We start from the raw sequence: 57,671 nt of genomic DNA, 5'->3' as shown, positions 1-57,671 counted from the left end.
TTTAAAGGCGATAATCGCACCATACATAGGACCGTATTTAAAAATTAGGGTCAGAATCACAGCTGGTGCGAGCAAAATATAAAGAAAGTAGTGCTTCTTTAAATAATCCATTAAGGAACTCTTATGTCGCGTCACCGTTATTCCGTGTTCGGCTTCTATTGGGTTATGCAATGCCTTTACCTCCGTTCTTATCAATGTTTACATCTTGATGCAGTAAGGGCTTTCAATCTCACTTATGTCCTGCTGCTTTTACAATTTACCAAACACTTAATCGTTCGTCAATACATTTTGTAAAAATATTTATGTGCATATGACAAATTATTTTGTTCATAAATGGCGTTAATAATTTTACATAATTACAAATACAGCCAATTTAAATAGGATTACATCCTTTAATCTCACCAAATTCTCAATATAATGAAAATAACACTATCTTTTTGCACACTTTATATCAAATAAAATGTAAACTAAATTGTGCATTTGTAAATATAATGTTGCTATTTTAGGCAAACTAATATACATTAAAGAGAGTTGGAATAATGGAAAATAGTACACGATTTGTGGCGGATATCAAGAACAAGAATATAGAGGTGAATTACATAGATGGCCAGGGAAAAAGTAACTATACAAGACATCGCAGACGCTTTAGGAATCTCCAGAAATACAGCTTCCAAAGCTTTAAATGGAACGAACGGTATACCCGATGAAACCAGAAACAAAGTAATAAAGAAAGCGATAGAGTTAAAATATAAACAGTTTGCTTTTATGGACACCGAGAGTACTCTATCAAGAAACTCTGGAAACATTGCTTTATTAACAGAAAACTTACCGAACACTTCCCATTTTGGATCGAAACTGATCAGTGGCATGGAAAAAAGAATCAGTGCAGAAGGATATAATTTATCTATGCACATTATAAGAGACGTTGATCAGGAGTCCCTGTCTCTACCAAATAATTTTGATGTCTCCAATGTAGACGGAATTATTTGCATTGAGCTATTCAATTCGGAATATACTAAGCTAATTACAAGTCTAGGTATTCCAACTATTTTCATCGACTGCTCTGCACATGTCTGTTATCCTGAATTCCAAGCAGATGTCCTTCTAATGGAGAACGAACATAGTACCTATCAACTTACTAAAAAGTTAATTGATGGCGGTTACACATCACTGGGGTTCATCGGGGATTATAATCACTGTAGGAGTTTTAATGAAAGATGGGTGGGCTTTAATCGCGCTCTGATAGAATCCGGGATTCAGCTTGATCTCTCGCAATGCATTCTCGATGACGATCGACTATTTTTCTCAAGTCCGGAGTGGGCAGATACTAGACTAAGTCAAATCGATGAGCTGCCTTCTGCTTTCGTGTGTGCTAACGATTATATTGCGGTTTCCTTTATGAAGTCACTTAAAAATAAGCTTTCCATTCCTAACGACATCGTCATTAGTGGTTTTGATAACGGTCCTGAATCAAGCATTGTAGAACCCCATCTCACTACAGTTCATATTTATAGTAATGAGATGGGTGTCAAAGCGGCCGAAATGCTGCTCTCCCGAATTAATGATCCGAAGCAACCCTATCAGGTTTCTCATATTTATACCAAACTCATCATAAGAGAATCTACACCTAATATCAGTTGATGAATTCAAAGAACCCAAGCGATTGAAATTCAATCGCTTGGGTTCTTTATTTTGGTTAGACTTCATAAGACCAGTCTACTCCCTTTATCGGGACGATAGCTCTTTATGGCATTAATCAAGCCAATGCATGATGTGATGTCAACAAAGAGGACGTCTCTTATTCGTTCCCCATCGTGCTGATGTCGATGACGAACCGGTAACGGACATCTGAAGCAAGCACACGCTCCCAGGCTTCATCAATCCGGTCAGCAGAAATGACCTCGATTTCAGATGCAATATTATGTTCAGCGCAGAAATCAAGCATTTCCTGCGTTTCACGAATTCCACCAATCATCGATCCGGCAAACGAGCGGCGGTGGCCGATCAGCGAGAATACGTTTACTGCTAAAGGATCAGCAGGCGCACCGACATTGACTAATGTACCATCCAGCGCCAGGAGCGAAAGATAGGCATCGATATTAATCTGCGCGCTTACAGTATTTACGATTAGATCGAACGAACCGGCAAGCTGTTTAAATGTCTCCGGATCGCTAGTGGCATAATAATGATCCGCCCCTAATTGCAATCCGTCTTCCTTCTTCTTCAGGGACTGTGATAAAACAGTAACCTCAGCCCCCATGGCATGAGCGATCTTCACAGCCATGTGTCCAAGTCCGCCAAGACCCACCACAGCTACTTTTTTACCAGGAGCGGCTCCCCAATGACGCAGTGGTGAATAGGTGGTGATTCCTGCACACAGAAGCGGTGCAGCGGCGTCAAGCGGAATACTGTCAGGGATCCGAACCACAAAATCCTCGGTTACGACGATATGGGTGGAATAGCCGCCTTGCGTATACTGCCCGTACCGGTCGATAGCTCCATAGGTGCCCGTATTTCCACTCAGGCAATACTGCTCCTCACCTTTATGGCAATTACTGCACTCTCCACAGGAGTCAACCATACAACCTACCCCTACCCGGTCGCCCACTGAGTACTTTGTGACTTCAGAACCAATCTGGCTGACAATTCCGGCGATCTCATGTCCCGGAACGAGTGGATAGTTGACCGGTCCCCACTCCCCCCGGGCAGTATGAATGTCCGAGTGGCAAATACCAGCGTATTTAATCTCAATAAGAACATCGTGCGGCTGCAGTTCTCGGCGTTCGATTGTGGTTAACTTAAATGGACCTTCCTGACTGAATGTAGCGCGTGCATTAACTTTTATCATAGTGAAACCTCTCTTCTGGTTAATAATAAAATCTAAAACGTCAGCTTTACAAAACATATGTTATTACTTAAAGTTAACTCTAAGTCAAGCACAAATTATATTTGAGATGGGAGATAGATGATGAAGACATACTCCATAAGTGAAATTGCAGAGTCCTTTAACATGACACCACATACCCTGCGTTACTATGACAAGGAAGGTCTTTTCCCTTCTATAGAAAGAACCTCCGGCGGTAAACGTATATTCAAACAATCCGATATGGACGCTTTAAAGGTAATTGAATGCTTGAAGTCATCCGGGATGCCAATTAAAGAGATAAAACATTTCATTGAGTGGTGCTCTGAGGGGGATTCCACCTTACAGCAAAGATATGATATGTTCCTGGAGCGGAAAGCTTCCGTAGAAGCGCAGATGGAAGAATTGAAAAAAACGATGGAAGTCATAGAACACAAATGCTTCTACTACAAGACCGCCTTGGATAGTGGTACGGAAGATGTCCATAAGTATAATGAAATAAAGTAGCAATATATCCTAATTCTGGTATGCAAAATGTAACATTATTGATTGGTATCTTCTTATTAATTGGTACATTCGCAAGTGCAATTTTGATTATAAACAAAAAGAATACACAGAATGGGAATTAATCTGCACAAGGTTCATCTATTACCTGTAGACATAACAGTGGCATAGACGACAGAACGAAAAGTGGTAAAACCCAAAAGTTTTCTCCCTACTTATGATAAAGTTCCCCTTATCACTCTAACAGCAAAAATCAAGTGATGCATAAAAATGACCCTGAACTCCACGTCTGTGGTGTCAGGGTCTTCTTCAGTCTGCAGAAATGGTTGGATTATTGAACCTCTTTAAACGTACTCGCAGCTTTCATGAACATGTCGCGTTTTTCGTTCATGCCGGTTGTATAATTTTTCGATTGCTGAGCAAGATAATACGACATATTTTGATTACTTTAAGGATGGAGAAGAAGACTATAATGGAACAATACGACCCCCAAATGAAAATTCATCAAATGTCCACATGGCTTGATGAACTAAAACAGAAATTAAACCATATGGATGATGCCGAAATTATTGAGCACAAAATAGGTACCAGTGCCTCAGTTCATCTTTTATACATAAAAACGTTAATCGATCCAGAGCGTTTAAACGAGACGATTATTCAACCACTTCATCGTTCTGCTTGCAATTCGCTTTCTTCATGCATAACCAATGCCAAAGTTTCGGAAGTTCTATCGTTCGAAGATGCTGAGCAAAAAATAATGCAAGGATTTATTCTTCTAAACGATTCAGTCAACGATCAGTGGTTAGGCGTCCAACTAGAAAACCCTCTTGGTCGGGCAGTTGAACCTTCTCAAACGGAAACGGTTATATATGGAGCGAAAGACAGCTTCAGTGAACAAATCGATAAAAACATTACAATGTTGCGCAGACGTTTGCCTATAACGACATTAAAAACGGAAAGCTTTACTATCGGTTCACTGAGTAAAACAAAAGTTGTGTTACTGTACATAGACGGATTAACTAATCCAGAATTTGTTTCCCTTGCAAGAAAGAAAATTGAAAGTGTGGATTTCGATCAATTTTTAGACTCCTCTCAGCTTGCAGCTTTTATTGAAGATCATAACCATACGGTCTTTCCGCAATTTCTACAAACGGATCGGCCGGATGCCTGTGCCTACGCCTTAGGTGAGGGAAAGCTGACGCTATTGGTTTCCAATTCACCGTTTGCCTTAATTGCTCCCATTACTTTTTTCCATCTAATCCAATCGCCGGAAGACTACTTCCTTCGTTGGCCGGTAGCCAGTTTTTCACGTTTAATCCGGTACGGAAGTTTTATTGTTTCTTTGACGATGATTCCTTTTTATGTTGCGTTAACGACATTTCATTACCAAATGATTCCGCTGCCGATTCTTTTCGTATTATTGGAATCGAGAGGCAAATTGCCCTTTACTCCGTTTACGGAAGGACTTTTCATGATCGTAACGCTGGAAATCATCAAAGAAGCAAGTTTGCGAATGCCGACCAAAACCAGTCAAACGTTAGGGGTTATCGGTGGTATCGTCATTGGACAAGCTGCTGTAGAAGCAGGCTTCGCAAGTAAAGTATTGATAGTGTTGATGGGTATATCCGCTATTGCTTTCTTTTTAGTTCCCAATTATCAAGTGACAAAATCCATGGTGCTGTTGCAAATTCTTCTTCTTATCCTTGCATCGTTTCTTGGGTTGCCGGGAATCGTGATCGGGCTAATCGGGATTCTTGCACATCTCCATGCGTTAACGTCATTAGGTCAACCTTATTTAGCACCGATCGCTCCTTTTTATGGAAAGGATTGGAATGACCTCTTTATTCGCGGACCTTTAATTTGGATGAAAACGCGTCCGAACTATCTAAAACCACTACGGAAATGGCGACAGGAGATGAAGAAGTGAAGAGTTTATCCTTATATAATCGAACTTCCACCCTTGGCGGTATCTATTTCCTTCTCTTAGTCAATCGCATGCAAATGCTTAATTTTATTTTAATCATGCCGGTTTATTTAGTTCATCCGTATATGGTTTGGGGAATTGTCGCAATGGGGCTACTGTCCCACCTTAATTTGATGATGATGTCCAAATGGTTTACTTCCAGTTATGCAGCGAAAGGCTATCAAGGATTTTTACAGCTTTTCGGGAAAAGGACGGTTCAAGTTTTCGCAATACTTGGATTTTTGCTAATATTATTAAAAATTTCAATCATCACACTGGGATACGTTGAAATGCTTCATAATTTTATTTTTCCATCTATGGATAAAAGATGGCTGATCTTAATCATTCTTTTGATCAGCTTATATGTGGCTTCACATGGAATGGAGAATACATTGCGTTTTGTCGTCATCGCCTTTCTTTGCGGGGCTTGGATCTCAGTCATGTTTATTCCTTTTTTCTTTCAACCGGATGCAAATTACCACGATTTGTATCCTCTCATACCCACCGAATGGTCAGGACAATCATGGCAAGGTTTGTTGTTTATTTGGTCGGCATTTTCCGGTCCGGTATATTTGGTTTTTATGGTTCCATGGTTAAGCTCCAATAAAAAAATATCGAAATATCTGGTCATTGGAAACATGCTATCGATCATGGAATATTTATTATTGTTCGTTACTTCGGTATTATTTTACGGTTCGTATTACTTACGCAAGATCGATTTTCCGATAGGATATATGGGAAGCTACATTCAAACGAGCGGTTTAGAACGAATCGATTACATCCTTATCTCTTTCCATATGTTTAATTATGTGTTTGACATATCAATTCTTCTGTTATGTTTTTATGGAGCCGGAAGAATCTTTATGAGAAAAATGAAAGAACGCACGACTCGGATTGGATTTTGGTCGAGCTGGCTCGTCATTTTGATAAGCATCATCTTAATGGATCAATGGTTATGGCAAACGGTTCCGGGTCAAAATATGTTACTGAACATTCAAATCTGGATCAGCTCATGCATTTATTTACTTATTCCTACGATCCTTTTCACTGCAGTTAAACGAAAGGAGCGTATGTAGGCATGGTACCATATAAGCACTATGGTTTATTGGCGATTGTAAGCCTTATGTGGATGGCCGGCTGTTCTTCTCCATATGTCGAGAACAATAAGATCGAAGAGATTGCTCCGGTAGTTTTCTGGTCGGTTGACAAGGGGACGGAAGGAAAGTTAAAAATCAGCACTTTAGTACCACCGCTCATCCAAGAAAAAAAACGTCTTCTCTCCAAGGAAGTCAACCTGTTAAAGCAGGGAGACCAGAAGTTTAATTTAATTTATTATCGGGAATTGAAACAGGGGCAGCTGCGAATGTTATTAATTAATGAAGAGCTGGCAAAAAAAGGAGGTATTGAAAAGCTGATCAATACGATACTGGTTGATCCCGATATTTCAATGCGTGTCTATTTGTTGATTATCAGAGGCGATTTTGATGAATACATAAAAAATCAATTGACGAAGCAAGAAAACCAAGATTATTTTCTTTATCAGATGTTAAAGCATTACGAGGAGCATAATCAAGGTGAAATGAGCATCGTCAATATTCATACATTTATGAAGAAGGTATATTCCCCTTTTAAGGATCCCATCCTGCCGGTTTTTCATTCGGATAAGAACAATTTCAATTACGTAGGAACAGCCATCTTCCAAAACGATAAAGAAGTAATGGTCATTCAGGACGTGGACGATAATATTTTCCAACTTCTGGATAACGATCATTTCCTAAAAGTCTTGGCCATTCCAAAGTTATCTATCAGTTTAGGACGTATTCGATCCAATGTTGGCGTGAAACTATCGCGGGATTATTCATCCTTGTCTTTACATGTGAGATTGAACGCAAGAATAGAAGAATACCAGGGAGAAATGAATATTCAAAGTCAGGAACAATTGGAACATTTAATTCATGAGGTTGAGGTCTACCTTGAGGAACAGACGTCAGATTTATTAAAAAGAATGCAACGGTGGAAAGTAGATCCCTTAGAGGTCGGAACCCATTCGCTTAAGCCGTTTTCTAAACAAATAACGGAAGAGCAATGGTTGAAATATTGGGAAAATATGAAAATTAATGTTGACTACGAGATCAAAGTACATCCTTTAAATTGGAGCGGTTGAAGTGAGGTAGCGTCAAGAAGTTTGTGTAAGCTAGGGAAAGTAATTCTTTAGACTGTATGGGTGGTATGGGTGGTATGGGTGGTATGGGTGGTATGGGTGGTATGGGTTGTAGGGTGTTCTTTGGAGTGAATTCAATAGGCATCGTAAATCACCATCAAAGTCGGTGGACAAATGCAACGGTAGAAGGTCGATACATCGCATTAAAGCCTTACGGAGGACGTCGGGTGTGCAGTTCAAACTCTGTCAAGGCGCGTAAAACCAATCTAGAGCAAAGGCTCATAGAATGTACTTCCGACCCGATTCCGTCGAAACTGGTGCAGCGGTTGCTGGGCCAATCCCACTCGCTGCTGCTCTCTTCTCCCCGGAGACGCAAAAGGCTCTTTTCCAGAGCGTCATCAAGCAAATTCATTTCAGTATCGCGAAGGACATGCGAAGCATTGAACTGGAATTCAACCCGCAGGTGCGACAGCATTTTTTTAAACTGACCCCTTCTGCCAAAACGGCGGAAGGGGCTTTTGCTGTAATTCGGCAAAAGTCCCCGTCGAGGTACATCATTATTCTGTAGTAAAAATTAACTCGCAGGAGCCGGTTTACGCACCATTCCAACCAAAGCTTGCTTTACGTTCTTGAAACCAGCTTCCTTTAGCGCCAATATATTGAGGCAAGCAGTGACACCTGCACCACAATAAACGATGATTTCTTGGTCCGCTAGGAGAGCCCTCCTCCCAATAATAATGGATCGCACCGGGGATATGACCAGCCTTGGTGTACTTGCTTGTATCCTTGCCCGTTTAGCGCTCTGGTACCCGCAAGTCGATTAGCACCCTGCCGGCTTGACCGATTCCATTCTTTACCTCGCGCATTGCAGCCAGCAGGCTCTTCTATCCCCTCCGTCTGGCTAGTGTTGTTCCCCCATTCATCATAGCTATACTCATTTACTGTTGTTCCACACTTATTAACCATCTGCATCACGTCTCAGTGCCCTTATACAGCTAATAATCTGTACTTGCGGTCTTGTCCCTTTTTACCAGCACTCTATCGTGCCACTTACTGACTTAACAAAAAAAGCAACTCCCTTGTTGGCAAGTCGCTTTTAAAACACTCTATTCTGAATCTCTATTAATATCAAAATCATCCTCTAAATCTCACCGCTTCGCCTTATAAAACTAATGATAAAGCTTCATCAGCGCCCTCTTCTCTATCCGTGAGATACCCAACTCCTTAGCAATCTCCCTCTGCGCACGCTCTTCATCCCACTTATTTCGGATACACTACCTGGCTATTCTTATGGCTTCTTTCCCAGCAAATACTTTACTCTTTTCAAAATGCCTATTATTGATCTTGCGGACTATTGCATCTGAAATCATCAGTGATTCTACTTTATGCCATGTTCCTACATAGAAATCTTCCACTTTCATGAAATGAAAAAATTATATTCTCCGTTAATTTTAGCTGTTCTTTTTCTATACCGGGAGTGCATTTCATTTTGGGCAGGATGGCGTGCTGCTCCTGCATCGCAGATAACCAATGACTCTGTTCTTCCGTAAGTTTTGTTGGTTGTGAGTAGATGGATCCATCTCTAGATCTGTCAGCTCTTGAGTTCGGTAGGCTTGCCAAATAAATACTGATCATTTGATTTCGTCAAATTCACATAGAAATCTAGTGAAATTCATGCTTTTTAATGATGTAGTGGATGATGAAGCTCTATGTCCTATGAACACCTCCAAAAATATATCATTTAACGTTATATATTTAATATAATAATTAACATCAATATTACACAAAAACAATAAAAAGAGTCTTTTTTTCTTTTTTTAATCTCAAAATATATTAAATTAATAATATTTATTGACTGAAACAAATACTAGTGTTATATTTCCTACCATTAAATAATAAAATACATAATGGAAAAGGAGATTACGCACATGAATAAATTCAAACGTCTACGTGAAACTAAAAGAGATCATTCTGGTTCCACCCGATCTGAATATTCACCTGCAAAAAAAAATTGGAGTAAAAAGCAATTTATAGCTACTTCAATTGTGTTATCTGTTATTGCTACGAGTGTAATTCCGTTCCAAACAGCTGACGCTTTAACTAGAGTTACTTCAGAAAGTGGCACAGTATGGGAGATTCACGATGTTTTTGCTCCTAGCTTAGACACAGGAAGCTTACGTACAGTTGGCGCTACACAAGTACAAGGTTTCGGCAATATCTTTGTTAAAGTATCCTCGCCTTCAGCTCCACTGATGAATGGTCAAATGATGCGTGGGTTTGACTTGAAATACGATGGCGTTAATAAGTTTACTTCGGCTCAATCTGTAAATCTAGGAAATGTAACTGTAACACGTGAGGTGTATGTGGATACTATTCATAATCGAACTAGATTCTTTGATACTTTCACTAATAAAAATGATGTGCCTATAAAAGCTGATGTATCATTCGGTGGCTCTTTAGGATATGGTACAACAACAAATGCTTCAGTGGTTAAAGCAACCTACTCAGGAGATCTAAAGGTAACTACTGATGATTCATGGATTGTTGTTGATAGCAGTGCCAGAAACAATAAGCCGCTAGGCGTTGCAGTGGGATCTCCAAAACCTTTTGATAATGGATTATCAGGTCTAGGTAATCAGCAACAGGATCCATTCACAGTACCCTTAGCTGAGACTGGAAATGAAGCGAATTTCTACGGGTTCATTAATACATTAAATATTAGGCCGGGTGAGTCGAAGTCCCTGGTACATTATGTACAAGTTGGAGAAGCTGGTGAAGAAGGATTGAACAATCTAGTTGCTACACTAGATGGACTTAATAGTCAGCTAGACGTAACCGGATTATCAAACGCACAAATTCGTTCAATTAGCAACTGGGATACATCTGCTATAGAGGGTCTTGATACTGGTGATACTCTGGATATTCCAAATGCTCCCGCGTCCAAAGAATTAATAACTTCATCGCCGTATGATGTTAAGAATAAATCAATTGCAGAAATGCAGAAGGATATGATTAATGGTAAAACTACTTCTGTACAAATTACTCAAGCCTATTTAGATAGAATTAAGGTATTCGATGAGGGACAATTGGGATTCCATGCATTCCTGCATGTATCTGAAACTGCGCTTAACCAAGCAAAAGCTGCTGACGATGCCCGTGCACAAGGTGTAAAAGGTGATTTATTAGGTATTCCAATTGCGATAAAAGATATTTATGACACAAAGGATATGCCTACTACAGGTGGCAGTAAAGCTCTTGAAGGCTGGCAGCCTGATTCCGATGCATTCCAAGTGAAAAAGCTGCGGGAAGCTGGAGCTGTAATTATTGGTAAAGTAAATACTTCTGAGTTTGCTAACAGCGGAAGCTTTAGTGAGAGCGGCTGGCAGCAAACATGGAATGCACTCTATCCATCAAAAACATCTTTTGGCTCAAGCGGCGGGTCTGCTGTATCTGTTGCAGCTGATTTTGCAGCAGCAGCAATGGGATCGCAAACAGGGGTATCTCTCTATGCACCAACTACAGGCGCTAGCTTAAAAAGCTTCCGGGGTACAGACGGTATGGCAAGTACTACAGGAGTACTTCCACTCACTTGGGGACAAGATTATGCAGGACCCATTGCTAAAACAGTAACTGACCTAGCCATTATATTGAATACTACAACGGGTACGGACCCACAAGATATTTTCACAGTCACTGCTGATGCAGATCATAAGCGTCCAGTGGATTGGAAGGAATCTCTGGATGCTAATGCATTGAAAGGAAAGAAAATCGGATATATTCCTGCATCCTTTGTATCTGCTTATGCTGATGATGATACTGGAGTGGCAGTGATGGATAAGTTCTCAGAGCTTCAAGCAGCGGGGGCGACAATGGTTGAAATGTCAGCTGTACCATCAGGCCCTAGTCGTCCTTCAGGTATTAATGGATCTACTGAAGGTTGGGCACGTTATATTGAGCTTCATAAGGACTTCCCTTACATTGATGGAGCAAGTGTACTAGCTTCAGATAAGGTGCTTATCTATAATCAAAGAGGATATAGTACTCCAACTCGTATGACTGAACAAGCTGTACAAGATTACATTAAGTATAGAACCGACTATAAGGAAGTTATTAAAAACTGGATGGACACGAATGGTGTTGATGCTGTTGTTTATGCAGGTTTTATTAGTGACGTATATAACAATGACGCATCAGCTTCTCAATTAAGTTCTGACCGTAACACGGGCGTATTAACCTCAAATGTAGGTCTCCCTACGGTAGTTGTTCCTGTAGGAACGAATGACAGCGGATATTCTATCTCTATGCAACTAGTTGGTAGAGCATGGGACGATGCAAAAGTTTTAGGCATGGGCTACGCTCTTGAGCAACAAAGTCAAGCTAGACTACTTACAACATTCGCTCCAGCACTTCAATACGTTTCAAACTCTACTAATCCTGATCCAAACACAGATAATGGACCAACCAATCCAAATACTGGAGGAGGTATACCTCCAGCAGTAACAACGCCTACAGAAACAACGGCACCTGCAGAAACAATAACACCAGCAGATAAGCCGAAAGTTGTTAGTTTTGTAGATACAATGAATCATTGGGCAAAAGCAAGCATTGACGCACTAATTGCTAAGGGATTATTGACGGGTTATTCCGATGGAACATTCCGTCCAAATTCAGGCTTGACTCGTGCCGAAGCTATTAAGGTAATTGCAACATACATGGGACTTGAAGGACAAGTAAGTAACTTTTCAGATGTACCTTCAACGCATTGGGCCAATAAGTTTATTGGTGCAGCTGCCGGATCCGGCTTGATGAACGGATATAGTGACGGAAGCTTCCGTCCAAATGAAAAGATTAGCCGTGGTGAATTAGCGGCACTAATCACTCGTGCCTTTAAGCTAACAGGTACTGGAAGCACGTCATTCAAAGATGTTAAAAAAGCTGCATGGTATTATGATTCCATTGATGCACTCGCATCCAATAATATTATTACAGGATACGCAGACAGTACATTTAAGCCTGAAAAAGATATTACTAGAGCAGAGTTTGCAGCAATTGTGTTCAACTTACTAAAAACTTCTAATTAACAGAAATTCAATTAAAGCTTTACGAGTTGTCTTGAGTGATCTATCTAGAAAAGACAAAAGACCGCCTTTTGTGACAAAGACGGTCTTTTGCCCTTATTCTAAAAACTTAATAAAAATGATGAGGTTCATTGATAAACAAAAAGTTATTAATGAAATAATAAAGGTTTCCCTTATCATCATAGAATATGTTGGTCGCACCGGCTAAATTAATAGTTTGGACCTTCTGGAATGATTTAAGATCATAGATACCTTTTTTTCCCAATGCCGTATGATTCACTACATCCACTGCATAAATCAGTTCCGGGAACGTCCCTATCACTTCCTGCAGATTACCCATATTAAAAGCTTTATTCTTCGCTATAATCATTCCCTGACTTTCCACTAACAAAATCGGCGTATCCAGCGGGTCTCTATCCATATTCGGGTATCCCAAAATGGACTGGTCCTCTTTGACAAAACTGCCTTCCCCATGAATGGAGTAGGCGTAGACATCTGAACCGGCAAATCCGGCATCCCAGCCATATTGACTCCAGTAAAAGAATTTACTGTTATCACTGGTGAATACCATCTCCCCGATCCCATTAATCTCCTTATTGCCGCTACTTGGCAAGAAAGTTACTTCATCAAAAACCAACAACGTCGGAGACCAGTCACCTAGTACAACATACAGACGGCCCGACTTGCTGTAAATATGGCGATCAGAGAAGTCCCGGGAATCTGCCGGATTGGGATACGTCAAGCTCCGAGTAACTGAATAGTCATTTAAGCTTCAGTAACCAGATTGTTAGCATCCTTATTCACAATAAACAATTGTCTGTCCAAACGGATCGTGAAGCGATACGTCCTTCCGGGTCTTTTTCAGTGATTTTAGGTACATCAGGATTTCATTTTCGATACAACGGGCGGCAAAAGTGGTCAGCTTTGTGCCTTTGTTTGGACGATAACTCTCAATGGCTTTGATCAGGCCAATTGTTCCGATGGAGATTAGATCCTCCATGTCTTCCCTCCCCAGTATTATCGAATTTCTTAAGGTTGCGGACATGGGTGCGACTTCAATATCATAAACGCGGCGTCTTGGCGAGATAGATATGTATTTTTCTTTCTTTTGTAAATAACTAAAAAAAACAAGGATTCTTCTTTAATTTGAGAGTATTAAGTCCTTAAAGTCCAATGCTATAATCTGGGCTATTAGGAGGTGAGTTCCAAATATTTATGTAAGCGCTTCACGTTATTCCAAAAAATCGCTGAAGGGGATGCATTAATGAAGAAATCGTTTAGGCAGGTTGTTTCCGGGTTACTCGCAGTGGTCTTACTTCTTCCAGTCGGCTTGATGGCTCCGGTAGTCAACGCAGCAGATCTGGCAGTTGCTAATTCGAAAACTGTATATCAAGAAACTTTTAAGGATGTACAATCGGTAAAAGACACCAAATTAACCCAATCTGGTAATCCAACACTGGCAATTGTCAATGGCAAGACGTTTGATGGAAATACCGATGGAGCAGCTTTATCTGTAAACACCCGCTCCAAAAGCTGGGACGGCGTAGATATCGCCTTCGCGGATATGGGCTTGGTAGTTGGCCAAGAGTATACTGTAACCGCTTCCGTATATGTTGACGATAATGCTAACCCGCCGGTAGCCGGCAAAGCCGTCTTGGAAATTGTAAGCAATAAGGGATCAACGGACGTTAATAATAAAGAGGGATACACTCAAATCTATTCCTCTGATTTCAAAGCGGGACAAGGCGTTACACTAGCCACCGCTCTTTCCGTTACCAGTGTTGAGAATACAGTGCTGCGGATCAAGTCTGATGATGCTGGTCAGGAGGTTCCCTTCTATATCGGAGAAATCACCGTCACCCAGGCACAAGCACCTGTTCAGCCTACTGTAGTCCTTAACCAGAGTTTTGAAGACGGAAATACCGGAGGCTGGAGTAAGCTGGGTTGGGGATCCAATGGTAAAACAGCGGTCGTTGACGAGCTAGCTTCACATGGCACGAAATCGCTAAAATTCTTCGAACGGGCAGATGAAAAAGCAATTCCTGCTCTCGTACTTACTGACATTATGAAATCGGACCGTAAGTACGACATTTCTCTTAAGGTTAGACTTGGATCAGGTGAAGGCGATTTCCATCTGGGATCCAAGATTGATTCCGAGGTAGCAAGTAACAAATATCCTTGGATCATCGGCAACAAAAAAGTAAGCGCTTCAGATTGGACGTTATTTGAAACGAAAGGCTTTGAAATTCCATCTCAAACCAAGGAAGTCATTATCTTTGTTGAACCATCCGGCAATACTTTGACCTCAGACATTTACATTGATGAAGTCATCATCACCGATGTGACCCCTGGCCAAACCCCACCGGAGGTTGTAGATAAGACAGGTATCTCTGCAGACTTTGAGAATGGCTTGGATGGCTTTGGGCCACGGAATGGCAAAGAAACGGTGAAGCTTTCCCAAGAAGCTAACCATACGCCTAACGGAAAACAAAGCTTGAGTGTTACTACTACTGCACAATATGATGCAGCCTTAGTTAATGCTGCCGGAAAAATGGCAAAGAATCACGAGTATGAGCTGTCAGCTTGGGTGAAAATGGCACCTGGTGAGGCGCCTACAACGCTTCGTATTAGTGTTCAGTATGCTGACAGCGGTTTTGCGAACGTTTCACAAAATGCAACCGTTACAGATTCAGAATGGGTAGAGCTCAAAGGCAAATATACGCTCACCACTACTCCAACGGTACTCAATGCTTACATTGAGACAGCAAACGACGACGGCGGCAATCGTACCTTCTACTTAGATGACTTTGTTCTGAGATATTTGGGCCCGGTAGCTGCGGCACCTCCAATTCAAGAAAATCTCCCTAACCTCAAGGACATTTATAAGGATGAATTCTTGATCGGTAACATCGTTAACCCGGCTACCTTTGACGAGACCAGACTCAAGCTTCTGACGAAGCACCACAATGTCGTTACGTTTGAGAATGATATGAAGCCGGATTATGCATATGATGCCAACAGAAACTTTGATTTCACCGCAGAAGATGCTCTGGTTAAAAAGGTACAGGATGCCAATCTGGAAATTGCCGGTCACGTACTCGTCTGGCATGCACAGTCACCTTCATGGCTGCATACCGCTGCTGATGGTAAACCATTAAGCCGCGAAGAAGCTCTGAAGAATCTGAGAACACATATCCAGACCGTAGTGAAGCACTTCGGTAACAAGGTCAAATCCTGGGACGTTGTCAACGAAGCCATGAACGACAACCCGGCTAACCCGACAGACTGGAAAAATGCTCTCCGCAATTCCGGCTGGTTACAGGCCCTTGGTCCTGACTTCATCGAGGAATCATTCCTTGCGGCTAAGGAAGTCATTGACGAAAACGGCTGGGATATCAAGCTTTACTATAACGATTACAACGATGACAACCAGAATAAATCTACAGCCATCTACAGCATGGTGAAAGAACTCAATGAGAAGTACGCTGCAGCTCATCCCGGCGAACAACTCATTGACGGAATTGGCATGCAGGCCCACTACAATTTGGGCACCAGATTGGAAAATGTCAAATCGTCCCTCGAGCGTTTCATTTCTTTGGGCGTAGAAGTTGTTGTTACTGAATTGGACATCATGGCAGGCACCAATTCTACAATCACTACCAAAGAAGCGAAACAGCAGGCCTATCTGTATGCCCAACTAATGGATCTCTACAAGAAGAACAGCGAGCATATTCCGCGTGTCACCTTCTGGGGATTAAATGACAGCACCAGCTGGAGAGCCGAGCAGAATCCAACCTTATTCGACAAGAATTTCCAAGCAAAAGAGGCATTCTACGCGGTCACTGACCCTGAAAAGTTCATAGCGGAAAATCCGCCTGAAGAGCTTGAATACAAGAAATCCAGCGCTTATTATGGAACACCTGCAATCGACGGATCCGTAGACAGCGTATGGAGCAACGCTCCTGAAATGAAACTGGAGACCAAGCAAATGGCCTGGTCAGGTGCTACAGGAACAGCAAAAACACTCTGGGATGACAACAATCTATATGTGTTGGTCCAAGTCAAAGACGATAAGCTGGACAAATCCAACCCGAATGCTTGGGAGCAGGATTCCGTGGAAGTGTTCGTCGATGAGAACAATGGCAAGACTTCTGCTTTCCAAGACGATGATGGGCAATACAGAGTGAATTTCGAGAACGCGGCTTCTTTTAATCCTGAGGAAATTGCTGCAGGCTTCGAATCAAAAGTCTCTGTTTCCGGTACCAACTACACGGTTGAAATGAAGATTCCTTTCAAAAAGGTTAAACCTGCGAACAACGCCAAAATTGGCTTCGATGCGCAGATCAATGATGCTAAGGACGGCAACAGAATCAGTGCGAACGCATGGAACGATCCATCCGGTCAAGGATACCAAGATCCTTCTGTATTCGGAGAATTAACGCTGACTGGCAAACCTTCTCAAGACAATGGCAATGGGGGAAACAGCAATGGATCCGGTACTCCATCCACCGATACGGTCCACAATAACAACGGTGTGGTGTCCATTCTGCCTGCTGTAAAAGTCGAGAACGGAACAGCCACCGCAACAGTTTCAAGTGCCAGCCTAAATAAAGCGATAGATCAGGCTTCTCCAGGTGCGAATGGCAAGAAACAGGTTACCATCGAGATACCGAAGCAAGCAAATGTGCAATCCTATGTTGTACAATTGCCTGTTTCAAGCCTGCAAAGCAACAGCAATGTTGAGTTTATCCTTAAGACAGACAATGCTGAACTTCTTATTCCGTCGAACATGCTGTCTAATATGACAGGGCAAGCGGATCAAGTATCCATTCAGATTAAGAAAGTCTCGGGGGATAGCTTGAATACGGGAGTTCGCGGAAAAGTGGGTAGCCGTCCGATTATCGATCTTAGTGTAAAAGCTGGCGACACTGTTATTGCTTGGAATAACCCAGCAGCCACTGTAACAGTATCCATTCCATATACAGCTACGGCACAGGAGCTTGTCAATGCAGATCAAATCGTGATCCTATACATTGACAGCCAAGGACAGGCAACAGCTGTGCCAAGCGGACGCTATGATGCGAAGAGCGGTTCGGTTGTATTCAAGACAACTCATTTCAGCACCTATGCTGTAGCCTACGTAACTCATTCCTTTACCGACATGCAAAATATACAGTGGGCGAAACAAGCGGTTGAAGCCATGGCTGCACGTGGCGTAATCATGGGAATCTCTGAGGATACCTTCGCGCCTGCGGCTTCTATCACGAGAGCAGACTTTATCACCCTGCTAGTTAGAGCGCTTGAATTGAAAGGTTCCGGCACGAATGCGGCTACCTTCAGTGATGTACAGCCTACAGCTTACTATGCGCAAGCTGTAGCTATTGCACGGGAGCTCGGAATTGCATCAGGATTTGAGGACAATACATTCAAACCGGGCAGCAGCATTACCCGTGAAGATATGATGGTTCTTACAGCAAGAGCCCTGAAAGCAGCTGGTAAGCCATCTGTCGGAAGCGGAAATCTGACTTCTTATTCCGATGCAGCAAGCATTTCCACTTACGCCAAGGACAGTGCAGCTTTCCTTGTAGGAAGAGGAATCATCAATGGCAAGAACGATAAAATTGCACCAGCCGATTCATTGACTCGCGCTGAAGCAGCAATGATTCTTTATCGAATCTGGAAGATGTAGAATTAATTTTTATCCCTCATAAGTGAACTGAACCCCGAATAGTTGACACTTAAAAAAAGTGGACCCTATTCGGGGTTTTTCTACAAAAGTACTGAAGAACAATTATTGCATCCCATATAGCACTCTGGTTTCACATCTTAGCTTTCAAAGTAGGCTTCGACAGTTTGTTGGATCTGGAAATCATATATTTCTTGTATATCAATCTACTTGCCTTACCCAAACAAGCAACTTGCATATTGGCAAGTTGCTGAAAATAAGCACTAATGTAAATATTTGTATATAACCTCCGGTGTTATCGAATTTCTTGAGGTTATGGACATGATACGATGTCAAAAATAATTGCTTATTCCTCGTTATATCATCAAACTGTAAGGCCTATTCCTCCGAATCAAGCATGCGTAACAGCACATCTCTCATTTCCCCAAGGTTGATTCCCTCTGCATTGCTAAGCAGAATGACCGCTGTCCCCTGAGACATATCTCTCCAAATCTCAGAAGAGAAACCATTGATTGCCCCATTATGTGCGTACACCATCCCCATTGGATCGGGTATCCCCCATCCCAATGCGTATTCATCCAGATTCGGTTTGCGCATCGCTTCCCATGATGCATCACTGATGATTGTCCCGTTCTCGAGCCCTAGAAGCCATTTATAAAGATCTTGTACAGTGGAATATATACCGCCAGCTGAATAAGGGACGGTCATATCGATAGGCCGGGCTATCTCAGAGATGTCGGGAGTAATAAGTGAATACCCAACAGCAATATCTGTATGGTTGTTGTCTTTTGTTAAATAACCTGATCTTTTCATATCGAGAGGTGTAAAAATATGCTCATTCAGATAGTCGCCATACGACTGTCCGCTAACTTGCTCAATCACGGCACCTAGCAGCACATACCCGGAGTTACTGTAAGAATATCGGCTGCCCGGTTCAAACTCTAGTGACTTGTCTTTGAATTTGGCAATTAGATCGTCAACGCTAATTTTAATGTTTATTGATTTTAGAAAATCCGGGGAATTGGTATAATTGGGGATCCCGGATGTGTGGGTCAACAAGTGGTAAAGTGTGACTCTATCATTAGGGTAATCCTTAATATATGTATTTACGGGGTCGTCGACACTCAGCTTACCGGCCTCTTGAAGCTGTAAGATAGCTGCAGCGGTAAATGCTTTAGTAAGCGAACCGATTTGATGGATAGTATCTCGTCCATTAGGCAGGTTATTATTATAGTCCGCCATATTGTATCCCTTGGAAATTATAACCTTGTTATCTTTGACGAGAAGCACAGATCCCGAATAGTTCTTGGACATATACTGATCAAGCTTTTCTTCAAAGGCATCCTTGTAGACTATTTCATTCGCTTGCGGCAGCGTATCATTAATACTGTTGACGCTGTTGACACTGTTGTCTGAACAGGAAACCAGTACAAAAACTAAACCGAAGATAGCAACGAATTTAAAATAATTTGACAAAAGAATCCCCCCCTATAAATACATTGATTTCAGCTTTTAATAAGCAATCCGCTATCGAGTTCCCATCAACTTTCACCTTAATATACCGTACGTTATGCTAGAATTCACGTTCCAATTATGTAAAAAAAAATCGCCTCGCAAGCATAAGCTTGCAGGACGATTTAGTAGATATTTCTGGACTACACGCTGGAGATACAGTTCCTATTCCCTTACCGCTTCGCCTTATAAAACTCATGAAACAGCTTCATGAGCGCCCTTTTCTCTATCCGCGACACATAACTCCGCGATATCCCGAGTTCCTTGGCAATCTCCCGCTGCGTCCGCTCTTCCCCACCTGTATCCAATCCGAACCGCCCCACCACAACCTCTTTTTCCCGATCATCCAAAATATCTAGGTTGCGATATATCTTGCTCTTCTCGATCTTCAAATCCACTTCTTTAATGACATCATCCGCCTCGGAGCCAAGAATATCGATAAGTGTAATTTCATTACCTTCCTTGTCTGTCCCAATTGGATCGTGCAGAGATACATCTTTACGAGTCTTCTTCAAGGATCTTAGGTGCATCAGAATTTCGTTTTCAATACAACGGGCAGCAAAAGTGGCCAGCTTTGTGCCTTTGTTCGGGCGGTAGCTCTCGATGGCTTTAATCAGGCCGATCGTGCCGATGGAGATCAGATCCTCCATGTCTTCGCCGGTATTATCTAATTTTTTGAGGTTATAGACACGAAGCGATGTCATATCCTAGAAATGAACTGGATTATGTGTGCCTCTGGGCACGCAAACAATTAAAAAGCCACATGGAGTTGTTACGCTCCTATGTGGCCTTTCACTTAACTATCTTCTTCAATTACAATATTTAGACTACTACTTTCCCAATCATATATTTTTCCAAACATTACCTCCATACCGCAAGTTGTACAACTAAATAGATATCTAGATTCTATTAAATTTTCTTCTCCCTTACTAATATCACAAATAGTTATTCTAATTTTGGAGTGATCCCAGTTTGAATGACTGCAACAGTTACAAACCAGTTCCTTTCCCCATATTTTAATAGTAGCCATGTTTACATCCTACAAACTAATATTCTTAACCGATATCGATCTTAATAATGCTGTATAGAAGTGAGGATTGGTATTTGCATTCTCGTATGTCATAAGCCAATCATCAACATCCCCTAATAACTCTTTAACCCATGGAGTTGGATATATGCTGACATGTGACGTGCGCTGAACTAATCAGTATATCCATCGGGGTATCTATTTGGAAAGTTGCGATTAATTTCCAAAAACTGAGAAAAAATGAAGATAATAAAAAAACGGGTCAATCATGTTAGTATCTGACCATATTCGACCTGTTCGATGTATCGGAATAGCGTTATTTAGGTTATACTTTTCAAGTATTTATGTGCGTACAACGGAAATCAAAAAAGTATTGTAGCAGTATTACATGGGTTAAATGTGTTATTGGTTGAATGATGAATTCATTCGGCACTGGGTAGCCCACCAAAAAAGGAAACCTTGAAAGGCACGAAGCCAATCAAGGTTTTCTTTTATAGCATAATTAAATTAAAATAACTTCACCTGTACTGAATTTAATCTGAACTGCCTCCGGCCCTAAATAATCATCAGCAGCTAGAGAAATATGAATTAAAATATTATCTTTCAGCTCCAGCACCAGGGCTTTCTCTTCAGTTAGTTCAGCAGTTTTTATCACCTTTCCCAAGAGCAGTTCATTGTTATTTGAGGTTATATTGTTACACTTTACATGAAAAGAATTGTAAATATTCAGTATAAATTTTGTTGAATTTATTTGGAAATAATCATGAACCTGTTCAACATTTGTAATTATAGCCTGCTCCATTTTTGTTATATTCATTTTTTCGTATCAATCCTTTAGTGGAGTATGTGATTGAGATTTAGGAACCGTCTTGCCAGTAATAGGGTTTACACCTTGTTGACCTTTATTCTCGTATTTAATGCCCCCCCTGGATACCCAAGAGAATTCCCTCTAGGTGGAGTCGGGTCCATTATTCTAACCGAGTCTACCTGTTTATTTGCACTACCCTGCCCTCCAGTATATGACTGCCCTGTTACATTTCCTTTAGGATTAACCACAGGATTAGGTCCAGTAGCCCCTTTCGTTATAGGTATTACATCACCTTTTTGTGTTACTACAAAATCAGGTGAATTCCCACCTTTTCCCGTGCCCTTAGTACTATTCCGTTGGCTATTCACTTCCGCTCTCAACTTATTAGAAGAGTTAGAGCTATCCTTTTCCCGAACATCTAGAATATCGAGATTGCAGTAAATCTTGATATTCTAAATCCTGAAGTTTATTTTTTTAATAACATCATTAGATTCAGAGCCGAGAATTCGGTAAGATTGATTTCATTACTTTCCTTGTCTGTCCCAATTGGATCGTGCAGAGATACATCTTTACGAGTCTTCTTCAAGGATCTAGGTGCATCAGAATTTCGTTTTCGATACAACGGGCAGCAAAAGTTGCCAGCTTTGTGCCTTTGTTCGGGCGGTAGCTCTCGATGGCTTTAATCAAGCCGATGGAGATTAGATCCTCCATGTCTTCTCCGGTGTTGTCGAATTTTTTTATGTAAAAAAAGTGAAGCAATTGCGATCGCTCCCGATTTTCCAGGAACACAAACATCGGTGCAATTGTCTCATTCATACGTTAAGTTCCTATTCATTTTTCTCAATTTTATCTGTGTTATATTCTTGGACAATTTCTCCTTCAGCTTAGCAAGCTCCTGCGTAAGATTCATCAATTATATAAACGCCTCTTTTTATCTTATAGCTTAGTAAAGAACAGCAAAGTGCAATTTGTGTATGCTCAAGTCTGTATGCATTATTTAACTCATCTGTCCATAATCAACTTGTTAAATGACCAGCAATGATGTAACAAGCTCTTTATACGGGTATTACATGGGTTATATGTGTATTTGGTTGAATGATGAGTTCATTCGGTACTAGGTAGCTCCAAAAAAACCTTGAAAGGTATAAAGCCAATCAAGGTAAAGTTGATGTTAGTCATTCCATATTTTTCAGTTCTTGCTTTGCTAATTCAAGAGCAACCGCTAAACTAATTTGATTTTGTTTACTGAGTCCATGTAAGTATTGAGAGACAGCTTCAAATTCAACAATTGGTTCAACTTCATCGCTATAACGGTCTAACTCAATCTCTGCAATAAAATCATCATTAATGAGTACCTTATAAATATCTTCACCTTGTTCAGGTATCCAATTAACAATGTACGCTGTTTTCATTTCCGAAAATGAACTTCTTATTACTTCAAGTAGTCTTCTTTTTTCCTCACTCTTAAATAGTGATTGATTGGATTTAATAAATTGCTCCCTTAATTCTTGTTCCAACTTACTCCCAATAAGTTTCATGATTGTCACCCCTTTTTTTACTCCAGGTGTTGCCGTAACTAAATTCCCATTCCTATCAGTCAAGATTATCATTGTGGAAGTCGGTTTGAAATTTGGATTTATTAAGTCCGATAGACTTATTTAAAGTGACCTCTCTTACATATCGAATTCCATCGATACTATCAATGCTCCTGATAACTGGTGAGTTTACTATATCTTAATTGGATAGCATTGAACGAAGTTCTTCTTGAGATATGGTAAACTAAGAAGCATTCTTTTTAGACAATGCCTATTAACAATATGATCCCACCAATTTCATCCATATTTCCAATTTGATCGGTATATATAAGTGGATTATTGATCACATACGTATACAGGCTCCGCGTTAACGGATTATCAATCTGCCCTTCATACGTATCCTCATTTAAAAACCGACCCATACTCGGATCATACATCATACACTTCACCTGCATATTTGAAAGAGTTCGAGGTTCCTTCTATCTGGCTAGTGATATTGCCCCATTCATCATAGATATACTCATTTACTGTTTTTCCGCTAGTATCCACAATCTGTACCACATCACCATGACCATTGTATAGCTAATAGTAAACTTTATTTGCTGCCTTGTCCTTTTTCACGAGTACCCGGTCCCGCGCACAAACGTGGATTGTTGGACTATGCTGTTGCCATTCGACTTTTCTTCAGTTAGAACCTCAGCGTTATAGTCATAGTTCACCTGGGTATGGCTGCTGCCGGTACTCTTTAGATAGCGCAGACCGTCGGCATAATTCAAAGCATCATACACATAGGTTGTAGTTTGTGTTTCCGCTTTGATTCGTTTCCTTAACTGAAGTAATATTTCCGTTATTATCATATACATAACATATTACTTCCTTTTTCATAAAAAATTCTCCTCTCAGATTGAAATTTTTAGATTTATAATCCAGATTTCATATTTCCACAAAAAACACATGGAGTTTTTACTCACATGTGGTTAGACGATAACTTAATTTTGTTTTAGAATAGCATTCGTTCAATAGTTTTTTTATTTTCATTACTTAGATGTATACCTCGCACTTTTTGATTGAGATATTCATTAAAATCTGAGAAATCAAAAATTGTATTTTGGTCATACACCAATTTAATATTTTCTAAAGCTTTCTTTATCAAACTTCTACCTTCTTTAACATTTCCTTGTTCAATAAGTATACTTCCTAATTGCACATAAGAGTTAACATTATTAGGGTTAATAGCTATTGATCCCCTTAACATCTCAAGTTGTTTTATTTTATCTGTATCTGCAAAGTACCATGATAATATTAACTTTTTGATAGAACTTATGTCTGAATTAAAAACATAGATATTATTAATTTTGCTCACTAAATTTTCATCAATACCACCTAAATGATAATAATGTATACAGCATTCCAAAATTGTTGCTTCTACATTTTTCTTATCATACTCTAAAATGCGAGATAAGCAAGCAAGGCTTTTACCATAATCTACTAAAGGTACGTTTATTAATGTGACAGCTAAGCGCATCAATAAATCGATATCATTAGGGGTAATTTTAAGTTTCTGCTCGATGATTGTCTCAACCTTCTCTATATCATAATTTCGAACTGCTTCAAATATTTCTTTTTCAAACTCATTCAACTTTTCTCCCCCTAAGGATAAGTAATAGTATTCTCCATATTCCTTGTAGATTGTCCTTTAAACATATCATAATATATAAGTTTCCCATCCTTTACGAAAATTCTAATTTCTAATTCAAACCCATTGATCGTTGTTCTAATTTACGTTGGTCCTTCTTTATTAAGCCCCTTTTCATTCATTTTTTCCAAGAATTTTGAATCCAGATTTCATAATTCCTTCTCGGCTTTTACCTAAATCCATAATTCCATTCTTAATATGATCTGCAGAAAAGACATGCATTTCTTTTTCTTTAAATAAAAAGTCCATATTAAAATCTTTTATTATTCCTTGACTTGTCTTAATAACTTCCTCAGCCTTCACTGCTTTTTTTAGGCCATTTACGGCACTTTTAACACCTTTTGCAGCAATATACACCCCATTTTCAATTTCATCCATTGCTGCTTGTTTAGTTACCTTAGGTTGATTATTATCAGTAACAATCGCTGTTAATTGAATTTGTGTTAAAGATGTAAGATCAACGTAACTAGAATTCCCCATCCCGCTAACACCTGATCTCCATGTTGCCATGTGCCCACTCGGATCAGTATAGATTAACGGATTATTATGCACATAAGTATAAAGGTTCTGAATCAGCGGTTTATCAATCTGCCCTTCATACGTATCCTCATTTAAGTATCCTCATTTAAAAATCGCCCTATACTCGGATCATAATATCGTGCACGCAGATGATAAAGACCTGTCTCTTCATCATACACTTCCCCTGTACTTGAATGGGTTTGGCGTTTCTTCTTTTTGGCTGGTAATGTTGCCCCACACATCGTAGGCGTGGCTATTCACAACTGCACCACTCGTATCTATTATCTGTACAACACCGCCGTGACCATTGTACAGATAATAGTAATCTTTACTAGCGTTCTTGTCTTTCTTCACCAATACTCGGTCGCCTCGGAAATACGTGGATTTCTGCACGATATTATTCCCATTTAACTTTTCTTCCGTAATAACCTGTCCATTAAAATCATAGTTTACTTGCGTATGCGTGCTACCTTTGCTCTTTATCGCACGAATTCCGTCAGAAACAATTGAATATGGAGATCATATATTTCTTTGTATGTCACAAAAACACCCCTCAGCAGCTAAAAAGATAATTTTCTGTAAATACTTGTTTTTATTCATCTAGAACCACATAACAGAACAAAAAAGCAACTCCCTTGTTGGCAAGTCGCTTTTAATAAAATCTATAGTGAATCTTTAGTTATTATCTAAAATCCTAGCGCTTCGCCTTATAAAACTCATGATACAGCTTCATCAGCGCCCTTTTCTCTATCCTCGACACATAACTCCGCGAAATCCCCAGCTCCTTCGCAATCTCCCGCTGGGTCCGCTCTTCTCCACCTGTATCCAATCCAAACCGCCCCACGACAACTTCCTTTTCTCGATCATCCAAAATATCAAGGTTACGATAAATCTTGCTCTTCTCAATCTTCAGATCCACTTCTTTAATAACATCATCCGCCTCGGAGCCAAGAATATCGATAAGTGTAATTTCATTACCTTCCTTGTCTGTCCCAATTGGATCGTGCAGAGATACATCTTTACGAGTCTTCTTCAAGGATCTTAGGTGCATCAGAATTTCGTTTTCAATACAACGGGCAGCAAAAGTGGCCAGCTTTGTCCCTTTGTTCGGGCGGTAGCTCTCGATGGCTTTAATCAGGCCAATGGTGCCGATGGAGATCAGATCCTCCATGTCTTCTCCGGTATTATCGAATTTTTTGAGATTATGGACACGATATGATGTCAAAAATAATTGCTTATTCCTCGCTATATCATCAAACTGTAAGGCCTATTCCTCCGAATCAAGCATGCGTAACAGTACATCTCTCATATCCCCAAGGTTGATTCCCTCTGCATTGCTGAGCAGAATGACCGCTGTCCCCTGAGACATATCTCTCCAAATCTCAGAAGAGAAACCATTGATTGCCCCATTATGTGCGTACACCATCCCCATTGGATCGGGTATCCCCCATCCCAATGCGTATTCATCCAGATTCGGTTTGCGCATCGCTTCCCATGATGCATCACTGATGATTGTCCCGTTCTCGAGCCCTAGAAGCCATTTATAAAGATCTTGTACGGTGGAATATATACCGCCAGCTGAATAAGGGACGGTCATATCGATAGGCCGGGCTATCTCAGAGATGTCGGGAGTAATAAGTGAATACCCAACAGCAATATCTGTATAGTTGTTGTCTTTTGTTAAATAACCTGATCTTTTCATATCGAGAGGTGTAAAAATATGTTCATTCAGATAGTCGCCATACGACTGTCCGCTAACTTGCTCAATCACGGCACCTAGCAGCACATACCCGGAGTTACTGTAAGAAAATCGGCTGCCCGGTTCAAACTCTAGTGACTTGTCTTTGAATTTGGCAATTAGATCGTCAACGCTAATTTTAATGTTTATTGATTTTAGAAAATCCGGGGAATTGGTATAATTGGGGATCCCGGATGTGTGGGTCAACAAGTGGTAAAGTGTGACTCTATCATTAGGGTAATCCTTAATATATGTATTTACGGGGTCGTCGACACTCAGCTTACCGGCCTCTTGAAGCTGTAAGATAGCTGCAGCGGTAAATGCTTTAGTAAGCGAACCGATTTAATGGATAGTATCTCGTCCATTAGGTAGGTTATTATTATAGTCCGCCATATTGTATCCCTTGGAAATTATAACCTTGTTATCTTTGACGAGAAGCACAGATCCCGAATAGTTCTTGGACATATACTGATCAAGCTTTTCTTCAAAGGCATCCTTGTGGACTATTTCATTCGCTTGCGGCAGCATATCATTAATACTGTTGACGCTGTTGACACTGTTGTCTGAACAGGAAACCAGTACAAAAACTAAACCGAAGATAGCAACGAATTTAAAATAATTCGACAAAAGAATCCCCCCTATAAATACATTGATTTCTGCTTTTAATAAGCAATTCGCTATCGAGTTCCCATCAACTTTCACCTTAATATACCGTACGTTATACTAGAATTCACGTTCCAATTATATAAAAAAAAACGCCTCGCAAGCATAAGCTTGCAGGGCGATTTGATAGATATTTCTGGACTACACGCTGGAGATACAGTTCCTATTCCCTTACCGCTTCGCCTTATAAAACTCATGATACAGCTTCATCAGCGCCCTTTTCTCTATCCGCGAAACATAACTTCGCGAGATCCCCAGCTCCTTCGCAATCTCCCGCTGCGTCCGCTCTTCTCCTCCTCTATCTAATCCAAACCGCCCAACCACAACTTCCTTTTCCCGATCATCCAAAATATCAAGATTGCGATAAATTTTGCTCTTCTCAATCTTAAGATCGACCTCTTTAATAACATCATCAGCTTCGGAGCCAAGGATATCGATAAGTGTAATTTCATTACCTTCCTTGTCTGTCCCAATAGGATCGTGGAGGGATACGTCTTTACGGGTCTTTTTTAGTGAGCGAAGATGCATCAGGATTTCGTTTTCAATAAAACGTGCCGCAAAAGTGGCCATTTTGTGCCCTTGTTGGGGCGGTAGCTCTCAATGGCTTCAAATTAAATCGCAAATGACCCACAAGAAGAGTACATTTTCTCAAAATGAACATCTTGTGGGTCACAGGTAAGAATAATGGCAAGGATACAATTAATGAATCTTTCCTTTACCCATAGCAGTGAGTATTTGATATCCATCTGATGGAAGACCAGCATAAGGGCCTGTTGAATATATCGTTGGAATTAGAGTCACACATAAATTAATTAGATTGAATACACCAGCTGCAAACACTATATTATCAAAAAAAGGTCTCATTTGAATTGAAAAGTATAGCACTATCATTACTATAACTAGAAATAATGAAACGAGTGGTCCTCCAATTGAAATTCCAATATTCTGATATTTTGAAAGCTGTTTCTCATCTTCTTTTGTAGCTACACTCCCCATAAAGCCCCAAGTGAAATAAAATTGTAAGCGACCTAGGATCAATGTTGCCTTTTGCCTTCGCTTATTAGCTCCCATATAAATAAGTACTGTTCTCTTTGTTAAAACTAATGCAGCTAAAGCATGACCCATCTCATGAAGAAACACCGATAAAGGCACTACAAGTATATAAAAAAAAAGCATACTCAGAACTGATATCACCTTTAATCACTTCTCCATAAATACGAATTGTCTTTCCTATACTTCTTGTATAAATTTCCATACAGTTATTTATTAATTACGATAGCAAAATTAGTAGAAACATAACTCTCAATTTGAGTCCAAAATTCATATTCTAGATCGTACATCTCGTCAAGTAAAAAATGAATTTGATTTAATATCCTCGGGTTTTTGGTCTTACCCGCTATAAAAAACTTCTTACCTAACTCTTTATATTTTCTTGATAAATTCACCATTTTATTTTCAAATCCAAGTTTTCCGAAATCTTCTAAAATAACATTTACTTCTTTTATGAAATCAGTATATAAATTTCTGAATCCTCCTCCTCCAGTTCCTATTTTTTCCAAAGATAAATATGCATTAATACAACAACGTTCCCAATTCGGAAGATCATCCCAAAAAATTATCTCTTCCCCTAATAACTTTATTCCATTTAGACCACAATTATCATTATTAGGATTTAAAAATGATACCGCATTAAGATGTAGAGAACTTAAAATCATATTTTTCAAATTCTTTTGAATAGAGAAGTTGGGTTCGACTGCAATCCATTGATTCGTCCTAAAAAACGGTATATGTTCAGTTTTTATTGCACTTAAAAAACTTCCCGCATCGTTTTCTAATAAGCTCTCCTCAATATAGTCTGAAAGAATAACTTTATTATTCTCCTCATCATAACCTACTAAAACAACAGAATGAGCAGTGAAATTACTTTCTCTAGTATTATAGAAATCAAGATAATGAGTGTCAGTTAAGAATAGTACAGGATTGTTATTAGTTATACTTTCTTTTATATAATCCCAATCCAAAACCCCTGAATTCCACTTCAAATTAACACCAACAGATTTGAAAAAGTTTATCTCTAAAGTAGGGGTTCTTGCGGAAATAACTCTCGGTAAATCTTTTGACTGATATTTTAAATAAATAAACGAAAGTCCCAACCCTAAACCAAAAATCATTGCTTCAGATAATTTACATCCTCTAAAATTACATATTTCACTTAACGAAGACGATGAACAATGTTTGCCTCTAGCCGATGGATAATTGGATATTAGATGTTTGTGCGCCATACTGGCCTCTACTTTCTTCATGTATTTCGACAACATTATCTGCTTTAGATATATATTTATAATCGTGAGAGACAATAATAATTATCATTTCATCTTTCAAAGAATGCAAAACATCGTAAATATATTCAGTTGATTCACTGTCAAGGTTAGCAAACGCTTCGTCCAATATAAGTATTTCCGGGTTTTTGGCAATAGCAGATAGTATTTGTACAACTTTTCTTTTTCCTCCAGAGAGGCTCTCAACATTAGTGTTTTCATGATAATCTTTAATCAACTTATTATAGATTTGATTTATTAATAGAATCATTCCACTATTTTCTGCTTTCAAATTATTTTTTATGGACTGTCCTAAAAATTGATCATTTTGAAAAACCACACCGATTTTGTTTCTTAGTTCATTTATATCAATTTCACTTATTACATTTTTATTAATTTGCAACTCCCCATTTGTTACTGAAACATAGCCTAATAAAGATAATAAGATGGAAGTTTTCCCTATCCCATTTCCTCCAATAATAAAATTCAACTTTGTTTTTTCTAATTTGAAAGTTAAGTTCTCTAAAATTGGTCTAGAATGATCCAAGCTTAAACTGACGCTGTTAAAAGTGATATTATTTGTCCCGCTTTCTTTGTCAAAAAAGTTTGACGAAATCTGATCCGCCCCTTGCTCTTCTGAGAGATCAAAAAGCTCCCTGACCCTGTCTATTGAAATAAACGCTGTGTTTAGATTTACAATATTATTATATATTTGATTTATTGGTAGAGATAATTGAAATATATACATATAAAAAGCAACAAATGAGCCAATACTTAAGTGCTCACTACTGACCTGTGATGCCCCAAAAGCTAAAACTACTATTAACAAGCTAAACTGTGCTATAGAATTAGCTGCATTAAATAAACCGCTAGATGTAGCCGCTTTAAATTGATTGTCAGAAATACTTTGAACTACATTTTCATAATTCAGGAAATAAGTACTATCCTTTTTATTAAATGTTTTAATCAGTCGTAAATTAGCTAAAATTTTTTGAATGGAGCTTGTCAATTCATCTCTATTTTCGATAAGCTTTTTTGAATTGATTTGTATCTTCTCATTAAACAAGAAATAAACCAATTGATACATTGGGAAAATAATCAAGATGGAAAGAGTCATAAAACTATCAATATGAAATAATATATACAAAACAACTATAAGACTAATTAAAGCACTCATTGACTTTATTACAATATTATTCAAAATCCCTTGAATCATTGGTACGTCATTAATAACAGCTTGGGTTATTTTGGATTGATCTAATTGAGTCGAACTTAAATTTACTTTTAATAATTTGTTTATTAATTGAGTACGAACAGAATAATTCGTCTTCTTCATTAAGTTAGTATCAAGTATTACAATTACGTACTCAGTTACAATCACAAAACATGCTATAAATGATATAACAATAATAATCCCAATAATTTCCTTGTGTCCTTTAACAATGTGAAGGTTATCTATCAATACTTTAAACAATAAAGGATTAATTATTGATATGAAGGATGAAATAAGAATGAGAATAAAAAATAAAACTATTTTCATTTTTTGATTCTTATAATATCCCCAAATAAACATTAAATTAGCTTTTTTTTATTTTTCATAGTAGTCCTCTAGTTTTAGCTTCAAAGCATCTATTGGTGCCTGTTGTTTTTTTCCAAAACAATGAAATAAAGCAACTCCATCTTCAACATCATGTAGATTTAGTAGTTGCTCCAACTGTTCATCTATAAATCCTCCTATTGCCACGACTCCTAGTGATAATGCAGAACTTACTAGATATAAATTTTGAGATAAATGTCCAACATCAATATTAATAAATCTATAGCCTCGATTATCATATTTCTCACATGTACTACTAATGTTTATTGTACTAACAATTATGAATGCGCAATTATCTACATAGTATTTGTTCATACCACTAACTGACTCATGAAATTGTCTTCTAAAATCGCCAACTTTAACTAATTTAATACTATTTGAGATTTCATCATAAATGTAAATTCCCTTTTCAATTCCTCGTACATTAAAAGCTACTAGATATATTTCAATTGGATATATCCCTCCCGCAGAAGCTATAAATCTATAATTATAATTATCCTGAAATCGAGAGACTCCATAAGAAAAGTGTAACAGAGTTGAGACAATGTCGAATAATATTGGTGTACGTATCTCATAAATTCTTGTTGTCATTCTTTCTTTTAAAACTAAAGGAAAACTTTTATCAATTAATGATTCTTTTGGGCTCAGCTTATAGGTTTTCATTCCTTCTATCATTTTACGATTAACTTTGAGCCGAAACGTTCTCCTTGATAATATCCGCATTCTTGCAGGAGATATTTTTGTATTATAGTGGAATAAATTAGCTAAATCGTAACTATTTCTTAAATTCACAGTCCTTCTTGACAATGCTTTTTCCTCCTATGCAAAGGGATGCGGTGCTTTATTGTATTCATTATTTCTGTCAAGCCTTTCACAATTTAATGCAGGATACCTACATTCTAGATGGGCTAGTTGAGGTGCGATTACACGAACTACATTCATCCCACCTTTATTCACATCAGAAGTTGTTAAATCAAATGCCACGAGATCATAATGCATAGATGAAAAATACTCTAATAATTCGCTCATATCTTCGAATCTATTACAATTTTTTTTATTGAAATCAACATATTCACCTTTTAATAAAAAATCAAGTTCATGAAAGTTATCCATATTATAGGCATAATAGAGAATGTGTGAGTCCATAGAATTGATTTCATTAAACTCACCACTTGCCACTCGAATTTTATAATCAGGTGTATTCATATAATTAAAACATTGTGAGGCTTCCTTTATAGCTCCTATTAGCGCCTTCTTTTTATTAAAATCAGTTTTCGCACCACATGAAATATACGGAGTTACTTTCAAATCATTAATAATCAAACAAAAAAAAGAAGGAACGTTAATATCAGTGGTAATATCCAATACAAATAAGGAGAAACCAGTTTCCTTAACTAATCTAACAATCTCCAAAATGTCCGCATCCATAATCGTTTCTAAATCAATAATAGGTTTTGAAGTTTTGTTTAACCACATTAATGTAATGGCATCTCTTTCAATGCATTCTAAACAACCCGAAATCTCAGCCATTTCTAAAGAGCTTCCAGCAGCTAATCCAGTTGTAATATTTTCTCTTATTAAATTTGGGTATACAATATCAGGAAAAAAAACAAGATCAGCTGGTATCCAAATTTTTTTTCTTGTGGTAAGGCTGATGCCCTCGACCCACATTAATTTAGAATCCAACGAGACATCGACAAAAGGGAAGCCTTCTATATTATAGTAATCAGGGGTATAGCGAGTGACTTTTGTTGGATCTATTTTTTCTCCAGACAATTGATTATAACTACGTTCTATTAAGCGATGTGGGTGTGTAAACAAGCTTGAATATCTCTCAATTGCTTCTCCCAATGCTGAAATTCTTGCTTCATCTTTATTAAAAAAACTAGTTCCTACTCCACTTAAAAAAGAATCCGATAAAAGATCAAGATTTCGCTCTTTTAATGGCTTTCTACTTGCAACAAATGTATATAAAGGAATTGATGCTGATAGAATAGGAACTTCTTGAATATTATTTACTATACCTGTTCGTTCGTTTACCAAGAGATGATACCTAGGAGGATAACTCATGCACTCTCTTCCCCTTTGATTATTAATTAGAGCAATATTGGCAGTTTGGCAGACCCAGTATAGGGGCTATCATTAGCTCGTAATTATTAAGGTTTAAATTAAGCTCACTATCTTCAAGAATAGATCCAAGGTTACTGAAATATTTGATTAGCTCAGTACTAACTATTCCCATTGCTACTTCAACAAATCCCGGAATTGCAGGTACAAGCCCCTTTTCAAAACTACTCTGCATGTAAACATTGCGATTTTTATAAAACGAAGCTTGTATTGAGTTTGTAACAATTCGAACTTGAAAACAGTTATAGCAGTATATACCCCCAGTAAATATTGGACCTATTTGTAAATGCATCCCATCCAATACAATTCTCATAAATGGAATTTTTGTATCTATCAATCTTCTATTAAGTGAATCAAAAAGCTCTTCATTTTCAAAAAAATCTACACCTATTATCAACTCTGGCTTACTATCGCTTATGTCTAATTCCTCAACAATACAAAAACGACCCTTAAAATATTTTGCAAATTCATCTTTTAAAAATTGATTCCCGATAATAGCAATTGTCCTGCATGATATGATTTGAATTGTTGATAAAATCAAACTTTTGTCTAATTTTCCAAATAAATAATTATATAAGAATTCATTCCCAGAATCTTCATCTTTATTTAACCAAGAATTGTGATCAATAACATAAACAAAACCCAATTCCGATAAATGAGCTACTAGCGCCGCAACATATGTAACATCTAAACTGGCATCTCTAGAGATAGTTAAGATGGTATTTTTCCCATTTAACAAAGGGAGCACACTCATTAAATCTGAAACAGATCCCCCTTCGATAGTGAATTCTCTACCAGATTTGTAAAGTAGGAGTTTATTTTCACCAATAAGGTTATACATACTACCTATAAATCTAGGAATGCTATTATTTTCACACATATTCATTCCCCTCCCCCTCAACATACTAGGAAAATATATTTAAAAAAATCAAAAGATGAGTTCTGATACATACTATAGTTTCAAGGTTCATGCAGATAAAATAAGCATACATCCTATCTGTTTGGTGATAATAACTGTGAACACAGTTAGCTATCAGCTAAGTTCTACTTCCCACCACTTTACTTCATCCGTTATATAAACATAGAAACCTACCGTAGAAAGTAGGTTTCTCAATCTGTGAAGTAGATTTCTATGTATTTAATAACTATTTATTATTAGAACAACTAATATAACAAGCTACTGCACATCCGTAACCACCACCACTTGAATTGCCACCACCTCCACCTAGATTTCCTCCCCCACCACCAGTTCCAGGGTTATTTTCCAGCGGAGTAATGATACCACTTTCTGTAACTTTCAAATCTACCAATTTGTTTTGCACTTTTCTCACCTCCTCATATATTTCATAATATATTATTTATTTCCATTTAAGTCAATAATTTTAATTAACTCTTTTTTTCAATATAATATAATATAAAATTCCATAAATACATAATTAATTATTTTATACAATTCTTTCGAATTACATATTTCATTTCGACAACAAAAAGAGCCTGTCAAAAGACAGACCCAATCCTCTCAACGCTTCGCCTTATAAAACTCATGATACAACTTCATCAGCGCCCTTTTCTCTATCCGCGAAACATAACTCCGAGAGATCCCAAGCTCCTTCGCAATCTCCCGCTGCGTCCGCTCTTCCCCACCTGTATCCAATCCAAACCGCCCCACTACAACTTCTTTCTCACGATCATCCAGTATATCGAGGTTACGATATATCTTGCTCTTCTCGATCTTCAGATCCACTTCTTTAATAACATCATCAGCCTCGGAGCCAAGGATATCGATGAGTGTAATTTCGTTTCCCTCTTTATCAGTCCCTATCGGATCATGTAATGAACCTTGCGGGTCTTTTTCAATGATCTAAGATGCATCAGGATTTCATTTTCAATACAACGTGCTGCAAATGTGGCCAGCTTTGTGCCTTTGTTTGGACGGTAACTCTCAATAGCTTTAATCAAGCCAATAGTTCCGATGGAGATCAGATCCTCCATGTCTTCCCCAGTATTATCGAATTTTTTGAGGTTGTGGACACGATATGATGTCAAAAATAATTGCTTATTCCTCGTTATATCATCAAACTGTAAGGCCTATTCCTCCGAATCAAGCATGCGTAACAGCACATCTCTCATATCCCCAAGGTTGATTCCCTCTGCATTGCTGAGCAGAATGACCGCTGTCCCCTGAGACATATCTCTCCAAATCTCAGAAGAGAAACCATTGATTGCCCCATTATGTGCGTACATCATCCCCATTGGATCGGGTATCCCCCATCCCAAAGCGTATTCATCCAGATTCGGTTTGCGCATCGCTTCCCATGATGCATCACTGATGATTGTCCCGTTCTCGAGCCCTAGAAGCCATTTATAAAGATCTTGTACGGTGGAATATATACCGCCAGCTGAATAAGGGACGGTCATATCGATAGGCCGGGCTATCTCAGAGATGTCGGGAGTAATAAGTGAATACCCAACAGCAATATCTGTATGGTTGTTGTCTTTTGTTAAATAACCTGATCTTTTCATATCGAGAGGTGTAAAAATATGCTCATTCAGATAGTCGCCATACGACTGTCCGCTAACTTGCTCAATCACAGCACCTAGCAGCACATACCCGGAGTTACTGTAAGAAAATCGGCTGCCCGGTTCAAACTCTAGTGACTTGTCTTTGAATTTGGCAATTAAATCGTCAACGCTAATTTTAATGTTTATTGATTTTAGAAAATCCGGAGAATTGGTATAATTGGGGATCCCGGATGTGTGGGTCAACAAGTGGTAAAGTGTGACTCTATCATTAGGGTAATCCTTAATATATGTATTTACGGGGTCGTCGACACTCAGCTTACCGGCCTCTTGAAGCTGTAAGATAGCTGCAGCGGTAAATGCTTTAGTAAGCGAACCGATTTGATGGATAGTATCTCGTCCATTAGGCAGGTTATTATTATAGTCCGCCATATTGTATCCCTTGGAAATTATAACCTTGTTATCTTTGACGAGAAGCACAGATCCCGAATAGTTCTTGGACATATACTGATCAAGCTTTTCTTCAAAGGCATCCTTGTGGACTATTTCATTCGCTTGCGGCAGCGTATCATTAATACTGTTGGCGCTGTTGACACTGTTGTCTGAACAGGAAACCAGTACAAAAACTAAACCGAAGATAGCAACGAATTTAAAATAATTTGACAAAAGAATCCCCCCCCTATAAATACATTGATTTCAGCTTTTAATAAGCAATCCGCTATCGAGTTCCCATCAACTCTCACCTTAATATACCGTACGTTATGCTAGAATTCACGTTCCAATTATGTAAAAAAAATCGCCTCGCAAGCATAAGCTTACAGGGCGATTTGGTAGATATTTCTGGACTACACGCTGGAGAGACAGTTCCTATTCCCTAACCGCTTCGCCTTATAAAACTCATGATACAACTTCATCAGCGCCCTCTTCTCTATCCGCGAAACATAACTCCGCGAGATCCCCAGTTCCTTCGCAATCTCCCGCTGCGTCCTTTCTTCCCCACCAGTATCGAGTCCAAACCGCCCCACGACAACCTCTTTTGAAATGTGTTCATGATTTATCATCTCCTCACATTCATTTGTTTCATCTTAGTATACCGCCCTATTTCAGATCTCCCTTCCGTTTTTGTGACCTTCCTTTAGTCGAAAGATGATATTCAAGTCTAAAAAGGGGAGTGACCACAGACAAGCCATTTGCGACTCATCAGCAGTCATTCCCCTTTTGTCATTTCTGGAATAGATTGAATATCACTTGTGCGATTTAGGTACGGTTCAGTTTCTCATCCACAGGACTCTTAATCGGAACCATGTTCTTCACCAGTTAATTCGTTTCTTGCAACGTTACAGCCGCAAGACCGATGCTTCCTCCCCAAGAATTGGTGTGATGATCCGTGACCATACTTAGGCGTACTTTGATTTGGTCTGCCAAATTCAACGCTTTATACTTGATCGTGAATTTACCGATCGTGGAGCCGTTTACTTGCGAGAGTTGATCGCTGTAAAGGACCCTGCCATTGATTAAGAATTCCAACTTCATAACGGAGTCATAGGCCAACGGATATACATGTACTTGCTGTACTTCCTCGCTTGTCGGCAAATCAAATTCAAACCCTGCCGACTCGGAGCCGCGGTAAGTAATGACATGCTGATCCTCTGGCGCAGCTCCGTCAGCATCCGTTGCGTTAAAAGAGATTGGCGAATCAGTTGCGTTCCCGTCTCCGGCACCCAATCGCTTGAAGCCGGCAATGGAATTTGCGCCTTGCTTCCGAGCGAAGACATTCTCGTCTCCACTAAAATATTGCGTCCAATCCTTGGTACCTTCAGCCGTTAGATTCAACGTATTCCCTGTAAAATCTGCGACTGTACCAGCAACATAAGGCGTTGGTTTAGCCTCTTCTTGCAACGTTACAGCCGCAAGACCAGCGCTGCCTCCCCAGGAATTGGTGTGATAATCCGTGACCATACGCAGACGTACTTTGATTTGGTCTGTCAAATTCAATGCTTTATAATCGATCGTAAATTTACCGATCTTCGAACCGTTCACTTGCGAGATTTGATCGCTGTAAAGGACTCTGCCATTGACCAAGAAGTCCAACTGCACAACGGAATCATAGGCCAACGGGTATACATGAACTTGCTGCACTTGCTCGCTTGTCGGCAAATTAAATTCAAACCCTACCTGCCCGGAAGCGCGGTGAGTAATGACATTCTGATTCGCTGGCGCATGTCCGCCAGCATCCGTAGCACTGAAAGAGATCGGCGAATCGGTTGCGTTCCCGTCTCCGGCACTCAATCGCTTGAAGCCGGTAATGAAATTCGCGCCTTGCTTCCGAGCGAATACATTCTCGTCTCCACTATAATATTGCGTCCAGTCCTTGGTACCTTCAGCCGTTAGATCCAGCGTATTCCCGGTGAAATCTACGACTGAACCAGAAACAGAAGCTACTTCCTGCGGCGACAGCGCCACAACTGTAATATTCTTCGACATTTGTACCGTTGTCCCATTATAAGTGGACGATATCTTCAGTGTGCCCTCTACGTTGAGGTGCGGCTGGATTGGATTCTTTACGGTACCATCTGACATTACTCCGTAGACATTGCCAGAATTAGTACTTTCAACAATGAGATTGCTGCCATACAGATTGCCTTGCACCGCGAAGTTCAAGTTCCCTGTAATGGCATCAAAGCTCTGGTTTCCATTCAACACGACGTCCCACGCAGCCTCAATATCCTTGGTGGCGCGTTCGCTGTCCGACATCGGCCTTTCTTCCGGTATCCCGCTGACCACATCACTGCGGGCACCTTCTGTTCCTGCCTTTACGCCTGCAACCGCTACGTAATATTTTTTGTAGTTAACCAAATTCGTAATGGTGTACGGCAGATTATTTGCTTCAACGACCTGATTCAATTCGGCCCGGTCTGTACCGTAGTAAATCCGGTAGCTGTCGATCGAATCCATTGGTTGTGCCCCAATGACAAGTTGGCGGTCGCTAGAGCTTACTGTGACCTTATCCATTTGTTGTGGAATCTCACTGCCGCCTTTGTACAAGAAAATACCTTTCAAGGAAATGGTACCGTTCAGGTTTCCGTGTTCAATCACATTTTCGACCTGTAAATAATTGCCGTCAGCGGAAGCTCTGTACGGAATTTCAACCAAGTAGGTTTGTTCTGTATCGTTTCCATACAATACCTGGCTTTGGCGTTGTCTGGAGCCATCGGACAGGCTGCTTTTAATGGTTACTTTAGCATTCTTTACCCCCACCAACACCTTCAATGTTTTCAAGGCGTTATCGGCGGGAACCATGAGCATAAAGCCTTCCTCTCCCTCGCTGTAACCTGCTTTCACAATACTCTTCGCATTGTTGAAGCCTAGCGCGGTCGCTTCTTGATTGTCAGCCAAGCTCATCGGATTTTCAGAAGAATTCGCTCGATAGCCAATGGTGTTGATATTATAGATCAAATTACCTTTTTGCAGCCTGTTCTGGATACCGTCTTTGATCTGCGCATTTGTTTGTGAGGTGAACACCACATAATCAGCCGCGTTAGCATCCAACTGTGCTTTGCTCAGATCGCTGTGTGCCGAATCAAATTTGTGAGCGCCAGCAGCCAGATAAGCTTCTTCCTCATCTTGGCCCGCAATGATGTAGTCATGGGTCCCCGCTTCAACTTGGAACGTTTTTTCCACACCATTGCTAGTTACATTCAGTGTAAAATCGTGTGTTGCGGTGACTGTGATCTGCACCGATGAAGCAGCGCTTTTGCGCTTGGCGGCGGACAAGGAAATCCGATTCGCTACACCTTGATGCTTCATATAAAGATTGCTGATGCCGTGTTCTTCAACAAGGTTGATATTCCAATTCACCTTATTGGCCGGCGCATTCAATCTAACACCGATCACATCTTCAATCATGCTGCCTATCACCAAATCTCCGGTCCAACCGACAAAATGGGAGCGGGCATACTCATGGTCAAATTGTCGTTGCCCCATCAACGTATATTCGCTTGAATAATTCTCCCAGAAGGTAGCCTGCCCGATCTTGTCGTCGGTTTTGCCAGCCTCATATACGTCGGTCAGCATATTAAGATGACGGATACCCTCCTGGAACGCCAACTCATTGTAACCGTAGTTATGCAATCCCTTCATATATTGATAAGACGTAGGTGCCCAAACAGCGCCTTCCCAATAGTTGCCCATCGGCCAAAACTTGCTGTTGGGGTTATTCGGGTTCGCATAATCATAGGTTACCGTAGATAAGCCGTTCGGACGGAACATTTTCTCCGAGTTCAAGGCGTAATTTCTAATCATCGCATCGGCGCGGTCGGGGGTAGCTACATTCGCGGCCATTGCCCACAATCCCGTTGGCGTAGCGATATTCGTGAAGTTTCCGTTCTGATCCAGGTTAAAATAAAACTTTCCGTCTTCAGACCATAACAAGTCATTAATTTTTTGCTTCAGTTCCTCGTATTTCGCTTTAAACGCCAGTTCTTTATTCGTGTCTCCCAATTCTTTGGATATAAGCGAAATGTAATATGCCGCTTGCGCCTGTTGAATGCTCAGATCATTATACGTTTGCGTCAGGTCGCCATGATCCTGATTCGGCGTATTATCAAGCCCGTTGGCGAGACCGGTCGTTTTACCGTATAAACCGTTGCTCATCGTCCGCGTTCTTTCCACGAAATTAAAGTGGGAAATGAGTCTTTCGAAGATCGTCTTTCCGTTGATCACTTTCGTGAAGCGATCGACATCTCCATGAACAAGGTACTGCTCCCATTCCGCCCACGCCCATAGAGGGGGATTTAGCGATTTCGGGTCATCATATGCAGCGTTCCATGCCGCGAATTCACCGGTCACCTCGCTGACTTCGCGATCAATAAAGCCGTCATCAGGACCTGCGCTGTCCACTTGGTGATAGTAGAAGTTATCCAGCGAACTTAATGTCGGGAACTGATTCAGACCGTATTTATTAAACATCGTCATGAACATCGTGTCCCAGGCATAAATGTAATCGTTATAAGCTTCATCCACATAATACGAATTTGGAGTGGGATTTAATGCGCTCCTAGCTTTTCTGATATTCCCTTTATGAGTGTCCCAAGCTTTATCAAAGAGTTCTGCACATTCCGGATGCTCCCCGAAATGCACTTTCGGGAGATCGGACATATCAATCTCATAGCCGCCGGCCACACGTACCGTCTTGTTCTTTGCTCCTGGTGCGGACAATTTGATGTAATCGATTTGCGTATATTGTTCTTTATTGGCAAACTTTAATTTATTGCTCCCTTGCTGGAGATTAACCGTAAAATCCGCAGATCCTCTGCCAAACATGGACCAGTCTCCAGTGTGGGGAGTGAGGATATCTACACCGTAATTTTGGCCGTTCACGAGCAAGATCAGCTTGGCATCGCCTCCGCCGTTAGCGTAGGAAAGATAAACGTTGTAAGGGCCGGCTGCCGGAACATTGACCGTCAACTCCACGTATCTGGACATGTCGTTAGTGGAGTCAATACCACCGACAAATCGGCCGCCGGAAGCCTGTATCGTATCGCCGATCCAGACGCCTTGACCCAATGCCCCATCCTCAGCTTCATAATATTCAGAATATTGGTTGCCGGAACCCTGACCACCAGAACCTTCGCCGCTGGAACCCTGGCCACCAGAGCCTTGGCCACCGGAACCCTGGCCACTATCGCTGATCCATACTCCTTTACTCAATTCCCCGCCCTCAGCTTTATAAATTGGATCGTAAGTCCGCGGCTGATTTGAGATCAAATTGTACATAATTTGCGCGCTTTCCGCTCTACTTTTAGCTTGTTTAGGCGCAATCTGTTCTCTGCCGATCCCTTGCAGCAAACCGAGAGCAGATGCTTTGTCGATGAATACCTTGGCCCAATCGCTGATTTGGGCTGCATCCGTGTACACAGCTTTCACATCGGTATAGTAAGGACCGAATTTATACTCATAAGCCCGAACAACCATAGCAATGATCTCTTCTGAGGTAATCGTCCGATTAGGATCGAATGTATTTGCCGATGTTCCAGTAACAATGCCGGATTCGAAGGCAGCCTCAACTACATCGGCAAACCAGTCTTGCTCCGCTACGTCAGAGAAGTTCGCCTTCTTCCCATTTGCCGAAAGCCCCAGGTAGCGAACCAGCATAGCCGTGAATTGAGCGCGAGTTACGAGCCCATCTGGAGCGAACTGGCCATAGTCGATACCGTTCATGATATGTTTCGCGCTGACAGTCTTAATCGCGTTGGCAGCCCAGTAATTGCCAGGAACATCAGTGAATGCCTGGCTATATTGCATAGCAGCGTAAAGACTGAAATGCGTTACTGCCGCTATCATAGAACCGTTATTCCATTCACCACCGACATATTCAAAGTCGCCGAAATTTGTCAAATTGTAAATTCCCGCTAGTTCAGGATTAGCATCCGAACCCAACGGAAATGATAATTCGATTGGTGCAGCGAAAGCTTCCGACGTTTTAGCGTTGCCGTCCGTATCTATGGCTTTCAACGCGAAGTCGTAGATTTCACTGGCTAAGGAGGCTTTCGAATCTTCCGGCACATTCAGCTTGTTGGCTAAGGAATCCCTCTCCTTTGAGTCCAACTTCTTTGCAATGAAAGCGATATGCGCACCTTTCGCTTTCTCTGCCGGCAACAAATCAGCCACCTGCCGCAGCACCGATGCAGGAATTTGCACGGTTACGCCGCTGCCTCGGATGACAAAAGCTTTCGCTCCTTTTATCTCACTGGCTCCTAGCGGAAGCAGCAGTTGATCAGCTCCGTCCGCCCATTCAATCGAAACTCGGCCATTGCTATCAGGCGCGAGATCATCCAACGGCATACTCCATTTTCCGTCAAGTACTTCGACTTGATGCGCCGTATCACCGGCGACCTCGAACGTGGCCGTGACATAGCTTTTAGGGGATTCTGCCAAATACGCTTTGGCTGTATACTCTCGATTATTGCCCGTTATCGGCGAAGTCCAATTCACCTTCAGCGTTCCGTATGAGGTCTGCGTTGGATAGCTGCCCTTCGCAACTTTCTCGTTAAGGTGCCATATTTCCAATTCCAGCTTACTTTGCGTACTTGCCTTTGCATCCAGCTCTATCGTAAACTCGACGGATTCACCCGATGTAAACTTGGTCTTGTTTACGTTCAGCGTTTTCATGGAATGTGCACCCAGCTCCTCCGCAGAAACCCGCGATACCGACCCTAACCAATCGCCAGCCATTGCAAGGCCGCCCTGTATAACTAGCAAGAAACATAGCATTATTAGCAACTGTTTCTTCAACGAAGCATGTTTCTTCTTTCCTTTACTCTGCATTTCCATTTGCCCCTTCCTACTATTATCAACTTCCATTATAGTAGCGATAGAAATATTCGGTAACCGCTTTCATATCTGAAAAGGTGTCTTATATTCCTTGCATTTCTAAAATTCAAGACATTTTTTTCGCAAGGTGTCTTATATTTCGTTTTTACAATAAAAATATCCACTTCCCACTGTATACAAAAAAAGGAACCCAGCCAATAGGGCTGATTCCTTCGTTTTCGATGGATTTTCGGTCCACAGCCGCCGACCAAGAGCAAAGCGCTCAACAGAATTTTGCGTAAGCTATTCAACCTCCCTATGCTCGATTCCCTGACACTGTTCTCGGTATTCGGCAGGTGTCAAGCCGGTCATCTTTTTAAATAATTTACTGAAATATTTCACATCATTAAAACCCGATTCACTTGCTACCTCGTATATTTTCGTTGTTTTGTTTCTTAAAAGCTCTTTTGCCCGCTTCACTCTCAATTGAATCAAATAATCAATAAAATTCAGCTGTGTATGTTTCTTGTATAAAAGACTGAAGTAGTTCCGGCTGATGTGAACATGATCTGCTACAGTCTGAAGCGTAATGTCCTCTGTGTAATGTTCGTGGATGAATTTCATTGCTTTATCAATAACACTGTTCGTCGATTTATACGGCTCATCCGCTTCAATCGCTCTGCAGCATTCGTGAACACCTGAAAGCAAATTAGTCCATAGTTCATGAAAGGTCTCACTCTTCAAAAGCTGCCCACAATATTCAAGTAGAAGGAGCAAATCGATATGTTTACCCACAAGGCCTGAGAATAAATCGCATGCTTCCCTTTTAATATGTTCAGCCTGGATGCTTTCTTTCTTCCATTGCTGTAACCAACTGTTTAAACGGATCGCCATATCCGGTGCAAACTCCTTGATCTTCATTAGCAGTTCGGGATGATATGTATCCTCGAGCTGTGGAGAACCATCGGGACAGCTATGACTGTAATCATATAGGCCTCCGCTCCCATCAAAGAAGTGACGTTCATATACGTTGCAAGTCTTATGATAATTTGATAACCAGTTCTTCGGTTGCGATTCCGTGACATATCCAAAGGTAAGCCGTAAGCCCGTTCTCGTCTCCAGATTCTCTTTTAAATTCACGATGTTTGTTGTCAGCGGCGTCAAAAACACGATTTGCGATTCATTGATAACAATGGACAATCCATCGTTATCATGCAAATAAAACTGTTCCTGCAATTCCACCTTCAGCATACTTAAGTAAAGAAACCCTTTCTTTTCCTGTAATTCTTTGGTCCCGTTCAGTAAGGAAACGATCATCGAATAGCCTTTATCTTGATAAGCTTCTGATAAACATTGCGCAAACGTGTCTTCATCCATGTCTTGTGAAAGTACCTTCTTAAAATCATGCTCGGATTTTCTGCGCTTTACCTCTTGAACGTTTTGTTGAAACCGAGATACGCTCTGATGAAGCAAACGGTCTTTCTCGATCAATTGAATGGCACGCTCCAGCAGCGCTGCAAGCTCCTCTGACTCAATGGTAGACTTCAGTATATAGTCAATCGCCCCTAGCACCACGCTTTCCCGAACATAATCAAAGTCACTATAGCTGCTAATAAGGATCACCTTGATATCAGGCCACTTTTGTTTCGCTTGTCTCGTTAGCTCCAATCCGTCAACCAATGGCATCTTGATATCTGTAAGAAGAATATCAACCGGCTCGACCTCCAAGGCTTGAAGCGCCTCCGCCCCATTGGAATATTCACCGGCAAACTGCAGCCGCTCATCCTCCCAATTGATAGTTGCCTTCATACCAGCTCGAATAATCAGTTCATCATCCACGATCATCACTTTGTACATGACGCTCTCTCCTCTCTTCATGTGTTAGTAATGGCCATTTTTATTAGCTTTAGCTGGACGACTGCACCTTGTCCGGCGTTACTGAATACCTCCAATTCCGAGCCCGGCAGAAAATAAAGATGGATACATTCCACTACATGCTTCAAACCGATGCCTACCTCGGAAAAGTCGCGTCTATGCTGTAGCCGGGATAGCATTCCAACTGCTCATCACCTATTCCCATCCCATTATTGCTAATCTGTACAACGATATTTTCAGGGGAATCTGTAATCGTAATGTTGATTTCTCCGTTCTGACCGCTTGGTACAATACCATGAAAAATAGCATTTTCCACAATCAGTTGAAAAAACATTCGTGGAATCATAAATTCGAGAGCCTCCGGGTCGACTTCGGTACGCAAGGTAAAAATGAGATCATAACGAAGCTGTAAGATATCCGTATATTTAGCAATAATGTCCAATTCTTCTCTTATCGGTACCATCATACCCGTTTTCCCCATATACGCTTCCATTAGACGGTTAAAGTTTGTGATCCCTTCATATGCTTTGTTTTCATCTCCAAATTTAACCAGCCAGCGAATCGTATTCAGCGTGTTAAACATAAAATGAGGATTGATTTGGTGAGTAACCGCTTGCAACTCCGCTTTCCGAAAAATAAATTCAAACCTATCATCGCGGCGAGTAAGCGATCCCTGATCTTCTGAAAAGGTGCCTGCAATTCAAGCATCTTTTCTTCAAAGCGGCCTCCTAGACCTGAATTGTCAGCAGCACTATGATACTCCATACCTTGTCCGTATGACCTGAGGGCTAGTAAAAAGCGACCACAAGTAAATGAATCTTTAAACAGAACAGCTAGTAAAAAAGAAGCGGTAACAATTTCTGCCGCTTCTTTAAATTAATAGAATCTATCGGTTTATCAGATTCAGTATCCGATCAATTGCTTGTGCAATCTCTGCACGGGTGCTTGGGTTCAGAGGAGAAAACTGACCGTCTGTATTTCCTACAAACAATCCAGATGAAGTTGCGAGACGTACCGCCAGCCGAGCCCATTCAGCAATATCTGAAGCATCAGAATACTCAGCAGTAATATTGCCTGCAGCCTGTCCTCCGGCATATTGATACGCCCGTAAAAGCAAGACCGCTAATTCCTGGCGTGTGACAGGTGCATCAGGTGAGAATTTCTCCGCCGTCCGACCATGAATTAGTCCGTTGCTGTACGCGGCTGATAACTCCGCCGCGTACCACGAGGAGTCAGGCACGTCTGCAAATACAGCCTTGTCTCCGCTAGTCTGAAGACCCAGCGCACGCACCAGCATAACTGTAACTTCCGCCCGTGTAATGCTTACGGATGGAGAATAATGATTCGCTGTCCTGCCAGTAACGACGTGTTTGGCCACCAGTGAAGATATTGCTTCGTAAGCCCAATGGGTACTAGGTACATCGGAGAATGTCTTCAACCTCTCATAAACAGCGAACTCACCTTGATTGTTCAGTTGGGCCTGCAGGGTGCCGGCAGAAGAATCAAATACTCCCCCTGCGTAACGGTATAGCCCATCTCCCTGTTCTTTGATGTAGAGCCCCAACAACTTCCCCTTAAGCTTAGCATTCGTTACCTCTAGTTTCACAGTTGCTTGCAGACTTAATCCCGGCGTCGCTAAGCTTTTTCCGTTTTTATCTTTGATTCCTAACACGAGTGTGTACACCTTGCTTTTCAGAGTATACTCTTGAGAAGGGCTCAAAACACCGTTAGACGGAGCCCCCGCATTGCCTATTCTCAGCTCAAGATAAGCCCCCTTACCGCTAGAATCTGCCGCGGCAATCTCCTTCAGCTTGTCTGCCTTCCAAACCATTGAGAGTCCATCTGTTTGGATGACCAAATTGCGTGAGCCAATTAATTCTCCAGCATTTAGCGGTAGTAGTATGGATTTGACCTGCTCATTCAATACAATATTAACAGTTTCTCCTTGAGCGGATTTCAGCTCCTGCTCGGTGATCATCCGTGTTTCACCCATCTGCACCGCAGTCGCTACCGGCGCTACATCTGCAGAAGTTCCTGGCTTTGCCGGATTTGTTGGCGTTGGTGAAGGTTCTGGAGATGGTGAAGGTTCGTTCCCTGTATCTGGGAACAGCTTCTGAGCCTCTGACTGCCGCGGTTGATAATCCACCACAAGCATCGTCCAGTATTCGACGCTTGGAACATTCAACACAATCTGATCTCCATCCCAAGTGTAATCCAATTCCTGCATCGTTCCCCCGTTTTGATCAGGGGTTGCCGCAAAAACCTTGAGTCCAGAAGCATCTTGAGCAGATAGTCGAACCGGAAAAGTCACTTGCAAATTGTGCTGCACATCCGGCTCATTGGCTGAGTTTCTCCAGTTAGAGTCATTGTTCAGCAGGTTCACCAGATGGACTACATCATAGGATTGATAACGCTCGTTCTTATTGTCAGATCGAACGGTGTACCATAGCGTATTTTCTGAACCGTCTCGGCTCAGCTCGACCTGCTGTCCCGCGGCATCTTTGACAGCAATCTCTCTATCATTGACTGCCTGGCTGTCATACAAGAGATTTTCATATGCGGCAAAGAATTTGTAATAATCCTTCATTATTGTCTTGGTGCTCTGATTCATCTTTTTACTACGGTTCGGATAATACTCGTTGGCAAGCATATTGGGCCCTTCAGCGATATGATCGGCCGTCCCGAGTTCAATATGAGTTGCCCCCATAACTGAGAGCGCAGCGTCCATTAACCGAACGGACGGCTCGTTGAAATAGCCTGTAGTCACACCTCGGAGCTGGATCATGCCTGGAGTGTCATCCTCTTCCATTTTCAGCGTGATCTTGTGGTTGCCTTCTTCCATATACGGTACAATCACATAGGCCTCTTCGGAATAATCGTCCAGACTGCCTGTGCCGTTAAATGCAACGTCAAGATCATTGCCATTGCTGTCCTTCGCCCGTACGCCATCAATATAAAGGGAGCGGTTTGTATACTCTCCGGCATTGGAGTACGTAAAGATCAGGCTTTGTTCTCCCGATTGAGGAATGGATATCGGATAAGTAACCTGCTGTCCTACCTCGCTGAAGTTGAGTACCGTATCCTTATAAAGGGAGAAGGCCGAATCATTTTTCTCCTGAGTGGATTCCGCTTCGTACATTCTGGTTATTGCTTCCGGCCCATCACTGGTTACTTTCAGTTTGTCCACTTTGATACCGCTGTCTGTCCCTTCCGTCATTTGAATCACAATCTGATTCCACCCTTGAACCAGGGAAATTCCGGTTTGGACTGTTTCCCCCCATTGGCTGCCTGACGTTGGTGCAAAAGATGCCAAGGTTCCTGCAGGATCGCCTGAATACACGCTGCGGCTGACTGTTGCTGCTCCATTATTCTGATAGACCCAACCGAGTGTATACAGTCCAGCTTCAACCGCATTTACATTGAATACTATCCGGTCATTCTCATTGTTGAACTCCGAGACATAACCGACAACCGCAACTACACCATTCTTCATTTCTGCGTCGCCTGTACTGTATTCATAATCACCGGCGACAATCCCGCCAACATTAATATACTGTCCGGAGGATTCCATCTTCAGTGTAATCTTGTGCTTCCCGGGCGGAATGTTTACGAACAACTCTTTTGCTTGCATAGGACCATCCCATTCTCCCGGCGTCTTAGCAAAAGTTATATTCTGGGCATCCGGAGCAGGCTCTCCATCAACAAGCACCGACATAACCGGACTGTTGCCTCCATGGTACATAACCGTCAACGTGTTCAGCTGCTGTTCGGCATACACCGAGTATGTTACCGTCTGGCCGCTTTGGCCGAAATTGTCAGTTTTGCTCTCCGTGAAAGTAACGCTGTTGGTCTGCGGCAGTTCAGCTTCAGCTGCTTCATATCGCTGTCCATTAAGGGCCATATAGCGTAACTTAATACCCAAGTCATCTTTGGGAGCCTTCAGTGTAATCGTGTTGTCTCCTGCATTCAGATAGACGCTTGCCATATTCTCCTTGCGGGCAAACTTTGTCCAGTCTCCCTGTCCAAGGAAAGAAACTTCGCCTTGGGATACATTGTTGACCATGAGTGTACGGCTGACTTCCTGCCAATCGGAAGCGTAACTAAATCCGAGCGGGTAGTTACCCTCAATAGGAACCTGTACATGGAATGTCACATAATCATTTTTGGTATCAAAATAGTAAACATGGCTGTACTGGTCCACCTTTACGGTATCGAGTTTTGCATCCACTGCATCGTAAGATTGCTTAATGTCTTGTCCTTGTACCTCGAGACTATGCAGATTAAGCCACAAACTGTTCGTATTCAGTGTAAGCTTAACCGTATTGTTACCTTCCTTCAGCGTTGCCGTCACTTCGGCTGTCGCCGAAGGATTCCCCCAACCGGTGTTAGCACTGAATGGAATTGCAGCAGCCGCAATTTCATTGTTAACAGTAAGCTTTCCTTCAGGGTAACCTGAGCCGTTACCCTGTCCATAATGGAGAAGAAGCTTATACATACCGGTGGCAGGCGCATTAACCGTAAATGTAACCGCATCCGTATCCTTGCGACCGAAATTCCCCACCCAGCTGTCCTGAACTTTGGAGATCCGGGATTGATAATTTACAGCAGCAGGAACATCCTCGGCTTCCGTTCCACGTGTTTTCACACCTGTAGCCTCTTTCATATTCATATAACCCGCAATTACCATTGCCTTGCCGCCGTTTTTCGCCCGTGTATCCTCCACTACCTTCTGAAGATCACTGTACTGATTACGGTCATGCCATATTTCGCTGTAATCAAAGTCCGTCTTTGTATCCGGATCTGGCACAGCACTGTAATCTAAATTCCCTCCCACCATGTTGAATGTGACATCACTTTTTGCCGGATTATTTTCTACCAGTGATTTTTTAACCGAGTTTATCAGCTTGTCATAATCCAGGGAATAATAGCGTTTATTTCCATTGTAATCATAGAGATGACTATTATCATTGGCTCCCCATTGGTCCAGATGGATGCCGTCAAATCCAAAGACATTTACAGCACGGTCAAACTGTTTGGTAATATAATTCTGCCACTCTACATTCCCAGGATCCTGAAGATAGAGGGCTGTTTCTTTACCGTTGAAATCGAAGTGATAACCGTTTTGGCTCTGCTGCGGATTGGTTTTATCAATATTTTCACTGCCATAAAGCCCCCACTCCGGACTAACGCCATAGTCTTCATAATTTTCCCGAGCCGCATAGTTCATCTCATAAGCCATTGCCGCTGAGCCGTATTTCTGGGCAGCCTCTACCTGCTGTTTAATCGTAAGCGGATACAATTCCCGGTTTAACAGATCCAGATAATGAGTATCAGCGTTGATCTCCTCATCGACAAAATTTCCTTCACTGTCCTTTAGCGGTTTACCATCTGCATCAGTTTTGGAGTAAACGGACACATCGTGTCTCCACATCCAGTCATAAAATTGATAACCATTAAGATAATAATCTTGTGACAACTGTTTTAGTTTGGCATCACTCTGCGCTGCAGTCTCACTGCTGAATTCACTTGTGTACCCGTATCTCGGGTATCTCTTCCAGTCACTTGAAACATCTATAGCCGCCGTAACATAATCATGATCAGCTGCTCCGCTTACCCACGCTTTTACCAGATAACCGGTAAAATCATCATCAGGGGTCTTCCATTTAACCGACAAGTCACCTTGTCCTTTCAAGACGGTAATCGGTTTACTCCCTTTGGCGATCAGCGTATTCAGGTTGTAGATCTCAACGTTCAGCTTTCCCTGCCACTGTTCGTCATCCTTCAATTTGAGGATAAGTTCGGCCTCTTCACCTGGGGAATAACGAGCTTTACTGACCCCAAGGTATGTAATCGCTTTCAAAATTGACTGATTGCTTAATGTGCTCCCACTCTCATTGTCTGCATGCACCGTTGATGGTCCCAGCGGTCCCGCAGACAGAGGGAGTGCTAACTGCGCCGAAAGGATAAGTGTGAGTAATGCAATGTAAGGCTTCTTCTTGTTCACCATTATATTTCCTCCATCTTGTGATTTATTTAGAATAGGACACATTGCCCAGTCCTACTTCTATATTGTTTATGAAGCAAGAGTCTTTCCGTCAGCAATTAGATCAACCGTAGTATAAAAAACTATATTTTGACGAGATTTATATTTAGAAAACAACTTTATGTCACATCGTCTGAATGTCTCTGAAATGAATGTAAACGTTTACCCAATAAATAATATAAAAATCAAATTATTGTACGCACTGTTTCCCGCTCAACAATATAATGATTCATGAGAGTGCTGTTTGGTAATTCCAGAGGTTTTTCTATCAGAGATAATAACTTTTCCACCGCCAATCGCCCCATTTGATCCAACGATTGATGTACTGTCGTTAAAGGAGGAGATATAATTTTTGATAACATCAAATCATCGTAGCCAATCATAGAAAGATCCTCTGGTATTTTCAACCCTTTCTCAAAGGCCTTTCCCATGGCTCCAATTGCCATTTCATCACTAGCTGCAAATACTGCAGTAAACGGCGGGGCTTCACTCAATAGTTTTTCCATAGCCACACGGCCACTTTCCATATGAAAATCTCCGTAAGCTATTCTGGCCTCGTTAAATATAAATCCTTGTTCCTCGAGCGCTTGCCGGTAACCTTCCACACGAGGAATTCCCGCTATCATATCAGATGGCGTTCCAGCAATCATAGCAATATTATAGTGCCCTTTATTGATTAAATAGGAAGTAGCTTGATAGGCAGCAAGTTTATCATCTACTTTTACAAAAGGGATGGTGTACTTTGAAGAATATGCATTGACGAGCACTAAGGGAGTTTTCTTCTGTCGTAATTGAAGATAATATTCATCCTTCAAAACTTCGCTTGTAAATATTACTCCGTCCACTTGTTTTTCCTGGAGCATCTCCAGACAGTTTTTTGTTCTTTTGCCATCCTCACCAGTATTGCAAACAATGACCATATAATCCTTATCATAGGCAGCCTTTTCAATCCCATGAAGAATACCACAAAAAAAATCACTTGCTACGCTGGGGAAAAGCACTCCTAAAGTTCTTGTTTGTTTATTAATGAGTCCTCTAGCTACTCCGTTAGGATAATAACCCAGTTCTTCCACAGCCTGAAGTACATTGAGCTTAGTATTATGAGAGTAACCTTCTAGATTATGAATAACCCTTGATACTGTACATACTGAAACATTGGCTGCCTTAGCCACTTCTTTAATTGTTGGAGTAATGACACTTTCCTCCTTCTTGCGAATGCATTTAACTATAAAATAAACGTTTGCATAGTCTGAGCCCTTAATCTCAATAACAAACGACTCGCCCTCCTTATCAAGGGAGAGCAAAGTCTTGACACAAAATAATCATGATATGGTGACCATTGTTCACGCTTTAAGGAATAAGTTCCAACGGGGCTACACGTCCGTAAGAAACTTTAGGAAGTTCATCTTTTGCCGCCCAACGAATGCTGTTACTAATGACTTGAAGTACCTCAGGCTGGTGGTATACCGGGAAAGTCTCATGCCCTGGTCTGAAGTAAAAGATATTGCCTTGTCCTCGCTTGTAGCAGCATCCGCTACGGAACACCTCTCCGCCTTCGAACCAGGAAATAAAAATAAGCTCATCCGGCGCCGGAATCTCAAAACGTTCACCATACATTTCTTCCTTGTTAATTTCAATATACTCTCCAAGGCCCTTGGCAATCGGGTGTCCCGGCTCAATGACCCAGATTCGCTCCTTCTCACCTTCATCACGCCATTTCAGAGCACCAGTATTGGTACCCATTAAAGATTGAAATATTTTGGAGTTATGTCCAGAGTGGAGAACGATTAATCCCATGCCATTTAGCACCTTTTGACGTACCTTTTCCACAATTTCGTCACTAACCTCATCATGGGCTAAATGCCCCCACCATAACAATACATCTGTTTGTTCTAGCACCTCATCAGTTAATCCGTGTTCGGGATCATCCAGAACCGCTGTTTTTGCTTCCATATCTTCTTGTGTGTTCAAATAGTTGGCAAGTGCCATATGAATACCATCTGGATATATAGCTTTAACTTCTTCGTTGTGTCTTTCATGGCGGTACTCGTTCCATACTGTAATTTTGATTTTAGACATGATATGCCCTCCCCGTTATATTGAAATCCACCGTTGTTCAGTTAATGAGACAATAATTGAATCAATGGCATGTTGGTTTATATATCCGTCTTCCATATTGGCGTCGCATCCGTCGCCCTGTCCATTAACCAGATTAATAAAAGATGTCATTTGATCCACATGAAATTCTTCAGGAATATCTACTTTTATGAAGACCTCGCCGCCATCCTCAGAAGACTTAACATATAGTACATCCTCTTCTTCCAGGTTATAAAGAATCGCTCCCCGATCGCCGAAAATTTCCACTTGCTGAAAGTTTCCCCGCCCGAATGCGAATCTCGAAATGGCCATCGTGGACGAGGCTCCCCCTTCAAGCCGAGCCAGCACATGACAGAAATCATCAACATCCACCTCGCCCATGCCATCGCCTTCAAGTAGGGTGCGATCCTTGATAATCGTATCGGCATCTGCCATCACCCGTTCTACATTGCCCACAAGAAAACGTTGAAGGTCGAGCAAATGCGAACCTAAATCTCCAAGCGCGCCTGAACCGGACAGCTTCTTTCTGAATCTCCAGACTAGCGGAAGCCGCTCGTTAAGCCCCCAGCCTTGTAAATACTGACCGTAGACATGCTTGATCTCTCCTATTTTGCCCTGATTGATTAACCATTTCGCATATCTTACTGCCGATTTGTACCGATAACTGAAACAAATCATATGCGGTAGATGAGCCTCAGCCAGCAGATCACGCAACGCGGCAGCTTCCTGTACATCGAGAGTCACCGGCTTCTCTAGGGCAAACGGCTTACGATGCTTGATTGCCTCACAGGCTATTTCAAAATGGTTATAATTCGGCGTAGCGATCGTCACTGCTTCAAGTTCTGGGTCCGATAACATTTCTTTGTAATTCAAATATCTTCGTGCTTCCGGGATATTAAATTGTTCTCCCCTTCTCGCTAGTACCTCTTCCTTGCAATCACAAATCGCCCATAGGATCGCCTCTTCATTCGCCAACAGACCGGAAATATGCATGTCTGCTATTCCACCTAAACCAATTACACCAATTCTCAGCTTTGCCAATTTCACCACCCTATCCTTTCTCAAAAAAAATCTTCCACCTCTGTTTCATGCTATTAACGAAATTCTTCTATATATAGAAGAATTTAATTATGAAGGCAGCAATACCAATAACCTAAACCGGGCAAGTTAACCTACGCGAGTTTGACAGCAAATGCCTCATAAGGCTGTAATTGTAGTTGCTTAAATTCCATGTTATCTCTAGAATAATTGCAAATAATCATTTCTTTGACCGGCCCCAGCTCTGGTAATTCCAGCTTCGTTATTTCTCCACTAAAATTGGCCGCTATTAACCAGGTCTGTTCTTCATACCTGCGGAGATACATAAATACTTGATCCGGCACGCCCGCCACTAGTTCAAAGTCACCCCATACAACGATTGGGTTATTCTTCCTTAGTTCAATCAATTTACGGTAGCAGTGAAAAACTGAATCTGGATTCTTCAGATTTGCTTCCATATTAATTTCCGTATAATTTGGATTCACATGTAACCATGGCTCTCCTGTTGTAAATCCTCCGTTAGGACTACAATCCCACTGAATCGGGGTTCGGCCATTATCTCTTCCCTTCACATTAATGGAATTAATAATATCTTCTTTACTGTACCCTTGGGCAATCCGTTCATGGTACATATTAATGGTCTCAATATCTTGCGCTTCGCTGATATCCTGAATCGGATAATTGGTCATCCCGAGCTCTTCACCTTGATAAATGTAAGGTGTACCCTTCATCAAATGTAGAAGAATCGCGAACATCTTTGCGCTCTCTACTCGATATTGCTTGTCGTCTCCCCAACGGGACACAATTCTCGGCAAATCATGATTGTTCCAGAACAGACTGTTCCAGCCCTCGTTTCCCAATTCAGTTTGCCATTTCGCCAGTACCCGTTTTAATTCGCTTACAGCCAAGGGCTTTAGATCCCACTTTTCTCCCCAATCCTGCTGATCCAGACCAATATGTTCAAATTGGAATACCATCGACAGCTCGTTACGGTCCGGATTGGAGTATAGCTTCGCCACCTCTGGAGTCGCTCCCCAAGTCTCTCCTACAGTCAGAACATCATGCTTTCCGAATGTCTCCCGGTTCATTTCTTGTAAATATTCATGAAGCTTCGGACCATTTCCTGTAATTTCCTGATCCGGTATTTTCCCGACCAGATCAATCACATCCATGCGGAATCCGCCAACGCCTTTATCCAGCCAGAAATTCATCATGTCCCATACCTCTTGCCGGACTTTACTGTTCTCCCAGTTCAAATCAGGCTGTCTGCGGCTGAACAAGTGCAAATAATATTGACCGCTCGCTTCGTCGAATTCCCAAGCTGATCCGCTAAATGTCGAACGCAGGGAATTGGGAACGCCGCCATCTACAGGATCCCGCCAGATATAATAATCTCTATAGGGATTGTCCTTTCCCTTACTTGCTTCAACGAACCAGGGATGCTCATCGGAGGTGTGATTAACAACCAAATCCATAATAATTCGAATGTTATGTAGCTTGGCTCTTTCGATTAAATCATCCATATCCTCCATGGTTCCGAATTCGGTCATAATATCCTGGTAGTCGCTGATATCATAGCCGTTATCGTCATTGGGTGATTTGTATACAGGACTAAGCCATATTGCAGTTATGCCGAGTTGCTTGAGATAGTCAAGTCTGTTGATAATTCCCCTGAGATCGCCGATTCCATCCCCGTTCGTGTCTTGAAAACTTCTAGGATAAATCTGATATATAACAGCTGTCTGCCACCATCTTGTATTATTCATATCACGCACTCCTATTCGCTTAATTTCACTACAACCATGGACCAAACCTCCAAAGACGGTAGAGTAAATCTGGCAGCTAGCCCTTGTCCATGAGGTACAATTTCATAATCCAAAAAACATACTTCTTGGTTATGATCATCAGGGCTGGCTGTGAAGATGCACTCAATCGGCTGTTCAATCAGCAATGTGCAGACAACTCCATCTTGAGGTTCAGGACGCTTTTTCTTGCCATGCTCCCAATAATCATCCTCAAGGCCAACAAGGTTAATTAGCTGTAAGATGTGATAACCTTGCATCCGTTTAATGATGGTCCATACGGAGCCAATATCTCCATTCGGTGCAAATGGCACTCTGCCTTCGAAGGTGATTTCGGTATTAACCCCTGCTGTATAGGTGTAAGACACATCTTCCAATTGCGGATTGTGTATCAAAGTACCAAACCGCACTATGAAATCATAGTAGCGTCTCACCTCAACGACAAATTCAGGCCGCATCACTGCATAATCGGGATAGTAAGGCATCGTCAGCATTCCATTATCCTCACCTAATAAGAGATGATATCCACCACTAGCAAATATAGATGCCATCGTTAGTAGCGCCCCGTTCTCAGCCCATTCCTTGTCATGTCCAGCTTTCGGGTAAAAAGAGGGAAGATAAGCGGAGAGGATAATCGGCTTGTCTTTATCCAATGATCTTGCATTATCGATAAGTCCTTTAAGCTCACGCAATCGGACTATTGGCGGCCATACTTCAATATAAAGTGCTTCCTGATCTGAAGATGCCGTTTTGCTAATGGGGTAATTACCCACATTATTGAATATGACCCCAGCCTCTGCTTTTATTTCCTTCACTGCCGCGCTGGTTCGATCAATAAGCGCCGGATAACATTCCGCCAGATCAACCAATTCTTCCCTTCCTTCGACCCTACGTATCCCTTTCTTTGGAAAACCGTATTGATCCATATGAATTCCATCAAATCCTACCTTTACTGCTTGACGGAATTGTTCAACAATATGATCAGTCCAAGGGGACCCTGGTGTAATGTCCATAATATAAAATAAGTCTATTAATTGAAACGGCTCACCTTGGCGATTATAAAGCCCCCATTCCGGCCGTGCTTGTAAAAAATCCTTAAGGCTCGCGTATACAGCGCCATAGGCCAAGGCCGCCATCCCTTTATCGTGCAAGGCTGCCAATTTTTCACGAACAACTTTATAGGACATCAT

At 41.1% G+C, this 57,671-nt stretch carries 45 protein-coding genes and 6 pseudogenes (2 of these 51 running past the window's edge); 8 read left to right on the top strand and 43 right to left on the bottom strand.

Annotated features, from left to right (window positions below; genetic code table 11):
• Nucleotides 1-111, bottom strand: partial view of a sugar ABC transporter permease gene (locus ACDZ28_RS16100; protein WP_081389848.1) — the 5' end (the start) only. It extends 783 nt beyond the left edge of the window; 111 of the gene's 894 nt are visible here — the first part of the coding sequence; its start codon is at nt 109-111; its stop codon lies beyond the left edge, outside the window.
• A 492-nt stretch (nt 112-603) separates the two neighbouring features.
• Here ACDZ28_RS16100 and ACDZ28_RS16095 point away from each other — a divergent pair, with 492 nt between their 5' ends.
• The gene (locus ACDZ28_RS16095) at nt 604-1,641 is read left to right on the top strand and encodes a LacI family DNA-binding transcriptional regulator (protein ID WP_339289798.1); all 1,038 of its coding nucleotides are present in this window, start codon (nt 604-606) and stop codon (nt 1,639-1,641) included.
• Nucleotides 1,642-1,798: 157 nt separating this feature from the next.
• Here ACDZ28_RS16095 and ACDZ28_RS16090 read toward each other — a convergent pair whose 3' ends face one another.
• Nucleotides 1,799-2,848, bottom strand: a complete 1,050-nt coding sequence (locus ACDZ28_RS16090) for an NAD(P)-dependent alcohol dehydrogenase (RefSeq protein ID WP_340968051.1) — start codon at nt 2,846-2,848, stop codon at nt 1,799-1,801.
• 120 nt (nt 2,849-2,968) lie between these two features.
• Here ACDZ28_RS16090 and ACDZ28_RS16085 point away from each other — a divergent pair, with 120 nt between their 5' ends.
• The 5 genes from ACDZ28_RS16085 (at nt 2,969) to ACDZ28_RS16065 (ending at nt 8,059) form a co-directional block, all read left to right on the top strand.
• Entirely contained in the window at nt 2,969-3,370 is a 402-nt protein-coding gene (locus ACDZ28_RS16085) for a MerR family transcriptional regulator (protein WP_375105365.1), read from the top strand.
• A gap of 490 nt (nt 3,371-3,860) precedes the next feature.
• Nucleotides 3,861-5,294, top strand: a complete 1,434-nt coding sequence (locus ACDZ28_RS16080) for a spore germination protein (RefSeq protein ID WP_375105183.1) — start codon at nt 3,861-3,863, stop codon at nt 5,292-5,294.
• Complete coding sequence (locus ACDZ28_RS16075) at nt 5,270-6,406, top strand: GerAB/ArcD/ProY family transporter (RefSeq protein ID WP_375105182.1); 1,137 nt, start codon at nt 5,270-5,272, stop codon at nt 6,404-6,406. The genes ACDZ28_RS16080 and ACDZ28_RS16075 overlap by 25 nt, the downstream gene beginning before the upstream one ends.
• A 2-nt stretch (nt 6,407-6,408) precedes the next feature.
• Nucleotides 6,409-7,494: a Ger(x)C family spore germination C-terminal domain-containing protein gene (locus tag ACDZ28_RS16070; RefSeq protein WP_375105181.1), complete on the top strand. Its 1,086-nt coding sequence runs from the start codon at nt 6,409-6,411 to the stop codon at nt 7,492-7,494.
• A 283-nt stretch (nt 7,495-7,777) separates the two neighbouring features.
• Nucleotides 7,778-8,059 (top strand): hypothetical protein, encoded by a 282-nt coding sequence (locus ACDZ28_RS16065; protein WP_042125271.1) that lies wholly within the window; start codon nt 7,778-7,780, stop codon nt 8,057-8,059.
• Between the two features lie 143 nt (nt 8,060-8,202).
• Here the strand turns inward: ACDZ28_RS16065 and ACDZ28_RS16060 are convergent, their stop codons facing one another.
• Together ACDZ28_RS16060 and ACDZ28_RS16055 are read right to left on the bottom strand one after the other, a co-directional pair.
• Complete coding sequence (locus tag ACDZ28_RS16060; protein WP_156114744.1) at nt 8,203-8,466, bottom strand: hypothetical protein; 264 nt, start codon at nt 8,464-8,466, stop codon at nt 8,203-8,205.
• A gap of 194 nt (nt 8,467-8,660) precedes the next feature.
• Nucleotides 8,661-8,744 (bottom strand): annotated as a pseudogene (locus tag ACDZ28_RS16055) (RNA polymerase subunit sigma-70); the annotation flags it as partial.
• A 675-nt stretch (nt 8,745-9,419) separates the two neighbouring features.
• Here ACDZ28_RS16055 and ACDZ28_RS16050 point away from each other — a divergent pair.
• Nucleotides 9,420-12,572, top strand: coding sequence for an amidase family protein (locus ACDZ28_RS16050; RefSeq protein WP_375105180.1), 3,153 nt, complete (start codon nt 9,420-9,422; stop codon nt 12,570-12,572).
• 106 nt (nt 12,573-12,678) lie between these two features.
• Here ACDZ28_RS16050 and ACDZ28_RS16045 read toward each other — a convergent pair whose 3' ends face one another.
• Nucleotides 12,679-13,311 carry a hypothetical protein gene (locus ACDZ28_RS16045; protein ID WP_156114743.1) on the bottom strand — a complete coding sequence of 211 codons (633 nt, stop codon included), beginning with the start codon at nt 13,309-13,311 and terminating at the stop codon, nt 12,679-12,681.
• A 78-nt stretch (nt 13,312-13,389) separates the two neighbouring features.
• Nucleotides 13,390-13,603 (bottom strand): annotated as a pseudogene (locus ACDZ28_RS16040) (sigma factor); the annotation flags it as partial.
• A gap of 230 nt (nt 13,604-13,833) precedes the next feature.
• Between ACDZ28_RS16040 and ACDZ28_RS16035 the strand changes: the two are divergent.
• The gene (locus ACDZ28_RS16035; RefSeq protein WP_375105179.1) at nt 13,834-18,258 is read left to right on the top strand and encodes an endo-1,4-beta-xylanase; all 4,425 of its coding nucleotides are present in this window, start codon (nt 13,834-13,836) and stop codon (nt 18,256-18,258) included.
• Nucleotides 18,259-18,633: 375 nt separating this feature from the next.
• Here ACDZ28_RS16035 and ACDZ28_RS16030 read toward each other — a convergent pair whose 3' ends face one another.
• The 37 genes and pseudogenes from ACDZ28_RS16030 to ACDZ28_RS15850 form a co-directional block, all read right to left on the bottom strand.
• Nucleotides 18,634-19,731, bottom strand: a complete 1,098-nt coding sequence (locus ACDZ28_RS16030; protein ID WP_375105178.1) for a serine hydrolase domain-containing protein — start codon at nt 19,729-19,731, stop codon at nt 18,634-18,636.
• Nucleotides 19,732-19,940: 209 nt separating this feature from the next.
• Nucleotides 19,941-20,471: an RNA polymerase sporulation sigma factor SigK gene (gene sigK / locus ACDZ28_RS16025; RefSeq protein WP_375105177.1), complete on the bottom strand. Its 531-nt coding sequence runs from the start codon at nt 20,469-20,471 to the stop codon at nt 19,941-19,943.
• A 92-nt stretch (nt 20,472-20,563) separates the two neighbouring features.
• Nucleotides 20,564-20,797, bottom strand: a complete 234-nt coding sequence (locus ACDZ28_RS16020) for a hypothetical protein (protein WP_375105176.1) — start codon at nt 20,795-20,797, stop codon at nt 20,564-20,566.
• Nucleotides 20,798-21,296: 499 nt separating this feature from the next.
• Nucleotides 21,297-21,611, bottom strand: coding sequence for a hypothetical protein (locus ACDZ28_RS16015; RefSeq protein WP_375105175.1), 315 nt, complete (start codon nt 21,609-21,611; stop codon nt 21,297-21,299).
• Between the two features lie 68 nt (nt 21,612-21,679).
• On the bottom strand, nt 21,680-21,970 hold the full coding sequence (locus ACDZ28_RS16010; RefSeq protein ID WP_375105174.1) for a hypothetical protein: 291 nt from the start codon (nt 21,968-21,970) through the stop codon (nt 21,680-21,682).
• An 87-nt stretch (nt 21,971-22,057) separates the two neighbouring features.
• Nucleotides 22,058-22,397 (bottom strand): annotated as a pseudogene (locus ACDZ28_RS16005) (sigma factor); the annotation flags it as partial.
• 380 nt (nt 22,398-22,777) lie between these two features.
• A complete protein-coding gene (locus tag ACDZ28_RS16000) occupies nt 22,778-23,140 on the bottom strand; it encodes a hypothetical protein (RefSeq protein ID WP_375105173.1) in 363 nt (120 codons plus the stop codon).
• A gap of 257 nt (nt 23,141-23,397) precedes the next feature.
• Nucleotides 23,398-23,559: a hypothetical protein gene (locus tag ACDZ28_RS15995; protein ID WP_375105172.1), complete on the bottom strand. Its 162-nt coding sequence runs from the start codon at nt 23,557-23,559 to the stop codon at nt 23,398-23,400.
• A gap of 7 nt (nt 23,560-23,566) precedes the next feature.
• A complete protein-coding gene (locus tag ACDZ28_RS15990; protein ID WP_375105171.1) occupies nt 23,567-23,698 on the bottom strand; it encodes a hypothetical protein in 132 nt (43 codons plus the stop codon).
• A gap of 56 nt (nt 23,699-23,754) precedes the next feature.
• Nucleotides 23,755-24,000 carry a hypothetical protein gene (locus tag ACDZ28_RS15985; protein WP_375105170.1) on the bottom strand — a complete coding sequence of 82 codons (246 nt, stop codon included), beginning with the start codon at nt 23,998-24,000 and terminating at the stop codon, nt 23,755-23,757.
• A gap of 137 nt (nt 24,001-24,137) precedes the next feature.
• Entirely contained in the window at nt 24,138-24,776 is a 639-nt protein-coding gene (locus tag ACDZ28_RS15980; protein WP_375105169.1) for a tetratricopeptide repeat protein, read from the bottom strand.
• 171 nt (nt 24,777-24,947) lie between these two features.
• Nucleotides 24,948-25,343 carry a hypothetical protein gene (locus ACDZ28_RS15975; RefSeq protein ID WP_375105168.1) on the bottom strand — a complete coding sequence of 132 codons (396 nt, stop codon included), beginning with the start codon at nt 25,341-25,343 and terminating at the stop codon, nt 24,948-24,950.
• A gap of 101 nt (nt 25,344-25,444) precedes the next feature.
• Complete coding sequence (locus tag ACDZ28_RS15970; protein WP_375105167.1) at nt 25,445-25,594, bottom strand: RHS repeat-associated core domain-containing protein; 150 nt, start codon at nt 25,592-25,594, stop codon at nt 25,445-25,447.
• Nucleotides 25,524-25,745 carry a hypothetical protein gene (locus tag ACDZ28_RS15965; RefSeq protein WP_375105467.1) on the bottom strand — a complete coding sequence of 74 codons (222 nt, stop codon included), beginning with the start codon at nt 25,743-25,745 and terminating at the stop codon, nt 25,524-25,526. The genes ACDZ28_RS15970 and ACDZ28_RS15965 overlap by 71 nt, the downstream gene beginning before the upstream one ends.
• A 301-nt stretch (nt 25,746-26,046) precedes the next feature.
• Complete coding sequence (gene sigK, locus ACDZ28_RS15960) at nt 26,047-26,601, bottom strand: RNA polymerase sporulation sigma factor SigK (protein WP_375105364.1); 555 nt, start codon at nt 26,599-26,601, stop codon at nt 26,047-26,049.
• Between the two features lie 18 nt (nt 26,602-26,619).
• Nucleotides 26,620-27,432 (bottom strand): serine hydrolase domain-containing protein, encoded by an 813-nt coding sequence (locus tag ACDZ28_RS15955; RefSeq protein WP_375105363.1) that lies wholly within the window; start codon nt 27,430-27,432, stop codon nt 26,620-26,622.
• The gene (locus ACDZ28_RS15950) at nt 27,433-27,717 is read right to left on the bottom strand and encodes a hypothetical protein (protein WP_375105166.1); all 285 of its coding nucleotides are present in this window, start codon (nt 27,715-27,717) and stop codon (nt 27,433-27,435) included. It lies immediately after the preceding gene.
• A gap of 207 nt (nt 27,718-27,924) precedes the next feature.
• Nucleotides 27,925-28,361, bottom strand: a pseudogene (locus tag ACDZ28_RS15945) (sigma-70 family RNA polymerase sigma factor); the annotation flags it as partial.
• A gap of 91 nt (nt 28,362-28,452) precedes the next feature.
• Entirely contained in the window at nt 28,453-28,929 is a 477-nt protein-coding gene (locus ACDZ28_RS15940) for a site-2 protease family protein (protein ID WP_375105362.1), read from the bottom strand.
• A gap of 83 nt (nt 28,930-29,012) precedes the next feature.
• Nucleotides 29,013-30,056, bottom strand: coding sequence for a BtrH N-terminal domain-containing protein (locus ACDZ28_RS15935; RefSeq protein ID WP_375105165.1), 1,044 nt, complete (start codon nt 30,054-30,056; stop codon nt 29,013-29,015).
• Nucleotides 29,995-31,644 carry an ABC transporter transmembrane domain-containing protein gene (locus tag ACDZ28_RS15930; RefSeq protein ID WP_375105164.1) on the bottom strand — a complete coding sequence of 550 codons (1,650 nt, stop codon included), beginning with the start codon at nt 31,642-31,644 and terminating at the stop codon, nt 29,995-29,997. The genes ACDZ28_RS15935 and ACDZ28_RS15930 overlap by 62 nt, the downstream gene beginning before the upstream one ends.
• Before the next feature lie 15 nt (nt 31,645-31,659).
• The gene (locus tag ACDZ28_RS15925) at nt 31,660-32,475 is read right to left on the bottom strand and encodes a SagB/ThcOx family dehydrogenase (protein ID WP_375105163.1); all 816 of its coding nucleotides are present in this window, start codon (nt 32,473-32,475) and stop codon (nt 31,660-31,662) included.
• Nucleotides 32,476-32,487: 12 nt separating this feature from the next.
• Complete coding sequence (locus ACDZ28_RS15920) at nt 32,488-33,738, bottom strand: YcaO-like family protein (protein ID WP_375105162.1); 1,251 nt, start codon at nt 33,736-33,738, stop codon at nt 32,488-32,490.
• Between the two features lie 22 nt (nt 33,739-33,760).
• Entirely contained in the window at nt 33,761-34,681 is a 921-nt protein-coding gene (locus tag ACDZ28_RS15915) for a hypothetical protein (protein ID WP_375105161.1), read from the bottom strand.
• 259 nt (nt 34,682-34,940) lie between these two features.
• Nucleotides 34,941-35,117, bottom strand: coding sequence for a hypothetical protein (locus ACDZ28_RS15910; RefSeq protein WP_375105160.1), 177 nt, complete (start codon nt 35,115-35,117; stop codon nt 34,941-34,943).
• 197 nt (nt 35,118-35,314) lie between these two features.
• Nucleotides 35,315-35,823: pseudogene (sigK, locus tag ACDZ28_RS15905) on the bottom strand (RNA polymerase sporulation sigma factor SigK); the annotation flags it as partial.
• Between the two features lie 60 nt (nt 35,824-35,883).
• Nucleotides 35,884-36,981 carry a serine hydrolase domain-containing protein gene (locus ACDZ28_RS15900; RefSeq protein ID WP_375105159.1) on the bottom strand — a complete coding sequence of 366 codons (1,098 nt, stop codon included), beginning with the start codon at nt 36,979-36,981 and terminating at the stop codon, nt 35,884-35,886.
• A gap of 179 nt (nt 36,982-37,160) precedes the next feature.
• A pseudogene (locus tag ACDZ28_RS15895) lies at nt 37,161-37,352 on the bottom strand (sigma factor-like helix-turn-helix DNA-binding protein); the annotation flags it as partial.
• Between the two features lie 280 nt (nt 37,353-37,632).
• Complete coding sequence (locus ACDZ28_RS15890; protein WP_375105158.1) at nt 37,633-43,641, bottom strand: S-layer homology domain-containing protein; 6,009 nt, start codon at nt 43,639-43,641, stop codon at nt 37,633-37,635.
• Between the two features lie 288 nt (nt 43,642-43,929).
• Entirely contained in the window at nt 43,930-45,483 is a 1,554-nt protein-coding gene (locus ACDZ28_RS15885; protein ID WP_375105157.1) for a response regulator, read from the bottom strand.
• A 154-nt stretch (nt 45,484-45,637) separates the two neighbouring features.
• Entirely contained in the window at nt 45,638-46,120 is a 483-nt protein-coding gene (locus tag ACDZ28_RS15880; protein ID WP_076107167.1) for a sensor histidine kinase, read from the bottom strand.
• A 267-nt stretch (nt 46,121-46,387) separates the two neighbouring features.
• Nucleotides 46,388-51,508: a glycoside hydrolase family 66 protein gene (locus ACDZ28_RS15875; protein WP_375105156.1), complete on the bottom strand. Its 5,121-nt coding sequence runs from the start codon at nt 51,506-51,508 to the stop codon at nt 46,388-46,390.
• A gap of 221 nt (nt 51,509-51,729) precedes the next feature.
• Complete coding sequence (locus ACDZ28_RS15870; protein WP_341429896.1) at nt 51,730-52,716, bottom strand: substrate-binding domain-containing protein; 987 nt, start codon at nt 52,714-52,716, stop codon at nt 51,730-51,732.
• A 178-nt stretch (nt 52,717-52,894) separates the two neighbouring features.
• Complete coding sequence (locus ACDZ28_RS15865; RefSeq protein WP_042125259.1) at nt 52,895-53,623, bottom strand: ThuA domain-containing protein; 729 nt, start codon at nt 53,621-53,623, stop codon at nt 52,895-52,897.
• Between the two features lie 15 nt (nt 53,624-53,638).
• On the bottom strand, nt 53,639-54,706 hold the full coding sequence (locus tag ACDZ28_RS15860) for a Gfo/Idh/MocA family protein (RefSeq protein ID WP_256717860.1): 1,068 nt from the start codon (nt 54,704-54,706) through the stop codon (nt 53,639-53,641).
• A 107-nt stretch (nt 54,707-54,813) separates the two neighbouring features.
• Nucleotides 54,814-56,445 (bottom strand): alpha-glucosidase, encoded by a 1,632-nt coding sequence (locus ACDZ28_RS15855; protein ID WP_076099583.1) that lies wholly within the window; start codon nt 56,443-56,445, stop codon nt 54,814-54,816.
• A gap of 11 nt (nt 56,446-56,456) precedes the next feature.
• Nucleotides 56,457-57,671: the 3' portion of a glycoside hydrolase family 66 protein gene (locus tag ACDZ28_RS15850; RefSeq protein WP_375105155.1), read on the bottom strand. Its footprint extends 501 nt past the window's final position; the window shows 1,215 of its 1,716 coding nt (coding positions 502-1,716); the start codon falls outside the window, past its right edge; its stop codon occupies nt 56,457-56,459.

This window comes from Paenibacillus sp. RS8, from assembly GCF_041956825.1.
Classification (GTDB): domain Bacteria; phylum Bacillota; class Bacilli; order Paenibacillales; family Paenibacillaceae; genus Paenibacillus_AQ.
This window is presented reverse-complemented; position numbering and strand designations above follow the sequence as displayed.

Coding starts and splice junctions, on each gene's coding strand:
- ACDZ28_RS16080 (WP_375105183.1), top strand. CDS start 3,861: ATGAAAATTCATCAAATGTCCACATGGCTTGATGAACTAAAACAGAAA.
- ACDZ28_RS15885 (WP_375105157.1), bottom strand. CDS start 45,483: ATGTACAAAGTGATGATCGTGGATGATGAACTGATTATTCGAGCTGGT.
- ACDZ28_RS16050 (WP_375105180.1), top strand. CDS start 9,420: ATGAATAAATTCAAACGTCTACGTGAAACTAAAAGAGATCATTCTGGT.
- ACDZ28_RS16015 (WP_375105175.1), bottom strand. CDS start 21,611: ATGAATATAACAAAAATGGAGCAGGCTATAATTACAAATGTTGAACAG.
- ACDZ28_RS16020 (WP_375105176.1), bottom strand. CDS start 20,797: ATGGCTACTATTAAAATATGGGGAAAGGAACTGGTTTGTAACTGTTGC.
- ACDZ28_RS16065 (WP_042125271.1), top strand. CDS start 7,778: ATGTACTTCCGACCCGATTCCGTCGAAACTGGTGCAGCGGTTGCTGGG.
- ACDZ28_RS16085 (WP_375105365.1), top strand. CDS start 2,969: ATGAAGACATACTCCATAAGTGAAATTGCAGAGTCCTTTAACATGACA.
- ACDZ28_RS15920 (WP_375105162.1), bottom strand. CDS start 33,738: ATGAGTTATCCTCCTAGGTATCATCTCTTGGTAAACGAACGAACAGGT.
- ACDZ28_RS15995 (WP_375105172.1), bottom strand. CDS start 23,559: ATGGGTCGGTTTTTAAATGAGGATACGTATGAAGGGCAGATTGATAAT.
- ACDZ28_RS16090 (WP_340968051.1), bottom strand. CDS start 2,848: ATGATAAAAGTTAATGCACGCGCTACATTCAGTCAGGAAGGTCCATTT.
- ACDZ28_RS15915 (WP_375105161.1), bottom strand. CDS start 34,681: ATGAATATGTGTGAAAATAATAGCATTCCTAGATTTATAGGTAGTATG.
- ACDZ28_RS15875 (WP_375105156.1), bottom strand. CDS start 51,508: ATGGTGAACAAGAAGAAGCCTTACATTGCATTACTCACACTTATCCTT.
- ACDZ28_RS16095 (WP_339289798.1), top strand. CDS start 604: ATGGCCAGGGAAAAAGTAACTATACAAGACATCGCAGACGCTTTAGGA.
- ACDZ28_RS16000 (WP_375105173.1), bottom strand. CDS start 23,140: ATGAAACTTATTGGGAGTAAGTTGGAACAAGAATTAAGGGAGCAATTT.
- ACDZ28_RS15930 (WP_375105164.1), bottom strand. CDS start 31,644: ATGTTTATTTGGGGATATTATAAGAATCAAAAAATGAAAATAGTTTTA.
- sigK (WP_375105177.1), bottom strand. CDS start 20,471: ATGACATCGCTTCGTGTCTATAACCTCAAAAAATTAGATAATACCGGC.
- ACDZ28_RS16075 (WP_375105182.1), top strand. CDS start 5,270: ATGGCGACAGGAGATGAAGAAGTGAAGAGTTTATCCTTATATAATCGA.
- ACDZ28_RS15855 (WP_076099583.1), bottom strand. CDS start 56,445: ATGAATAATACAAGATGGTGGCAGACAGCTGTTATATATCAGATTTAT.
- ACDZ28_RS15975 (WP_375105168.1), bottom strand. CDS start 25,343: ATGGCAACATGGAGATCAGGTGTTAGCGGGATGGGGAATTCTAGTTAC.
- ACDZ28_RS15985 (WP_375105170.1), bottom strand. CDS start 24,000: ATGTATATGATAATAACGGAAATATTACTTCAGTTAAGGAAACGAATC.
- ACDZ28_RS15970 (WP_375105167.1), bottom strand. CDS start 25,594: ATGTGTGGGGCAACATTACCAGCCAAAAAGAAGAAACGCCAAACCCAT.
- ACDZ28_RS15890 (WP_375105158.1), bottom strand. CDS start 43,641: ATGCAGAGTAAAGGAAAGAAGAAACATGCTTCGTTGAAGAAACAGTTG.
- ACDZ28_RS16035 (WP_375105179.1), top strand. CDS start 13,834: ATGAAGAAATCGTTTAGGCAGGTTGTTTCCGGGTTACTCGCAGTGGTC.
- ACDZ28_RS16070 (WP_375105181.1), top strand. CDS start 6,409: ATGGTACCATATAAGCACTATGGTTTATTGGCGATTGTAAGCCTTATG.
- ACDZ28_RS15935 (WP_375105165.1), bottom strand. CDS start 30,056: ATGAAGAAAGTAGAGGCCAGTATGGCGCACAAACATCTAATATCCAAT.
- ACDZ28_RS15865 (WP_042125259.1), bottom strand. CDS start 53,623: ATGTCTAAAATCAAAATTACAGTATGGAACGAGTACCGCCATGAAAGA.
- ACDZ28_RS15940 (WP_375105362.1), bottom strand. CDS start 28,929: ATGCTTTTTTTTTATATACTTGTAGTGCCTTTATCGGTGTTTCTTCAT.